Source organism: Citrobacter sp. Ce119, assembly GCF_030334525.1.
Taxonomy (GTDB): Bacteria; Pseudomonadota; Gammaproteobacteria; order Enterobacterales; family Enterobacteriaceae; genus Citrobacter; species Citrobacter europaeus.
In genome coordinates this window covers 115,344-173,014 of record NZ_JAOWDR010000047.1, presented here as the reverse complement: position 1 = coordinate 173,014, position 57,671 = coordinate 115,344, and the positions used below count along the sequence as shown (strand labels likewise).

Here is a 57,671-nt window from a genome sequence, read left to right as displayed (position 1 = left end):
TTGAGAGCGGTCGTGATGATGCCTTTATCTGGCCGTCGATTGTTCGCGTTGGCGACGAAGCCCGAAAGCTGGCGATGCAGCGCATGGGCACCGAAGGCAGCAGTGGGATCTCCAGTCCGCGGCGTTATCTGTGGGATGAAACGCCGGTACTGCATGACTGGCGCTTTAGCCAGATGAATGGCAAAACCCAGCGCGAACCGCTGGCTACCGCCTTCCCGCTGATGAACCTGATGAACGATGACGGTCAACCGCTGTTCAGTCTGCCGCAGGACGATCGTCTGCCGGTGTTCTCACCGCAATACAGTCGCAGCACGCTGATGACGCATATGCTGTGCGAAATACTGGCCCAGGCGCTGGGGCAAATCAACAGCGTGGCGACGCGTTTGCGCCTCGGATTCCCGGCGTCTCCTCGTCAGTTGCGGACGCTGATCCTGACTCTGCCGTCGGCGATGCCCAAACAGGAGCGCGAGATTTTCCGCCTGCGCATGTTTGAGGCTATTGCGCTGGTCTGGAAAGCGATGGGCTGGCATCCGCAGGATGAAGATTTTACGACCCGTAAGCAGCAGGAAAAAAGCGTGGTTCCCGTACCGGAGATCCAGATGGAATGGGATGAGGCCAGCTGTGGGCAACTGGTGTGGCTGTATAACGAAGCTATCTCTCACTACGATGGTCACACCGAATCATTCTTTAACGCCCTGGCCCGCCCGGACCGTTTGCCGGAGCCTGGTGAGACTAAAGGCCGAGCGTTGCGCGTGGCATCGATCGACATCGGCGGCGGGACAACGGATATGGCCGTCGTCCATTATCAGCTTGATGACGGCGTTGGCGCGAACGTCAAAATTACCCCGCATCTGCTGTTCCGTGAAGGTTTTAAGGTCGCGGGCGACGACATGCTGTTGGACGTGATTCAGCGCTGCGTGTTGCCCGCGCTGCAAACCCGCTTACAACAGGCTGGCGTGACCGATGCCGCCGCATTGCTGGCCACGCTATTTGGCGATTCCGGGCGTATCGACACCCAGGCGATTCTGCGTCAACAAACGGCATTACAGCTCTTTATGCCGCTCGGTCATGCGGTGCTCTCAGCCTGGGAACAAAGCGATATTAACGATCCGGTAGCCGGGTTGCATGCCACCTTTGGCGAACTCCTGAGCCAGCAACCCACGCGCAACGTAATGAATTACATCCAGCAAGCCATCGATCATGCGTTGCCAGCAGGATCGCCAGCGTTTGATGTCCTGAGTGTACCGCTACAGGTGCAGTTCAGACAGTTACAAGAGGCGTTACTGGCGGGGCAATTTACCCTGACCTCTCCGCTACACGCGGTCTGCGAGGCCATTTCACACTATCGCTGCGATATTTTATTAGTAACAGGCAGACCCGCCTGTTTACCGGGCGTACAGGCGTTGATCCGCCATCTGCAGCCCGTTCCGGTTAATCGTATGATCTGGATGGATAACTACCGCGTACATGAGTGGTATCCGTTTAGCCAACAGGGGCGGATTGGTAACCCCAAATCCACCGCGGCAGTCGGTGCTATGTTGTGCAGCCTGGCGCTGGATTTGCGCTTGCCGCGCTTTAACTTTAAAGCTGCCGACATCGGCGCTTACTCAACCGTACGTTATCTCGGCGTGCTGGATAATACGGTCAATACCCTGCGCGATGAGAACATCTGGTATCACGATATCGATCTGGATAAACCCGGCGCGAAGTTGGATGCCCGCCTGCATTTCCCATTACGTGGCAACGTGACGTTAGGTTTCCGCCAACTGGCAAACAGCCGCTGGCCTGCCACGCCGCTGTATACGCTCAGCATAAATTCTGCCGAACTGGCAAAAACCATCGCCGGAGATGGCGTGTTGAATGTACGGCTGCAGCTACGCGGCGGTAGCAAAGAAAACGGCCCGGAATACTTCGTGCTGAGCGATGCCTGGTTACAGGATGGCACCCCCGTTGCCGCCAATGCCTTAACGTTAAAACTGAATACGCTGGCAGACCGTCGCCATAGCGGTAGCCATTACTGGATTGATAGCGGGAGCGTGTACCTGAAATGAGTAAGATGTTAGACACCGCGCAGGCCGCCATCACATGGGTCGCTGATACCCGTCAACGTTCGGCGCGTCTTGATGATGAAGCAGATGCCCTGCTGGCGCAGCTCACCCTCGCCGCCGTGAATGAAGCTGCGTTGAAGACGACCTTTTCATCGCAAGGATGCGTTGGGTTATACGGGCATTCGCAATCGGCAAAAGCACACCTGCTCGCGGCGTTGTGCAGCAATGCCAATGGCAAAGTGAATATCGTTACCCCGGATCGCAGTTTTGATTATTTTTCGCATATTAATCCTGGCCATGCGCCAACCAATATGGCGATCCGCTTTACGCGTGATGAAAATCCGCTCGATAGTGAATGGCCGTTGCGTCTGCGATTACTCAGTGAAGCCGAACTGGTACAGCTTTTTATTACCCAGTTTTGCGCCCTCCCGGACAACCGCCAGGTTGAGAAATCGATTATTGAGGCGCGCCTGGAAAAATGGCAGACGCTGCGTCAGCGTCATCCGGTACCGGGAATTACCGCGCACGATGTTGCGGCAATTGGCCGTTTCTGGCGCTCCAGCGTGCCAGCCAACCAGCAGCAAATCGACGATGCGCTTTGGCATCAGTTTGCCACACTGCTGCCGGCACTGGATCTGACGACCCGGGCAAACGCCTGGGCGTTACTGTGGGGAGAACAACCAGAGCTCACGCAGCAGTGGCTGGCGCTGGCGCATACGCTGCAACAAACCGGGAACGCGCAGGAACTGGCGGCTCCGTTGAGCCTGCTGGTTGACCATTTTGGTTTACCTGCCGAGAGTTTCCTGACTCAGGTGGCATTGACTGGCAATGAGGCGCAGAGCGATGTGGTGGTTCATCCCATTGAAAACCATCAGTTGCTCAATGCGGTCAGTCTCTCCCAGGCGTCACTGGCGCTGCTGACGCGCGAACTGGTCCTGACGGTTGAAGACGCCGTACTGGAGAATGTCGATCTGCTCGATATCCCCCTCGCCCCGGATGCGCATTCCCATCCGCTGTGGCAGGCCAAATTAGGCTGGATGCTGGAATATTATCGCCAGCATCTGCAACCGGATGTGCTCTTAATCTGTAATGCGGTATCGACCCGTTCGCAGACGCCTGCTATCACCCGCAAGCTACTGGGCTGGGTTAACGATACTCAGCCTGTCCATGATGCCGCATTGCCGGGCGTGGTTTGGGCCATTACCCCGCAGGATGCACGCTTTAGCACCCAGCAAAATCTTGATGAGTCCGTGCAGCAATTAATGGGCAAACCCGGACTACATTGGGGCACGCTGCAGGCGCTGGATAAACATAGCTTACAACGCCTTGTCGAATGGCTGACTCAGGCAACTTCGCCACAGCAGCGTCAGGCCAGATTGACCTCCCTGCGTGAGCAGCACCAGCAGCGCGTACGCGAAACCCTGATCGGCTGGATTAATCCCGTTGAGACCGAATCTGGAGGCAATGAGTGGGTGATCCGCCAGCTACAAGCTCAGGCGGCAAAGCATGGTGAACTCCTGGATGGTTTGCTCCCGCCGATGCGTCTCTTTGAGTCGCTGCTGCGGGTTCAGCAGCCACGCGAGGAACAGGTAAGCGGGTTATTTAATGAGGAGATTGACCTGTTTGCCGAGGTGCGTGACACACCGCTCTCACCGGATAGCAAAGAGAGCGGTTATCAGGCGCACAAAATGTGGGTTAATCACGTGCGCCAGTGGTGTCGCGATGAGAATAATGCCCGTCGTTTACGTCTCGAACCGCGTACGCTAAGGCAGGTCGCCGATATCCTCGTCACCGCCAGCTATCGCCTGGAGATGCCGCAACGCTTACAGCGCATTATGCAGCGAGAAAACGTCTGCGCCGCGCAGCTTCACGCCGATATTGGTGATTTTATTACCTGGCTTGGATTTGCCAATGTCGCCGAAGAACAGCGTCCTGCCAGCAGGATCCAAAAAGGATCGGCTATTTTTAGCGCGCCGAAGCAACAGCCGATGTTACGCCTGACGAAGCTGGATGAACAACCTTCGCACGGCGCAAGCCGGTACGTTTACGACTGGCTGGTCGCGTTGTATACCCGCGCCAATGAAAACGTGGGATATCAGCATCCGCAGGATGTCAGCGAAGCCGATAAAAAACGATTAGATGCCCTGTTTTCCTCCTGAAACGGCGTTAACGCCGTCATCAGAAGAGAGAAAACATTAACGCGACGGGAAAACTCATCGGCCAGGTCGCCCCGACTAATACCGCGCTGAGAAAACGAATTCGCTTTTTATCGCGGGAAAGAAACCAGGTGATGATTGCCGTGATAGCGGCCATCACCGCGTAAAAAACCAACATTTTTTGGTACAGAGACATGTAAGGCGTCCGGGCCGAAAGGTAAAATCGCGCGCAATATGCTCTTTTTCATGACCCACATCAAGTTTTATTAATTATTTTAAGGGAAACAGCGGGAAAACAAGCCGTTTTCATTATGTTCAGAATCCGTACTATTGCGGATAGTTATAACCCGTACTATACCCATAGGGGTTATAACGAAAGGTGGCACAAATGAATGTTTCCAGTAAAACTGTGGTGCTGATAAATATATTTGCTGCTGTAGGACTTTTCAGTCTGATTTCCGCAAGGTTCGGCTGGTTTGCTTGATGTGATTCTTGTTGATTAATTGCAGCGTCCGCTGGCAGAGGGGGTCTTCTCTCTGCCATTAGTGCACGATCTTCCCACTCTCCCGCCGCCGGGTAAATTATCCTTAGTATGTAATGTCCCTAATCCTTCTGCGGCATTATATTGCCCGAATAACGGCTCGGCGTTGTGCCGGTATGTTGATGGAAGAACGCGATAAAAGCGCTGTCGCTGACAAACTCCAGATATTGCGCCACCTGGCTAATAGGGCATCCATCCGCCAGCATCTCCATGGCTTTTAGCAACCTGAATTGCTGCCGCCAGTTCTGATAATTCATCCCGGTATCCCGGGTAAATATTCGACCGATTGTTCTCTCACATGCCCCAACCCGTCGGGACAATTGATTCAGTCGCGGTGGGAGTTCGCCCATACGTAATCCCTCTAGCCACACGTTCAACCGCGGATCTGAGGGAAACTGCAACGTCCAGTTTTCACTGCGGGCGGCGCGTATTTCCTCACAAAAAACGGTGATGAGGCTGGCCTGCTGCGCGGCTGGCATATCCCATGGCCAGAAAGCCATACGTTCTATCACTTCAAAAAAGAGAGGGTTAACCTCGACTATCTGCAGCGGTAACTCAGATAATGGCAATGCGGTTGAAAAGTACAAAGAACGATAAGCCATCCCCCCTCGCATTATGGCGCGATGTACCGTCCCGGCCGGGATCCAAACCGCACGCCGTGGCGGTAACAGACACAGAGCCTGCTCCAGCTCGATCGTAATGCTCCCCGCAGCCGAAAAAAGTAGCTGATGACGAAGGTGGCTGTGCCGTCCTGAATCATGTAGCCCCATATCGGCGGCTATACCGATTACCGGTTTGTCAAAGCTATCCGCATCGAAAGCATCATCAGGCGCAATTTTCATTATCTGTCCGATATTTGATATTTAATGTCCTGATAATGGTAATGAGACATTGCTCTTTCAGCAATAATGCCCGCCTGTTTTGTTTCTCTGGATATTGTATGAATACGCTTCGCCGCCCGCCGCTGTGGCTTCTTACGCTACTGATTATGTTCCCGCAACTGGTGGAAACCATCTACAGCCCGGCACTGCCAGGTATCGCCACTGCTTTTCACATCAGCAGTGAGCGTGCGGCTCAAACACTCTCCGTTTACTTTGCTGCCTTCGCCGTCGGTGTGGCGATGTGGGGTTGGCTGAGCGACTGCATCGGGCGACGTTGGGCTATGCTGGCAGGACTTATTTGTTATGGAACAGGCTGTGCCTTAGCCATTGTTGCCGCCGACTTCAGCGTTTTACTGCTGGCACGGATGGTCTCCGCCATCGGAGCGGCTGCCGGGTCAGTGGTGGTACAGACCATGCTAAGGGACAGTTATGAATCACCCGCGCTATCCCGCGTCTTTTCTGTGATGGGCGCCGCACTGGCATTGAGTCCGGTTTTCGGCCTGCTAAGCGGAGGTTGGCTGGTAAGCCTGTACGGTCATACTGGTGTATTTGTTGCCCTTATGCTGCTGGCGCTGCTACTGCTAATACTGACAGCAACCCTTTTGCCGGAAACAAGGCCGGAGAATACGGTCCGCCCACGGATGACGGTGCTCTTTCCCCGTATGGCGCGGGACGGTGAGCTGTGGAAAAATGCCATCCTGGTCGCGTTGTTAAATACCATGCTGTTTAGTTATTACAGCCTGGCGCCATTTCTTTTCGGGCAGTTGGGATGGCGTTCCCGAGCCTTTGGCTGGACAGGAGTGTTACTTGCGCTGTCTTCACTGTCGGGTAGCCTGCTGAACCGGAGGTTGCTAACGGCAGGTCTTACACCGGAACAACTGGTACGTTATGCCTGTGCGCTGGCAGCGTTGTCAGGTCTCGTCGCGTGGTGGCTACAGCACTGCGCGTGGATCCTGCTGCCGGTGTTCGGCGTGGTGTTAGCCTATGGGATCGCGATTCCTAATGTGCTGAGTCAGGCGCTGCGTCACTACCGTGAACAAGCCGGTGCTGCCGGTGCGTTGTTCGGGTTGAGCTATTACCTGTTACTGGGAATGATGCTGGGGTTGGCAGGCATGGTGCAACAGTTGGGGCTGGTTCTGAGCGTTTGTGCGCTACTCGCCTGGCTTTGCAGCTTGCGCCGCTGATACCCGGACGGTAAACCAGAAAGCACAAAGCCCCGACATTAAGCTGGGGCTTTGTTGTTTCAATTAGCCTGACCTCGCGGATATTTCCAACTTACCGCCGTCCGATGGCGACGAGGCCAGTGGCGCGAATAGTATCGACACACGTTTGCCAGTATTTAGCTATCCGTGCCCCCTTTACCGTTCGCGCTTAAGAAATTACTCATGCTTGATCATGACATGGCGAACAATCGTGTAATCCTCCAGTCCATAAACCGACATATCCTTGCCATAACCAGACTGTTTTTGCCCACCGTGCGGCATCTCACTAACCAGCGTGAAGTGAGTATTGACCCAGGTGCAACCATACTGCAGGCGAGCGCTAAATCGATGCGCGCGTCCCACATCCCGGGTCCAGACGGAAGAGGCCAGGCCGTATTTCGAATCGTTAGCCCACGCCAGCACCTGATCCTCATCCTCAAATACGGTTACGCTGACCACCGGGCCGAAAACTTCCCGCTGCACGATGGCATCATCCTGCTTTGCCCCGGCCAGCAGCGTCGGAGCAAAGTAGTAGCCTGCGCCATCCACTTTTTTACCACCGGTGATGACTTTGATATGCCCCAGCGCTTTGGCTTCATCGACCGCTTTCGTCACGCGATCGAGATGCGCCTGCGAGCTTACCGGTCCCAGCTCGGTCGATTCGTCATTCGGTGCGCCGATTTTCAGGCTTGCTACCGCAGCGCCAAGTTTCTCGACCAGCGCGTCATAAATGCCTTTCTGGGCATAAATTCGACAAGCCGCGGTACAATCTTGTCCAGCGTTGTAATAGCCAAAAGTTCGCACGCCGCTCACCACAGCATCCAGATCGGCATCATCAAAAATGATGACCGGAGCTTTGCCGCCCAGTTCCATATGCGTGCGCTTAATCGAAGGCGCGGTATGCTGGATAATGTGTTCACCGGTCGCAATGGAGCCTGTCAGAGAAACCATCCGGACTTTTTCATGACCGGTCAGCGGATCGCCTACCGTTTTGCCACGGCCAAACAGCACGTTGATAACGCCAGCCGGATAAATATCTTTGGCAAAATCAGCCAGCTTAAGCGCCGTCAGCGGGGTAATTTCTGACGGTTTAATCACCACACAGTTACCCGCCGCCAGTGCCGGCGCCAGCTTCCACGCCGCCATCATCAGCGGATAGTTCCACGGTGCAATAGAGGCCACCACGCCCAGCGGATCACGACGGATCATCGACGTATGCCCTTCCAGATACTCTCCGGCCGCCTGTCCTTGCAGGGTACGAGCCGCCCCGGCAAAGAAGCGGAAAACATCGACAATTGCCGGAATTTCATCGTTGAGGACGCAGTGCAACGGCTTACCACAGTTGAGTGATTCCAGCTCTGCGAAGGTTTGCGCGTTATCGGCGATTGCGTCAGCCAGTTTCAGCAGCAGTTCTGAACGCACTTTTGGCGTGGTTTGCCCCCAGGCGGCAAACGCGCTGTCGGCTGCGCGTACCGCGGCATCAACCTGCGCGGCTGAGGCTTCGGCAATCTCCAGAATGAGTTCACCAGTGGCAGGGTTATAGACTGGCTGCTTTTCACCTTCACCGTTGACCAGCTCGCCATTAATCAGTAATTGATGTTGCATAGCAATTTCCCATATCGTCGTTTATTTACCGTTTCCAGCGAGAGTGTCGCCTTCACGCGTTAGCCACCAGGCCCCTAAAATTGGCAGTGTCGTCACTAGCATTACCAGCAATGCCACAACGTTGGTGACAGGCACATCTCGTGGTCGACCCAACTGATTGAGCAGCCACAAAGGAAGTGTTCTTTCATGTCCGGCGGTGAACGTTGTCACGATGATTTCATCAAACGACAAGGCAAACGCCAGCATCCCCCCCGCCAGCAGCGCCGATGCCAGGTTTGGCAGCACGACATAACGAAAGGTTTGCCAGCCATTGGCGCCAAGATCCATAGACGCTTCAACCAGACTCCATGAGGTACGGCGAAAACGCGCCACGACGTTGTTAAATACCACCACCACGCAAAACGTCGCATGGCCCACGACGATCGTAAGAAAACCGGGTTCCAGGTTGATGGTTTTAAACGCCGTCAACAGCGCCAGGCCGGTAATAATCCCCGGCAGCGCGATCGGCAACAGCAGCAACAGCGATATTGCGCTTTTACCAAAAAAGTCCCTGCGCCACAGTGCTGCAGCGGCCAGCGTCCCCAGAACGAGGGCGATAGCTGTCGACAACGCAGCGATTTTAAGTGACAACGTCACCGATTCCAGAATATCGCCACGCTGCGCTGCAACGCTAAACCACTTCAGCGTTAACCCCTGCGGTGGAAAACTAAAAGCAGCCTCCTCAGTATTAAAAGCATAGGTGGCGATGATGAGGATGGGAAAGTGCAGGAAAATAACCCCACCCCATGCCGCCAGTTTGAGTAACCAGGGTGCGCGTTCAGAGTGCATCAAAAGCTCCCAGACGCTTCACGAACGCCAGATACAGTGCGATTAATACAATCGGCACCAGAGTAAATGCCGCCGCCATCGGCATATTGCCAATCGCCCCTTGCTGCGAATACACCATGTTGCCGATGAAATAGCCCGGCGGCCCCACCAGTTGCGGCACGATAAAATCGCCCAACGTCAGAGAGAAGGTAAAAATCGAGCCTGCCGCAATACCGGGTATCGCCAGTGGGAGGACCACATAGCGGAAAGTTTGACGCGGACGTGCGCCTAAATCAGCGGAGGCCTGTAATAGCGACGGCGGGAGTCTCTCCAGCGCGGCCTGTACCGGCAGGATCATAAACGGCAGCCAGATGTAGACGAACACCAGAAAGCGCCCTAACCCTGAAGTCGACAGCGTATTGCCGCCGACGGCAGGCAGCGTCAGAAACGAGAGCAGCAGCGGCTCCAGCCCCAGATGGGTTAAAAACCATTGCGCCACGCCGTCTTTAGCCAACAGTAACGTCCATGCGTAGGCTTTAACGATGTAGCTGGCCCACATCGGCAACATCACCGCAATGTAAAAAAAGGCTTTCATTTTGCCGCTGGTATAGCGCGCCATATACCACGCCATCGGAAACGCCAGAATCGCGCTGGCAATGGTGACCGCCACCGCCATCGTCAGGGTACGCAAAATGATGTCGTAGTTGGCCGGATTAAACAGCGCCTGCAAATTCGCCAGCGTCAGGTCCGGCGTGACCGACATGGTGAAATCGTCGAAGGTATAAAAACCTTGCCACAACAGCGTCAGCAATGAGCCGAAGTAGACAATGCCAAACCACATCAGCGGTCCGAGGAGCAGCAAAAACAGCCCCAGCCCCGGATTACGCCAGAAGAAACCTGAAATCCGGTTCAGACCTGTCGACTGTGGAGGCGAATGTAAGACATTCATAGCCATTCACCTCTCCTCAACCAGCGGTACCATCACGTCGCGTGACCACGACGCCATCACCTGCTGACCTGGCGACAACGTTGAGGGCAGCATTTCGCCCGTCAGATTCGCCTGGCTAACCAGCAACTTTTCACCACCGGCCAGTTTCAGTTCAAATCGTGTCGCCGCGCCCTGGTACTGCACCGCCTGGATAACTCCCGTAGCCTGGACTTCTCCCCCGGCATCATTCAAACGAATATGTTCCGGGCGCAGGGAGAACATCCCCTGTAACCCGCAAACGTTCGCTGACATCGTGGCATCAAAGACATTGGACGTCCCGACGAAACTTGCCACAAACGGTGTCCGCGGACGCATGTACAGTTCGCGCGGAGAATCCACCTGTTCGATGCGACCGTTATTAAACACCGCCACACGATCGGACATCGACAGGGCTTCCCCCTGATCGTGAGTGACAAAAATGAAGGTGATACCAAGAGATTGCTGTAATTTTTTCAGCTCCAACTGCATCTGTTCACGCAGCTTGAGATCCAATGCCCCGAGCGGTTCATCCAACAGCAGGACGCGCGGCTCATTAACCAGCGCCCGGGCAATCGCCACGCGCTGCCGCTGACCACCGGAAAGTTGCGACGGTTTGCGTTCATAAACAAAACCGAGCGCAACTTTATCCAGCGCCTCTCGCGCTTTGGCGTGGCGCTGTTTTTTATCAATGCCTTTGACCATCAGCCCGTAGGCGACGTTGTCAAGAATCGACATATGCGGGAACAACGCGTAATCCTGAAATACCGTATTGACGTCCCGTTCCCAGGGCGGCAATTCGCTGGCCTGCTTACCAAAAATGGTGATTGCGCCGCCTGACAGCTGCTCAAACCCTGCAATCAGGCGCAGACAGGTGGTCTTGCCGGAGCCGGATGGCCCCAGCATAGAGAAAAACTCACCGTCATTAATCGCAATACTTACGCCATCAGCTGCACGAACATCCCCGTACAGACGCGAGACGTTATGAAACTCCACTGCGTACGTCATAAAACCCCCAGCGGAATTAACGACCGCCCATAATGGCGATGTAATCCTGCGTCCAGCGACTGTAAGGAACGAATTTGCCACCTTCTGCGATCGGCGTTTTCCAGAAGGCAATTTTGTCAAAGTAACTATAGCCGTTGGTTTCACAGCCCTTTTCACCCAGCAGCGGGCTGGCTTTACAGCCTTCAGGCACTACTGGCAGAGAACCAAACCAGGCCGCAACGTCGCCTTGAACTTTCGGGGTTAATGACCAGTTCATCCATTTGTAAGCACATACCGGGTGTTTCGCTTCGCTGTGCAGCATGGTGGTATCAGCCCATCCGGTAACCCCTTCTTTTGGGAAAACCGTGGCAATAGGCTGGCCTTCCCCTTTCAGAGCGTTAGCCTGATAAGGCCATGCGCTTGACGCCACCACACCTTCGTTTTTAAAGTCGCTCATTTGCACGGTGGTATCATGCCAATAGCGATGGATTAGCGCGTGCTGATCGCTCAGAACTTTGATAACCGCCTGATACTGCTGTTCGGTGAGCTGATAGGGATCGGTAATGCCCAGCTGCGGCTGAGTTGCTTTAACGAATAACGCGGCATCGGCAATATAGATCGGCCCATCGTAGGCCTGAACGCGCCCTTTATTGCTTTTCCCGTCCGCAAGTTTTTGTTCAACAAAAACCACGCTCCAGCTATCTGGCGGCGTTGGGAAGATTTTTGTGTTATACATCAGCAGGTTTGGTCCCCACTGGTACGGCGTGCCGTAAACTTTTCCGCCAACGTTGAACCACTCGCCTTTTACCACGCGTGGATCGATGCTTTTCCAGTTTGGGATCAGCGCGGTATTAATCGGCTGAACGCGTTTACCCATAATCAGACGCAATGAGGCGTCACCGGAAGCGGTAACCAGGTCGTAGCCGCCTTTTGCCATCAGGCTGACCATCTCATCAGATGTGGCCGCCGTTTTGACATTGACCGCGCAGCCAGTATCTTTCTCAAACTGCGAGACCCAATCATATTGTTTATCGGTCTGTCCACGTTCGATGTAGCCCGGCCAGGCAATAATATCCAGACGGCCTTCCGGTTTATCTAATGATGTCGGGGGTTCGGCTGCCTGTGCAGTCATCAGCGTCATACTGAGTGCGCACAGGCTACTGAGGGCAAACTGCTTGCTCATAACGTCTTACTCCTGTCTAAAAAATATTGAGCGGCAGCCTTGCCGTAAATATATGTCCTTTCCTAAAAATAGTCGGGGTGTGGTAAGCGTTCCTGTTGGCGCAAGGAAATTTAATCAGGTTGTGAGCTAACGCTCATTACGCTACTGACGCTGACCGGGGATTTTTATCTTCTGGAGTATAGACAAGGAGTTAGATGCGATGGTGGCAATAGTAATAACTATTGATTTTTTGTATGGTAGCGCCCGATATAAATAACATCAGGGCGAGGTATCCTCTATTTCTGAAATATGAACGCGCCATTCTTTTATATTAAATAGCGCGTTATGTTTTATTTCATCATCTCGCGAATTAATTTTCCCAACTGTTTTACAGCCTGTTCCTCACGTTCCCCCCAGTGCCATGCGGTATTAAAACGGAAGAAACGAGTCCAGCTCCCCGAAGTCGAGAACATTTTTCCCGGCGCAATGCTGATATGGTGCGCCAGCGCCTGGGTACTGAGCACGCCTGCATCAAGCGGCTCTGGCAGTTCCAGCCACAGGAAATAGCCGCTGTCGTTGTGGTGAATTTTGACTTCCGCCGGAAGATGACGAAGCAGCGTTTGCCAGGCTTGCTGTTTGCGCTCCGCCAGCTGTCGGCGTAAGCGACGCAGATGTGCGTCATAGCGTCGGGTAGACAGGTAATCCACCAGTGCAAGCTGCATGGGGGAACTGGTGGATAAGGTGCTCATTAGCTGGAGTCGCTGAATACGCCGGGCATGCTTCCCGGCCGCTACCCAGCCAACGCGAAATCCGGGCACCAGGCACTTCGAGAAAGACGAACAATGCAAAACGCTGTCGGCGCGATCCCAGGCTTTGGCGGGCAGTGGTTTTTCACGGCCAAAATACAGCTCGCTGTAGACATCATCCTCTATCAGCATTACATGGTATTTCTCCAGCAATGCGACCAGATGCGCCTTCTTCTCTGGGCTGAGCGTAAAACCAAGCGGATTTTGGCTATTGGTCATCAGCCAGCAGGCTTTGACCGGATACTCCTGCAACGCCTGCTCCAGCGCGGTAAGATCGATCCCCTCTTTTACGTCGGTGGCGATCGAAAGCGCCTTCAGGCGTAATCGTTCAAGGGCCTGCAACGCCCCGTAAAAACAGGGGTTTTCGACAATCACCCAGTCCCCCGGTTCAGTAACTGCCTGCAGGCTCAGGTTGAGGGCTTCCAGCGCACCGGTAGTGATGACTATTTCATCAGGTGAAATGGTCATCCCCTGTTGAGCATAGCGACGGGCAATGGCATGGCGCAGTTCAGCATTTCCCGGCGGCAGGTTTTCGATCACGCTCATGGCGGTGGCGGTTTTACTCACCTGCGCCAGCGAGCGGTTCAACTGCTGGAGGGGAAACAGACGCGGATCGGGGAATGCAGAGGCAAATGGCATCACTGACGCATCCCGACTGGCCTGCAACATATCAAAAATATAGGTGTTGATATCCACCGCTTCATCGCGCATGACCTGCGCCTGCGGCGTGGCCAGTTCACGTTCAGGGCGCGCAGCAACGTAGTAACCCGACTGTGGTCGGGCGATAATTCGCCCCTGACTCTCCAGCAACTGGTAGGCGTGTCCGACGGTCATAAAACTCATGCCGCTGCTGACCACCTGTTCACGCAATGATGGCAAGCGATCGCCGGGCTGCCATACGCCAGACGCGATTTGATCGCGAATTTGCTCAGCCAGTCGCTGGTATTTTTTCATTTTTTGTCCTGATTATCGGTGTCGGTGACAACCACTGTATATATCAGTTTACATAATCAAGGTATTTTATATAACTGTTATAGTTAACAGTTTTACAACATCGCTAATGACAGCTCTTTGCCTAAGGCGCGGGCAGCTATCTGCACAGCATCAATTTTTGTCGCGTGCTTTAAATCGAATAAGCGAGTGATTTCCTGCTTAGGCCTGCCGATCCTGTTTGCCAGTTCCTGCTGGGTAATATTCGATTCAAGGAAGGCATTTAACAACAGAACTTTAGACGCAACGCTCAGTGGTATTTCCACATAGTCAGCGCCAGCGACAACCGCCGAAGGCAAAGGAATCGGTTCGTTATCGTCGAAATAGAATTCAAAAGCGGTGACCAATGCGGCTTGCGCAGCCTGCAAAGCATCATGACGGGTTTCTCCCTGAGTTAATGCTTCAGGAATATCCGGAAAAGACACCACAAACCCACCTTCCACGGCGGGTACTAGATTAACGGGATAACGCATGATTTTCTCAAAATTTCTCATATAATCAGCCTTATATTGATGATGATTACTGTAAGCCTGGCTGCTTTTGGATCGCTTTTCGCAGAGCCTCTTTTATCTCATCACCAGGATGCCTGAGCATAACGCTACGCCTTCCCTGATACCTCAACTTCAGATGATTTGAGCCGTTTGTAACTTCAACTCCCTGAGATTCAAGCCAGCGTCTGAAATCACTTTGCTTCACTGCGCCTCCCTGTCGTCTATTATACACACACAAAGTAAACATTTATGATTACTCTTTAATTACCTTGCTAGTAACATCGCAAAATTACTAGCGTGGGGAGGACGCTATTCAATAACGGGAACCCAGCTTCCAGATTTCATATCAGCCGGGCCAATCTATAACAGCGCGACAACTGTTATGGTTAAAAAGAACTGTTCTGTTTCTGCCTTCGATTGGTTCGCAGCCTTAGAATTGCGCTAAATCAATTTTGCCTGCGGAGTTAAGCATGTTCGGTCTTGACGCGTTTCACCTGGCAAGGATCCAGTTCGCGTTTACGGTATCCTTTCACATCATCTTTCCGGCCATTACCATTGGCCTCGCCAGTTATCTGGCGGTGCTCGAAGGGTTATGGCTAAAAACGAAAAATCCCGTCTGGCGCTCGCTATACCATTTCTGGTCGAAAATATTCGCCGTAAACTTTGGGATGGGCGTAGTTTCCGGGCTGGTGATGGCCTATCAGTTCGGCACCAACTGGAGCGGTTTTTCCGAGTTCGCCGGTAGCATCACCGGGCCGCTTCTGACCTATGAAGTGCTCACCGCCTTCTTCCTTGAAGCAGGTTTCCTCGGGGTAATGCTGTTTGGCTGGAACCGGGTTGGCCCGGGGCTTCACTTCTTCGCGACCTGTATGGTTGCGCTGGGTACTATTATTTCTACCTTCTGGATCCTCGCCTCCAACAGTTGGATGCAAACGCCGCAGGGTTATGAAATAGTTAACGGCCAGGTCGTTCCCGTCGACTGGTTCGCCGTTATTTTCAATCCTTCATTCCCTTATCGTTTGCTGCATATGTCCGTTGCCGCTTTCCTGAGCAGCGCGCTGTTTGTCGCAGCGTCGGGCGCATGGCATTTATTGCGCGGGAATAACACTCCGGCTATTCGCGTCATGTTCTCAATGGCGCTATGGATGACGTTAATCGTCGCCCCACTGCAGGCTTTGATTGGCGATATGCACGGTTTGAATACACTGAAGCATCAGCCTGCAAAAATTGCCGCGATTGAAGGACACTGGGAAAATCGCCCCGGTGAACCGACTCCGCTGCTGCTGTTCGGATGGCCGGATATGGAGCAGGAGCGCACCCGCTATGGGCTGGAAATCCCCGCGCTGGGCAGTCTGATTCTGACCCATAGTCTGGATAAGCAGGTTCCGGCCCTTAAAGAGTTTCCTAAAGAAGACAGGCCCAACTCTACCATGGTGTTCTGGTCGTTTCGCATTATGGCAGGGCTAGGCATGCTGATGATCCTGCTGGGCGCGATCGCCCTGCGGCTACGTTACAAGCAGCGGCTATACACCTCACGTCCTTTCCTGCGTTTTGCATTATGGATGGGTCCCTCCGGACTGATTGCCATACTGGCTGGCTGGGTAACCACTGAAGTTGGCCGTCAGCCGTGGGTGGTCTACGGTCTGCAACGTACCGCAGATGCAGTATCCGCGCATGGCGATCTACATATGAGCATCAGCCTGCTGTCCTTCTTTGTGGTGTACAGCTCAGTGTTTGGCGTCGGTTACAGCTACATGATTCGCCTGATCCGTAAAGGGCCGCAGGAAGATGATCCGTCAACGCCGCCATCCGGCACACCTGCCCGGCCGCTTTCTGCTGCCGTCCTCGACTCTCAACCGGAGGCACACCGCTAATGGGTATCGATTTATCAGTTATCTGGTTTGTAATTATCGTGTTCGCCACGTTGATGTATATCGTGATGGACGGTTTTGATCTTGGGATCGGTATCTTATTCCCGGCGATTCAGGACTCTGATGACCGTGATGTGATGGTCAACAGCGTCGCCCCGGTATGGGACGGCAATGAAACCTGGCTGGTGCTGGGCGGAGCCGGATTATTCGGCGCTTTCCCCCTGGCCTATGCGGTGATTGTCGATGCGCTGACGATCCCGCTGACGCTGATGCTAATCGGTCTGATTTTTCGCGGCGTCGCCTTCGAGTTTCGTTTTAAAGCCACGCCGGCGCATCGACCATTCTGGGATAAAGCTTTTCTCGGCGGTTCAATCCTCGCGACATTCACCCAGGGTGTCGTGGTGGGTGCCGTCCTCAACGGATTTTCCGTCACCGGACGCAGCTACAGCGGCGGTCCTTTCGACTGGCTGACCCCGTTTACGCTGTTCTGCGGCGTTGGCCTGGTTGTAGCCTACGCTCTGCTGGGAGCGACGTGGCTGGTGATGAAAAGCGAAAATCCGTTGCAGGAAAAAATGCGCCGTGTGGCAAAAAAACTGCTGCTGGCGATGCTGGTTGTCATTGCCATTATCAGCCTGTGGACGCCGCTGGCGCACAGTGCGATTGCCGAGCGTTGGTTTAGCCTGCCCAACCTGTGGTTCCTGATGCCGGTTCCGCTGCTGGTTGCGCTTATCAGCATCTGGCTGTGGCGTTCACTGGGGCAGCATCACTGCCATACGCTGCCTTTTGCATTGACGCTGGGGTTGATTTTTCTTGGGTTCAGCGGGCTGGGGATCAGTATCTGGCCACATATCATTCCGCCGTCCATTACGCTCTGGCAGGCGGCGGCTCCGGCGCAAAGTCAGGGCTTTATGTTGGTTGGCGCACTGCTGATTATCCCGATAATCCTGGTGTACACCTTCTGGAGTTACTACGTTTTTCGCGGCAAAGTTCAACATGGTGAGGGGTATCATTGATGCAACAAACAATCTGGAAACGCCTGATGTGGCTGGTGATCCTCTGGGGCGGCAGCGTGCTGGCTCTCGCCGCCGTTGGTATGTTCTTTCGTCTCCTGATGACGGCCGCCGGATTTAAGTCCTGAATCTCTCCCTGATAACAACCGGGCAGCGTCGCGCTACCCGGTTGTGACAAATCCCAACGTTGGCTAAACAAAAATGTAAAAAACATCGAAATGACAAAACAGAGATTGTCATTATGCCGATTAAAATATTGAATAGTCACCAGGCGAAATTATCGCCAATTCCGCAGCTAACGTACCAGAGGGTGCATGATGTTTAAGAAAGGGTTAACGGTGTTATTGCTGGCCAGCGCGCTTTTTTCCGGTCAGCTTTTCGCTACTAATCAGGGACATGAGTATCTTCAGGTGCAGGATGCCGATCACTTACTACGACACACCGCCGACAGCGATGAACTGCGAGTGACGGCGGAAGAATCCGCCGCCGATCTTCGCGAACACCATTACTGGCAAAAATCACGCAAGCCCGATACTCATCTGAGCTGACCTTTAGTTTTTACGCTTTGGCAACGTTTTCAGCAGTTCTTCGGGGCTGACGGAAGCCACCACGCTGCCCGGCAACGGCATCTTCAGAATGTGATGTTTCATCTTGCCGATCACGTGCATTTCGCATGGTCGGCAATCAAATTTCAGCGTCAGGACCTCATCGCCGTTAACCAGTTGCATCGGCGTGGCTTTCCAGCTTTTGATATTCCCTTTCGCCTGTTTCGGACACAGGTTAAACGCAAAACGCAGGCAATGTTTAGTGATCATCACCGGCACATCGCCCTTTTCTTCATGTGCTTCATAAGCGGCATCAATCAGCTGAACGCCATAACGGTGATAAAACTCACGCGCTTTATGGTTATAGACGTTAGCCAGGAAGCTCAGATGCGTTTGCGGATAAACCGGCGGCGGCTGTACAACCGGTTTACGGCGACCACGCTGATAGTTTTGCAAACGTGCAGCATCCAGCATGTCGACCGCTTCACGTCGCAACTGATTCAGTTGACCGTTTGGCACAAACAGCGCTCCCGGCAGATTCACCTGAATGCTGCGGGCGTAATAAAGCGTTTGTCCAAGCTTTGCCAGACCATCCTGCAGGTTGCTCAACGCTTTTTCCGCATTGTTCGCTTCCTCGAACTGGCCATCCAGCGTATGGGTAATACTCACCCCCTCCTCACTGGTGAGCGTCAGGATCAACTGCTCCTGCCAGCCACCCAACTCAATATCGACCGCGACGCGCCGCTCGCTGGAGGTTTTGGTCAATGCCTGCTGCCAGTTATGATCGAGGTTGCGGTTCAGCGGGTGATTGGCACGTACTTTGTGCAGATCGGCGGGCATTTCATTCGGCCATACCCGATAACGATTGTGCCCCGTTTTTTCTACGGTGTTGGCGCGAAATCCGACCACTTCGCGTTTGATTAACACGTTCAGGCCATCCCCGTTAGCCAGCGGTTCTGTCACTTCAACATCGAGATGATCTTTTGCCACCTTCAGGACTTCGCCGACCGGCAAACCGATAAACTTTGGTGAGTCGAATGCGCCGATATCACCTTTACGAGCATTCACAAAGTAATCGGTACTGCCGCGATGGAAGGTTTTTTCCGTGGATGGCGTAAAGAAATGTTCGGTACGCCCGGCTGAAGAACGGGCCAGATCGCCCCGCTCTTCAATGATTGCGTCCAGCATCTGACGATAATGCGCGGTAATATTCTTCACATAGCTCATGTCTTTGTAGCGCCCTTCAATTTTGAAGGAACGCACACCAGCATCAATCAATGCGCCGAGGTTGGCGGTCTGATCGTTATCTTTCATCGACAGCAGGTGTTTTTCATAGGAGACCACGCGCCCCTGATCGTCTTTCAGGGTATACGGCAAGCGACAAGCCTGAGAGCAGTCGCCGCGGTTAGCGCTGCGTCCGGTTTGCGCATGTGAAATATAACACTGGCCTGAATAAGCGACGCACAGCGCCCCGTGAATGAAAAATTCAATAGTCGCATCCGTAGCCTGATGGATGGCCTTGATCTGCTCAAGGCTCAGTTCGCGCGCCAGGACAATCTGGGTGAATCCGACATCAGCAAGAAACTTCGCCTTCTCGACGCTGCGAATATCACATTGAGTGCTGGCATGCAGCTCAATGGGCGGAATATCCAGCTCCAGGATTCCCATGTCCTGCACAATCAGGGCATCAACGCCGGTCTGATACAGATCGGTAATTAACCGCTGCGCGGGCTCCAGCTCATCATCATGCAAGATCGTATTTAGCGTCACAAAGATTTTCGCCCCGTAACGATGAGCGAAAGGCACCAGTTCGGCGATATCTTTCAGGCTGTTACTGGCGTTATGGCGCGCGCCAAAACCCGGTCCGCCAATGTACACAGCGTCTGCGCCGTGTAATATGGCTTCACGCGCAATGGCGGTATCCCGGGCCGGGCTTAACAATTCAAGGTGATGAGGCTGCTGGCGCATACAGTTGTTATCATCCACAAGCGATAAAAATGGCGGCTATTGTAGTCACAAGCGCGGCTTTTCGGAATAGTTTTCCCGATTAACTACGCGGGTAATGGATCAGCGAATGAAAGTGCGCTGTTTGTTCGTGACCGTTACGGTAGCTATGCGCCCTGTCTCCGGCAAAACGCACCCCCTCGCCGGGTTTAATGGTGCGCCATTGTCCCTCAATACACATATCCAGCAGCCCATTTATCACCACCACGTGTTCTATCACGCCGGTTTCATGCGGAGTCGATTCACTGAGCGCGCCGGGTGCCAGCAGTATCGAAAAATGATCGAAGCACAACTGCGGATCCCACGGAAACAGCGGTGTGACGACCATCGCCTGCTGCTGGGGATCAAATATTGGCGCACTGTCTGACTCCGGTGGTGAAATGAAGGTCGAAAACGGGACGTTCAGTCCGGTGGCAATTTTCCACAATGTCGCCACCGTTGGGCTGGATTCGTTGCGCTCAATTTGCCCCAGCATGGCTTTCGACACGCCGGTTTCCTCCGCCAGACGCGACAGACTCCATTCCCGCTGGTGACGTAGCGTCTTGAGCGTTGTGGCCAGATAGTGGGTTAAGTTATCCATTTTTCTCCTTCCTAACTATCCCTTCTCAGGGCTACAGCTTAACACTTGTACGCTATAACGCACAGTGCTACAGTGATTGACCGTTATAACGCACACGGAGTCACTATGCGTGCATTTTCCATCCCTCTGCCCACCGTACTATCGGGCTTCGTGGCTGTCCTGGTCGGCTACGCCAGCTCGGCTGCCATTATCTGGCAAGCGGCTCTGGCCGCAGGTGCGACGACTGAACAAATCGCGGGCTGGATGACCGCGCTGGGAATAGCAATGGGTGTCAGTACGCTGGCGCTGACATTATGGTATCGCGCCCCTGTGCTCACAGCCTGGTCAACGCCCGGCGCTGCGCTGCTGGTGACGGGCCTGCAAGGCGTCACAATTCAGGATGCCATCGGCGTTTTTATCGTAGCTAATGCGTTGATTGTGTTGTGCGGCGTAACCGGGCTGTTTGCCCGTCTGATGAAAATAATCCCCCATTCACTGGCATCAGCCATGCTGGCTGGGATCCTGCTGCGTTTTGGTCTGCAGGCGTTTAATAGCCTCAACAGTGAGCTTATTTTGTGCGGTAGTATGCTGGTGGCATGGCTGGTATTTAAAGTCACAGCCCCACGGTATGCAACGATCGCCGCGATGCTGGCGGGTATTGCTATCGCACTGATGAAAGGTGACGTTGTCACTAGCGGAGTGGATCTGTCGCCGGTGATGCCAGCGTTTATTGCCCCCCACTTTTCTTTGGCCCACAGTATCAGCATTGCACTACCGCTGTTTCTGGTCACTATGGCTTCGCAAAATGCTCCAGGTATTGCCACTATGAATGCGTCGGGTTATTCGTTACCCGTTTCACCACTCATTGTCTTTACCGGCCTGCTGGCCATGTTGTTTTCACCGTTTGGCGTCTATTCCATTTGCATTGCCGCTATCACCGCCGCAATTTGCCAAAGCCCCGAAGCGCATCCTGATGCTAAACGGCGCTGGCTCGCCGCCGCCGCTGCTGGTGTTTTCTATCTTCTGGCTGGGGTGTTTGGCGGTTCGGTCACAGGAATGATGGCGGCCCTGCCGGTAAGTTGGATCCAGATGCTGGCCGGTCTTGCTTTGCTCGGGACGATTAGCGGTAGTTTATATCAGGCATTGCATAATGAAGCAGAGCGCGATGCAGCTATTGTTACGTTTCTGGTCACGGCCAGCGGCCTGACGTTACTGGGTGTTGGCTCTGCATTCTGGGGATTAGTGGTCGGCGGTATCTGCTACGCAGTGTTGACGTTATTTCGCCGCACGTAACTGCGTTGGCGTTTTACCCGTTACCTGTTTAAACCGATTACTAAAATGGCTCGCAGAACTGAATCCGCAGGCCATCGCAATGTCCGACAAACTGCGTGAAGAGTAACAGACCAGATGCTGCGCCAGCGCCATACGGCGTTGCATCACGTACTGATGCGGTGCCGTTTTCATCGACTGGCGAAACATTCTGGCAAAGTGGAATTCACTAAGCGCCGCCTCGCTTGCGAGGTCGCTCAGGGTTATTGGGTACGCCAGATGCGCGTCAATATAGGCCAGCACGTTGCGTAAGGTGGCCGGCGCCAGTCCTCCAGTGACGGTAGGCAGTCGCCATTGAACATTACTGTAATGCTGGATCAGATGCGTTAACAGCAGCGAAGAGGCAGCGCTGAGCGTGAGATGATTGGCCGGTTGCTGCCAGTCGTTACCAAGCAAAAACTGACGGTAAACCGCCGTGATCCCCGGGTCACTGCCAAATGTATGCTCGTCCAGCGTAAAGCTATAGGGGCTTTTGTCCCAGACTTTTTCACCCACTTCGCGCAGATGAGCGTCGGTACAATACAGGTGAACAAAGGAGAGATCGTCGCGGATATCCCAACTTGACTCGCTTTCTTTCGGCATCAGGCAAAAACGGTCAGGTCCCCCGCCATTCTTCCAGCCTCCCGCCGTTTTGTGGTAACTCTCGTAGCCATCCGCGATGTATAAACTGAGCGTATGGTGATCGCAATACTGAGTGATGGTATCACGCTTATTTGACCAGGCCGCCAGTTGGATCCCTGAATGTAACGCAACCGATTCATGCAGCACGGCATTATGTTTGCGTAAGTTTTCAAAGGCATCGTAGGGCTGAGGCATACCATCACATTCAAAATAAGTTAGCAGGCTTTCAGTCTATAACAGCCACATATTGTTAACAGCTGCCTTTTCGCTTTTACGCTAAAAAAGCGCAAGATTTTGCAAGTCCGCCGCAAGCCGATGAAAGCCTCCTGCCACCAGACATGACACAGTGTGAGCCTGACGACAAAAAGAGAGAGTTGTATGAACGCACTGTTGTACTGCCTGGTGGTGGTCATTTGGGGAACGACATGGATTGCGATTTATTTGCAGCAAGGCCCGGTTTCTGCGCCGGTTTCTATTTTTTGGCGCTTTGCCGTTGCCAGTTCGGTGATGATAGTTATCCTGCTGGTTAGCGGTAAATTACGCAAACTGTCTGGCCGCGATCATCTGTTTTGCCTGTTACAGGGCGGATGCGTTTTTTGCTTCAATTTCTGGTGCTTTTATTCAGCTGCAGCGTGGATTAATACCGGCCTGGAGTCGGTGATTTTCTCAATGGCAGTCCTGTTCAATGCGGTCAATAGCTTCATCTTTTTTGGGCAAAAACCACCGCTGCGCTTTTATATTGCAGCCGGTCTGGGACTGACGGGCATTGTTACCCTATTCTGGCAAGATTTGCTCAACAGCGGGTTCAACCATTCACTGCTGCTGGGCATCGGTTTAAGCGCTTTGGGAACCTTCGGCTTCTCATTGGGTAATATGATCAGCCTGCGTCACCAGAAAAAAGGGCTGGAAGTGTTAACAACCAACAGTTGGGCCATGCTGTACGGTACGCTGCTGATCGCCGCCATTGCGCTGGTGCGCGGTGACAACTTCACGCCGCAGTGGACATTTAGCTATCTTAGCGCGCTGTTGTATCTGGCTATTTTTGGCTCAGTGATTGCCTTTGGCGCGTATTTCACACTGGTAGGTCGCATTGGCCCCAGTAAGGCGGCATACAGTACGCTGCTTTTCCCGTTGGTCGCGCTGACGCTATCAACATTGTATGAAGGATACGTCTGGCAGGTTAATGCGATTGCCGGACTCGTATTGATATTACTGGGGAACATGGTGATGTTTGCCCGACCAGAAGCGCTGATGGGTAAACTATTATATCGACGCCGGACGGCATAAAAAAACGCACCATCCAGGGATGGTGCGTTCTTCATTATTATTATGGTTTTTTATTCACGTCAAACATGGTGGCATCAGTCGCCATGTCATCAACAACTTTCTTCAAAGTCTCGAACGCCATCGGCGTGCTTTCGTTGTTCAGGTCTTTGCCTTCACCCTTACGTACAACTTTAATCACTGGTTTATTGGTCGCCGCATCAATCAACTCACCCTCGAAATAGAGGTTGGTATCCATGGTACGGTGACCCGTCGCCATTTGCGTTCCTGCAACGAGCAGGGCAACCGGAACCACTTCATAGAACTGCAGCCCTTCTTTGCTGGTCGCAACACCGGTAATCGCTCCGCGGAAAATCAGGCTACGTGGTCCAGGGGTAGCCACCAGCGGTTTACGCTTGCTGATAGCGGATTTCAACTGTGTATTGGTATAGGTCAGCAGTTGATCAAGAACCTGCTGCCCTACCTGCGTAGTAGGCTTAGGAACCGGATAATACGTTACCGGGTTATAAACAATGTTGTCATATTTGGATTCGTTGTAGCTCGGATCAACCCAACGGAGTACCGTTTGTCCCGATGCTGATTTTGTTTCCTTCAGATCAGAGTAATTTTTTAAAAACCCAGAATATTTTTCCGGCTCGGTTACTTTTGACGCACAGCCGGATAATGCCAACAAGCCAGTAAGCACTGCAACTTTAAATAAAGTTTGAGTACGCATGAAACGATCCCTTTAGTTTTCGCAATGATGCCTAAAAAGGATAGCAAAACAGTTTCATTTTAGATGTACTAAAAATGGTAAGCACCGCACAATTTTATCTCTGCGCTCAGCACAAAAAATGCTGAACGCAGAAAGAGTTAACCCAGACGGGAGACTCAGGCAGTTTTACGTGCCAGCATTGTGGCAAAGCGCAGTTTAATTCGATTACCGTTTTCATCCGTACGATGAAGTTCGCCCACGTCTTCGTTATATTTCAGCAGATCCCACCCGTTGTAATAGTTGCGTAATTCTCCGGCTTTAAATGCGAACGGAAAACCAACGGTGCACGGGAAATCATCGGTATCCATCGCCGCAACGATTAAGTTATATCCACCCGGTTTCGTGCAACGTTGCATATTTTCAATAAGGCCAGGGATAGTTTTGGCTTCAAGGAACATCAGCACAACGGTAGACAGAATAAAATCATATTCGCCATCAAAGCGTAATGCGTTGAGGTCCGCAACATTCGCCTGCAGATTAGTCAGCCCTTCAGCGGCTTTGATCCTTTCAAGATTAGCGATGCTCATGGGGTTTTTATCCCATGCTGTCACGTCATAACCGTTTGCCGCAAGGTACAGGCTGTTACGACCGTTACCGCAGCCCAGATCCAACGTTTTGCCCGGTTTTACAATTTTTGCCGCTTCAACGACATCGGAATGTGTACGGGTTAAATCGTATTTCTCAGTAAAGTAGTTTTCGTCGCAAAGGGTCATTATTTATCCTCAGATTTCAGTAATGCAGTACGCTCCGTGCGGATGAGCAGTTTTCCCTGCATCAGCAATGCAAACGTACGTACCAGTAATAATGCAATGATAAAATTGGTAAAAATAAACAGTGGGATCGACAGCGTATGAAAAAATCCCGAATCGCTTCCGTGCCCCAGGTGCAGCCCTGTTGTCGCCAAAGCCGACACGCCAAACGAGAAGCTCCAGAAAGACGCATTAAATGGCTGTGACAAATACCACGGCATAAGGCGTAGCATGAACAGAAGTTGCAGCAAACCATAGCCGAACAGCATTTTAGCTAACGTATCGCCCTCGCCGCCGTTGACGCTAAGCCAGGCGCTGCAGGCGACCAGCGCAGGCGCCAGTTGAATGCCAAGTGAGGTTCGTAAAACCGCAGGCAGCTCGCCGCAGCTACGTAAACGTTGCAGAATCACTGGCTCCAGGCTGAGCCAGGAAAATACCCCTGCGCCCAAAAACACCAATCCTGCATCATTGAAACCAAGCGCTCCGCAGGCCATTGCGCTGATAAAGTTATTGGCGACGGTTGGCAGATACAGACCCGGCGTGGTGGCTTCCTCTGGATGCGCACCGCGCCATAACCCTGCCGTTTGCCAGGCCGCGTATGCCAGCTGTATCACCACCCCAATGCTGAACAATCCAATTGCCAGCGGTCGATACCATGGGACAAAACCAATCGCTACCAACATCGTGGTGGCCGGAAACAGACTGACAAAGCTACTCATCACCGGGTGACGAATTTCCGCCAATACGCTATGTGGAAAACGCAGTAAACGGCTCAGAAAGGCCAGCGTCAGCAGCCCCCAAATGACCATAGCGAGGATCACTAAACCGTCGCCAATCCGGTGGCTCACTGGCCACACCTGACTGGCATAACGCCACGCGAATCCCATCCCGATGATGCCCAGTACCATGCCAAAATAACCGGCCGGAAGATTGAGGACCCGCTCACTCTGTTTGTTCTTACTCATTTTGTTTATTTTTTAAAGTATATTTGAAATGCATTTTATGGAATTTCCGCTGATTTAGCCAGTGCGGAAAACTTTGCTACGTTTAACTAAGGTGCGCCACACGGAAATGAGCTATGACCAAATATCGTCTGGGCGATGAGCCTCGTTCCTTTAGTTACCAGGATAATGGCAATAAAAAAAGCGTATTACTACGCCAAATCATTGCGCTCACTGATTTTAGTGATGTCCAGGCCGGTACACCGGGCGGCTGGGTTGATGACGAATGCGTATTGTCGCAAAGCGGCGACTGCTGGATTTACGATGAAAACGCGCTCGCGTTTGCCGGGGCGACGATTACAGGAAACGCCCGCATTACCCAGTCAAGCGTAGTCAGAGATGGCGCGCACATTAGCGATGCCGTGTGGATTGACCGGGCTGAAATCAGCCATAACGCGCAAATACGTGACAACGTCACCATTCAGGATTCGGTGGTTCGCGGTGAGTGCCTTCTCTTCGGTGATGCGCGCGTTATGTGTGGCTCTGAAATCATCGCCGCCAGGGGGCTAACCCGTGAACGCGACCAGCTTCTGCAAATTTACGAACGGGCCACCGTCAGTCATTCTCGGGTGGTTCATCAGGCGCAGATCTATGGCGATGCGCAAATCAACTATGCGTTTATCGAACATCGGGCGGAAGTTTTTGAGTTCGCCCGGGTGGAAGGTAATGAAGAGAATAATGTCTGGATTTGCGATTGTGCCAAAGTCTACGGCCATGCGCGCGTCGTCGCCGGAACCGGAGAAGACGCTATTCCTACCCTGCGCTACAGCTCGCAGGTGGCGGAGCACGCGGTGGTTGAAGGTAACTGCGTGCTGAAACACCATGTGCTGGTCGGCGGTCACGCGCATTTACGCGGTGGGCCGCTCCAGCTTGATGGTCATATCCTGATTGAAGGTCACGCCTGCGTGCAGGGCGAAGTGCTGATCGAGCATCATATTGAAATAACCGGCCAGGCGCACATTGAAGCGTTTGATGGCGATGCTATTCATCTGCGCGGGCCGAAGGTGATCAACGGTGAGCAGCGCATTACGCGCACACCTATCGCAGGCTTATTCTGAGGGACCATCAATGATGCGGGCATACAGATTCACATCATGGTAATCACCGTTAAGGAACTCCGCCTGTTGCATACACCCTTCCAGTTGGAAGCCATTGCGCAGCGCCACCTGGTTGCTCTCAACGTTCTCCACACGACATTTAATCACAAAGCGGCGGATCTCCTGACGCTGTGCAAAATGATGAATCAATGCCTGTAACGCCAGGGTCATGATGCCTTTTCCCTGCTGCTCCTTATCCAGCCAGTAGCCAATATAAGCCGCTTTGTTCAGCGGTTCTATCTGGTTAAACGAGATGACGCCCACCACAGTTTGTTGCGCAAAAATAAGGAACATTTTGGCGTAACCGCGCTGGTGCAGCATCATATTGCCCTGCACGTTCTTGCGGGTGTCTTCCTCAGAGGCAACAAACTGCGGCCAGTTCAGCGACTGCTGGAGCCAGGTTTTATTTTTAAGCACCAACTGATGCAGAGGTGTGACGTGTTGCTCTTCTACGGCACGCAGTTCTAACGTGTCATTGATGGTAATCACTTCTGACATTTTCATTCCGTTATGCTGGTTAATCTCATTAAATAAAAACAGGAAGGGCTTCCCTTTTGGAAGCCCTTTTACACAGCAAGTGCCGTTTTGCTTAGCTCTCGCTGACACTCTCTTTTTGCAATATTTTGAGCAGATCTTCCTTCAGGTGGAGTTTCTGTTTCTTAAGGCGAACAATGTCCAAACTATACCCCCGACCATCCGAACCTTCCAGTCTGGAGATCTCATGATCAAGGCTGTTGTGTTTTTCGAATAAGGACAGAAAGCGAGGGTTCTCGGTTTTCAGTCGGGAAATAAGGTCTCTGTATTCTGGAAACATACTTTCTCCCTGTTAGTGGACAAGAATGTGTATAAGAAATACACACCCACAGAGTACCCATTTGGCATACAGAAAAATGCGAACAGGATCGAGTAAATAGTGTACAGAGTCGTTATGAGGAGGATTGCAGATACGGCTCCCCATCTGGAGAGCCGTAAAGGAAGTGATTAACGCATCTCGCGGTCGTCAACGTACTGACGTTTATCCGGCGCTGGCGGGAAGTACTGATACAGCCAGGTTTCGCTGATGGCGTCGCCCTGACAACGCAGGAACATACGCATATCTACCGGATCGGTTGAGTCAGAGGTCGGATACCAGTCAAACTGAATGCGATAACCGTCGATAGGTTCCACGTAGAGGATCTCAATCTGTTTCGCTTCACCGCTGGAGAGCGTAATTACCGGTTCAATACCCTTCGGCGCAGCCGCTTTCAGGTCGCCGCCGACGAAATCAACGGCAAAACGACGCGCCCATTTCTCCGGGTAGTGCTCGCCCGGCGCCCATCCTTCCGGGAAACCGCCCATGCCAGTCCGGGTCGCCATCACGCGAGCCAACGGCGAACGCACCGGCGGCTGAGCGCTCCAGTACAGGCGATATTTGAATTCCAGCTCATCGCCGGCTTTGATCTTCTTATCCGGCTGCCAGAAGCAGACGACGTTATCCAGCGTTTCACCGGTCGTTGGGATCTCCATCAGGCCGATGGTCCCTTTGCCCCACTGGTTACGCGGTTCGACCCACAGGCTTGGACGTTTGTTATACCAGCCCATAATGTCCTGGTAATGGGAGAAGTCGCGATCGAGCTGCAGCAAGCCAAACCCTTTCGGGTTGTTATCGGTATAGGCGTTGAACTGCAGTTTTTGCGGGTTATTCAGCGGGCGGCAGATCCACTCGCCGTTGCCCCGCCACATCGCCAGACGATCGGAGTCATGAATTTGCGGGTGAATAGTGTCGCACATCCGACGTTCATTATTGCCGCAGCTGAACATGCTGGTCATCGGCGCAATGCCGAGCTGCTTGATGTCTTTACGCGCGTAAATATGGTTTTGTACATCCATGATCACCTGCGTTTTCTCGCAGTGGATCACGAACTTAAAGGCCCCTGTTACGCTAGGGCTGTCGAGAAGCGCATACACGGTAAAGGAGGTTGCGCCCGGTTTAACCGTTTCGAACCAGAAAGAGGTGAAATCAGGAAACTCTTCTTTGCTGTCGGTGTAGGTATCTACCGCCAGACCGCGGGCCGATAAACCGTATTGGTAGGTGTCATCCACGGCGCGGAAATAGCTGGCGCCCAGGAAAGAAACGACATCGCGGCGAGCCAGTTCTGGCGCTTTAAACACGCGGAATCCGGCGAATCCGAGGTCAGTCTGCCCTTCCAGCTGTTTGGTATCCACACCCGCATCGTTGTATTTAAACAGTTCCGGACGGAAGTGAATTTCACGCGCCATATGCGTAGTGCCATCAACCGAGAACATGCGTACACGGCGACGGAAGCCCATTCCCACATGGAAGAACTGTGCATCAAGCTGACGATTTTCAACGTTGTTCCACAGAGACTGCTCTGCGTCATATTGAATGCTGTTGTAGGCCTGCGGCGTCAGTTTCGCCAGCGTGTCCGGTAACGCGCGCGGTGCGCCGCCCCAGGGCTTCTGTGCTAAGTCATGGGCCATCGATTGCAGAACGGAAAAATCAAAACGTACGGTTTTTCCGTCTGCAATGTCAGACTCTGCCGCAAAGGCGGCGCGGGAAAAGAGTGATGCAATACCACTGGTTCCGCACACGGCGGCCATTGCCATTGAACCTTTAATAAATCGTCTGCGATTCATGCCTGAAAGTGAGTCCTTCTGGTCGTGTAAATGGTCCCGCGCCGGTCAAAATCAGCGGCAAGAGAGTGCACATTTCTGACCGCTCACTCTAGACAAAATTCATTAATAATCCAATTGTTGGTCGCCGATTATCTGTACAAAATCGAAAATATTTTATGTCGATGGGAACAGACCGAATCCCATGTAAATTCCATTAAAGTAAACCACACCGACGTTTACTTCGATCTTGCGCCTCTTGATACAGCGCGAACTCATCATAAACCGCGCACCCCAATGCCTGTTCAAACGCGTCGCGGCTGGAATTCCCGTGGCTGCGAGCCTGAGTTTCATTCCCCAGATTAGACTGGAAAATTCCCGCGGCGCTCACCGGTAAAAAATCTTCGTAGGTGATGGGTTGCGCAACCAGCCAGCCCCGTTCAATGAGCGGCTGCGGGTCGTCATCCGGGCGAATAGCCTGCCGATGCGCTTCGCCTGATGGCGTCAGACGATAGCGGAACCAGGCGAGTCCCTGCTGGCGCAGCAGGAATTCGCTGTCCGGGAAGGCTTTGAACACCTCCTGAAGATGTAGCTGGTGTGTCAGGTTGTCTTTTCCCGTTCCCGCGTTATTCAGCAACTCGTCGTACAACGCTCTGCCTTTCGGCGTCAGGGCCACGCCGCGCTGTTCGATCTCGCCAAAACGCGCCGTGTGAGTGCCGCGCATTTCTCCGGCAAACAACACCGGTTCTTCCAGCGCTTTGAAACTGGTCTGACGTAATAAAATCGGCACCTCGCGGCGCGGCGGCCCTTCAATCAATATTTTCGGCTCAATGCCGCATTCCGGCATCATTGACTGCACCCGGTCAATATCCAGCGTACGCGGCGTCAGGTGGTTGATATGACAACCGGGGAAACACACCACATCGGCAATCAGCCGGTGTTCGTTGTGTAATGCGTGATAGGTCGCTTCATCGACCGTGGCATGCTGATGCCAGCGAAAAGTTTCCAGCGCCTCATGCACAAACTCCTGCGCCTGCTCAGGCGTAAAACTGCCCTGCGCATCAAACTCATCCAGCAGTGCATGACAACGCCGGGTGAAAATGTCGCGTTTTGCGAGGATCTCCGCGGCCTTCTGCCGCAGCGCGGCGTTTTCGATTAATTCGAGTCGTAATAACGAGGTGAATACCCGAAACGGGTTGCGCGAAAGCGACGCATCGTCGATGGGACGAAAAGCGGTGGAATGTACAGGCACGCCGGCCTGGGAGAGATCATAATAACTCACCGGATACATGCCCATAATGGCAAACATCCGGCGCAGCGTAGAAAGTTCTTGCGCAGTCCCCACCCGAATAGCGCCGTGGCGCTCAACGTTGAGTCGGGCCAGCTCATCTGCATTGGCCAGTTTTTCATGCAGCGTGGGATTATTTTCCAGTACCGCCAGATTCACATCAGCGACAAGTTCCAGCAACGTGCCATATTGCGGGACTTCCTGCTGGTACATTGCTGACATTGCCTGCGAAAATTGTTCCCGAATCTCATCTGCCGTGATGGTGTTCGCCATAATGTCATGTCTCCAGTGAATATTACCTGGAGTGTAGAGAACGCCGCTGACTCCGGTGGGAAGAATTTACAAAGTGTGACCCCGCGTAAACTTCCCACCTATACAGACGGCGAACAAAACCTACTGGCGTGGTTTTAAATGACTTTCCAGCCAGGGCAGCATCTGTTTTTTACGGCTGAGCATACCTTCAACTTTGCAGGGCTGCGGGATGTCTGCGAGCTCAGAACCGGCGAACCACAAGCTGGTGTCGCCCAGATTAATATCGGTGAGCATCAGTACCACCAGCGCAGCATTCTTTTCCTCTGCATAGCGCGCCATTTCCAGACGAAGATCGGCCAGCACGGCATCCACCTGTTGCAGCGCATACAGTTCAAGCTGCGCCACACAGACCGAATGTCCATGGATGGTGAAAGTTTTAATGTCTTTGTGCAGAAGTTCGCGGGCGCTCATCCCATCCACGCTGGTTTTGGCAGACAGCAGGTCGCGACTAAAAGCGTCAAGGTCCACACCGGTTTTTTGGGCCAGCTCATCCACGGCCAGGCGATCGTCGGAGGTGGTCGTTGGCGAACGAAGCGTGACAGTGTCACTCAACGCGGCGCCCAGCAGTAAAACGGCCTCAGCGGCAGACAGCTGGTTACGCTCATCTTCCGTCATCAGTTGCCATAACAGCGTCGCGCTGCTGCCGACGGGCTTCACCCACACTTCTGGCGGCAGGCGAGTCACTAATCCACCGAGTCGGTGATGATCGATAATTCCCACCACGTTACTTTCTGCCAGCGATTCCGGCCCCTGGGCCGGCTCGGTAAAATCGACCAGCCAGACATCACTATCGGTCAGTTCGAACGTCAGCCGTTCAGGCATTTCCAGCCCCGCATGCTCAAAAATAAATTGCGTTTCGCGGTTCGGTTCGCCCAGACGCCATGCCGTCGCCTGTTGGCCACGTAAAGTAAGCCAACGCGCCGTCATGGCAGCAGTACAAATGGCATCGCTGTCGGGGTTAAGGTGCCCTATTACATGTATCATTAATCAGTGCCTTGTGAAGAGAATGGTTCATAAGCAAACAATACCTACAGTATATCGACCTGGCCCATTCCCTTCCATGATCCCATCCCCCAGCAACGCTGTACAAAACATAAGCAAAACAAATTAGTTGTAAGTAAAACATGATAAATGTTAATAATATTTTGCTATCAGGTTATCAAAAACGAACAACTTCACTTGTCACCGATACGGCTCTGTTTTTAACATCGCTTATGGAAAAAAATGTTCTGTTCAATCAGCGCATTCGCTTGCGCCACCTTCATACTTTTGTCGCCGTTGCACAGCAGGGAACGTTGGGGCGCGCGGCTGAGACCCTTAACCTGAGCCAACCGGCCCTCTCCAAAACGCTAAATGAACTGGAGCAACTGACCGGTACCCGGCTCTTTGAGCGTGGCCGCCTCGGTGCACAGTTAACGCTGCCCGGAGAGCAGTTTCTTACCCACGCAGTAAGAGTGCTGGATGCGCTTAACACCGCCGGGCAAGCGTTAAACCAGCGTGAAGAGTCGCAGACTGATGTCGTACGAGTTGGCGCCTTACCCACCGCGGCTCTGGGCATCCTGCCGGCGGTCATTGGCCCGTTTCATAAGCAGCAAATGGAAACCACGCTGCAGGTTGCCACCATGAGTAATCCCATGATCCTGGCGGGTTTAAAGTCAGGGGAAATTGACCTCGGCATTGGCCGTATGGCCGATCCGGAATTGATGGTCGGTCTGAACTACGAATTATTGTTTCTGGAATCGCTCAAACTGGTTGTGCGCCCTAACCACCCGTTGTTGCAAGAAACCATTACGCTGAGCCGGGTCATGGAGTGGCCGGTGGTGGTTTCACCAAAAGGAACCGCGCCTCGCCAGCACGCAGAGGCATTGTTGCAAAGTCAGGGCTGTAAAATGCCGCCTGGCTGTATTGAAACGCTGTCAGCATCGCTCTCCCGCCAACTGACAGTTGATTACGACTATGTATGGTTTGTCCCTTCAGGCGCGGTTAGAGAAGATTTACGCCAGGCGACGCTGGTGTCATTACCGATTCCCACCCACGGTGCGGGTGAACCCATCGGGATTCTTACCCGGGTCGATGTGCAACTCTCTCAGGCCGCGCAGATCCTTATCGCCGCAATACGTAAAACCGTACCGTTTTGATGCCAAAAATAAAGGGACCAGATGGTCCCTTTATTTATTGTTAAAACGTTTCCCAGTTATCGCCGCTGGCCGTTGCCGCCTGCGGACGAGAATGATCCGCAGTAGTGGTCACCGGAGCGCGTTTAATTGCGCTTGTCCCGGTTAACCGGAATGTGCCAACGGCTTGTGTTAAGCGTGCCGCCTGCTCTTCAAGAGAGGCTGCCGCAGCCGATGCTTCTTCAACCAGCGAGGCATTTTGCTGCGTAACCTTATCCATTTCTGATATCGCCTGGCTCACCTGTACGATACCCCGGCTCTGCTCATCAGAGGCTGCCGCAATTTCCAGCATGATGTCGGTGACGCGTTTTACTGCATCGACAATATCCGTCATCGTATTGCCCGCCGCGACGACTTCTCCGGAGCCCTGGTCAATCAGTCGGACCGATTCGCTGATCAATCCTTCAATCTCTTTTGCCGCCTGAGCGCTGCGGCTTGCCAGCGTACGTACTTCACTGGCAACGACGGCAAACCCGCGCCCCTGCTCTCCTGCTCGCGCCGCTTCGACCGCTGCGTTCAGCGCCAGAATATTGGTCTGGAAAGCAATGCTGTTAATCACGGCGGTGATTTCGGAGATTTTCTTCGAACTCGTTGAGATATTGCCCATGGTTTTCACCACACCAGAGACCATCTGACCACCCCGGCTGGCCTTGCCGGAAGCATCTTCCGCCAGCTTGCTCGCATGATGCGCGTTGTCGGCGTTTTGCTTCACCGTGGCCGTCAGCTCTTCCATGCTGGCCGCCGTTTGTTCAATCGCCGCGGCCTGTTGTTCGGTACGTGAAGACAGATCAGTGTTCCCTGCCGAAATCTCACTGGTACCGCGATAAATTTCTTCCGCCCCCTGACGTACAGTGCCCACCGTTTTCCCAAGCGATCGTTGCATTGTCTGCAGATGGCGGCTCAGGCGACCAATTTCGCTGTGCCCGGTCGGTTCCTCCTGCATGGTCAAATCCCCTGCGGAAATTTGCTCAATACGCAGGGCTGCGCGCAGCAGAGGATGAATGACGGTACGACGCAGAACAATGAACGTCATTACGGTCAGCGCCAGCGCAAGAACGAATGCACCCAGCATAAAAGCCATGCCGAGCTGTGTACGTTGGTGCGCCTGTTCGCTTAACTGGTTCGCCCTTGCGGTACGAATGTCGATCGCTTTTAACAACACCTTGTTGTAAGCAGAGTCCAGCGGTCTGGCCTGTTCATTTTCATGGTTGATGATCGCTTCAAACATACCGTTTTTAGCGTACTTCAACATAGGCTGTAAGCCGTCGGTATAGGCTTTGAAGCTGGCGCTCAGTTCAGCATCTAACGCTTCATCGGCAGAGGTTTTTACCGCGCGTGACATATAAGCATTGAAACCGTCCTGCGACTGCTTAATCCGTTTTTCTGCCTCGGCAATATTGGCCTTCATGTCATCCATTTCGGCAATACGGCTCGCCGCGCCGGCGTGGATCATGTTGATACGTGCGGTGCGTAAATGGTTAGAGCTGTTAGATAACCCCATCCTGACCTGAATCTCATCGGTCACGTCGCGCTGATCGCGATCGGCCTGCATAAGAAAATAGCTTGCCAGTCCGGAACTTAAGGCGAACAGCAGAAGGATGCCACCGAGAATGGAGGAAAACAGCGGAACCAGCCGGATTTGATGCAGAAAGCCCAGTTTATTCTGGGCTTGCATCGATGTAGTGTTGTCCATGACCGTCGACTCTCTTGTAGGGTTTATGCGTGAAAACACGCCCGTTAGATAGTCATCGGCAATCCGGGAAGTTTACTTACCGTGAAAAGCGCCGGATTCGTCACACTTTCACAACATAATTCTAAAAAATTCAGGAAAGTGCCAGCGGTGAAATCCGCTGGCCAATGAATCAGTTATCGCCAAAGTGGATAACGGTACGGATGGACTTACCCTGATGCATTAAATCAAACGCTTCGTTAATCTGCTCCAGCGGTAAACGGTGGGTAATAAAGGGATCCAACTGAATTTTCCCGCTCATAGCTTCTTCAACCATGCCTGGGAGCTGGGTACGGCCTTTCACGCCGCCAAACGCAGAACCGCGCCAGACGCGCCCGGTTACCAACTGGAACGGACGCGTTTTGATCTCTTGCCCTGCTCCCGCCACGCCAATGATGATGCTTTCGCCCCATCCTTTATGGCAGCATTCCAGCGCCGCGCGCATCACGTTAACGTTACCGATGCATTCAAAGCTAAAGTCCACGCCGCCGTCGGTAAGCTCGACAATCACATCCTGAATCGGTTTGTCGTAATCCTTCGGGTTGATGAAATCGGTCGCGCCCATTTCACCTGCCAGCTTAAATTTTTCCGGATTGGTATCAACGGCCAGAATACGCCCGGCTTTCGCCTGCACCGCGCCCTGAATGACCGCCAGACCAATACCGCCCAGACCGAATACGGCTACGGTATCGCCTTCTTTCACTTTTGCGGTGTTATGGACCGCTCCAATACCGGTGGTCACACCACAACCCAGCAGACACACTTTGTCCAGCGGAGCCTGCGGGTTAACCTTCGCCAGAGAGATCTCCGCGCAAACGGTGTATTCGCTGAAGGTACTGGTGCCCATATAGTGATAAATCGGCTCACCGTTGTACGAGAAGCGCGTTGTGCCATCCGGCATCAAACCTTTGCCCTGGGTCGCGCGTACGGCCTGACACAGGTTAGTTTTACCCGATTTACAGAACTTACACTCGCCACATTCAGCGGTGTACAGCGGGATCACATGATCGCCCGGTTTCAGGCTGGTGACGCCTTCTCCCACTTCAACCACAATACCGCCACCTTCGTGGCCAAGTACCGCCGGGAACACACCTTCCGGATCGTCGCCGGAGAGCGTGAAAGCGTCAGTATGACACACGCCGGTGTGGGTAATTTTAACCAGCACTTCACCTTTCTTTGGTGGTGCGACGTCGATTTCGACAATTTTTAACGGTTGGCCGGGGCCGAATGCAACTGCTGCACGTGATTTCATTTGTCTCTTCCCATTATTGCGAGGTGATGGTGTTATTTTAGATAAGCACGCAGAAGATGGCCGATTTCAGCCATACGCACGGCACGCTGGTCTGGCGTCGTTTCCCCGCTGACCAGTTCGTCTTTCAGGTGGATCTCAACCATTTCGCCCATCAGGCCATTGGATGCGCCGCGCACGGCGGCAATTTGCTGCAGGATAGCCAGGCACGGTTCGCCGGACTCCAGCGCGCGCTCAAGCGCATCAACCTGACCGCGAATACGGCGTACACGGGTGAGAATGCGCTTTTTATCTTCAGGTGAATGCGGCATACGCCCTCCTAATACTATAGGGGGGTATACTATCAGATTTGTTATTTAGCTGTAAAATATATGATTTATTAAATATCAATGAGTTAGTTTAAACGTTTAGTAACCCTCTTCCACTCTCCAGTTTTGTCATAAGTGGATTCGAAGGCATTTGATATTGTCAGGTCCTGAATACACCATTCATCGAACGTATCGGCAACCAACCTGACATGATCAATTTTTTACTAATCTATATTCCAGGCTAACAGCACTAATACTCTCTCACGTCAATAACCACTAAAAGTTAATGGTTTATAAAACAATTTAACCTTACAATAACCATCCTTTTTCATGTCTTAAGTTTAAGCAGGAGAAAAAATGGAGCTCAGCCGGAGGCAGTTCTTTCGAATCTGTGCGGGCGGTATGGCAGGAACAACTGTTGCATCTCTCGGATTCTTATCATCTTTTTCCGTTCACGCGGAAACCCGTCAATATAAACTCTTAAAAGCAAAAGAGACGCGTAATAACTGTACGTACTGCTCAGTAGGCTGCGGCATGCTGATGTACAGCCTTGGCGATACAGCCAAAAACGTCAAAGAAAGTATCTACCATATTGAGGGCGATCCGGATCATCCGGTGAGCCGTGGATCGTTGTGCCCGAAAGGCGCTGGTGTGCTGGATTATATTCATAGTGAAACGCGTCTGCAGTATCCCGAATATCGCGCACCGGGTTCGGATAAATGGCAACGTATTAGTTGGGACGATGCGATTAACCGTATTGCCCGACTCATGAAAGATGACCGCGATGCCAACTTTATTGAGAAAAACGCCCAGGGCGTTACCGTCAACCGCTGGCCCACTACAGGCATGCTATGTTCTTCAGCGGCAAGCAATGAAACCGGGATCCTCGACGGTAAATTTACTCGGGGATTAGGGATGGTCGCTATCGACTGTCAGGCACGATTATGTCATGGCCCCACCGTTGCTGCTCTTGCACCAACTTTTGGGCGTGGCGCAATGACCAACAACTGGGTCGATATCAAAAACGCCAACGTAGTGCTTATTATGGGTGGCAATGCCGCTGAGGCGCACCCGGTAGGTTTTAAATGGGTGGTCGAAGCGCAAACTAAAAACGACGCCACCGTGGTGGTGGTCGACCCGCGCTTTAACCGTAGCGCCGCAGTCGCTGATTTGTACGCACCAATTCGCGCTGGTTCCGACACCGCATTCCTGCTAGGCGTGATCCGCTATCTGCTGAAAAACGACCGAGTACAGCACGACTATGTTCGTCATTACACTAACGCCAGTCTGATTATCCGTGATGACTATCAGTTCCATGACGGCTTGTTTAGCGGCTATGACGATAAGAAACGTCAATATGATAAGTCGAGCTGGTTTTATCAGCTTGATGAGCAGGGTTACGCCCTGCGTGATGACTCGCTAAACCACCCACTTTGCGTGTTGAATCTGTTGAAAGCCCATGTCGAACGCTATACGCCCGAAATGGTTAACCGCTTGTGTGGGACCTCATTGGCAGACTTCAATCGTATCTGCGAAATTCTCGCCAGCACCAGTGTGCCTGACCGCACTGCAACTATCCTTTACGCTTTGGGTTGGACTCACCACTCCGCCGGAGCGCAAATTATTCGCGCCGCCGGTATGCTCCAATTACTGCTGGGCAACATAGGCATGGCGGGCGGTGGCGTTAACGCCCTACGTGGCCACTCCAATATTCAGGGCTATACCGATCTTGGCCTGTTATCGACGAACCTGCCGGGTTATATGCCGCTACCATCGGAAAAACAGCCAGACTACCAGACCTATATTTCTCAAATCACGCCGCCTGCGCTAGGCGTGAATGAGGTCAACTACTGGCAAAATACGCCGAAGTTCTTTGTTAGCATGATGAAAAGTTTCTGGGGCGATCGCGCAACCGCGAAAAATAACTGGGGTTACGACTGGCTGCCTAAATGGGATCGCCTGTATGACGTAATGACTCAGGCCGAATTGATGCTTGAAGGGAAAATTAATGGTTACATCGTTCAGGGATTTAATCCGCTGGCGGCGTTTCCCGATAAAAACAAATCATCCCGCTCGCTTTCAAAACTGAAATATATGGTGGTTATCGATCCCCTGGTCACTGAGTCTTCCAATTTTTGGCAGAATCATGGCGAAATGAATGATGTGAAACCGGCAGATATTCAGACCGAAGTTTTCCGTCTGCCCTCTTCCTGCTTTGCTGAGGAAAACGGCTCAATTGCTAACTCCGGGCGTTGGTTACAGTGGCACTGGGCGGCAGCAGAACCACCAGGGGAAGCCTTACATGACGGGAAGATCCTTGGCCGCCTGTTTATGCGGCTGCGCGAGCTATATCAGCAAGAAGGCGGCGCGAATCCACAGCCCTTGTTGAATATTGCCTGGAATTATAAAGATCCCTACGACCCGCACCCGGAAGAGATTGCGCGTGAAGCAAATGGCCAGGCACTTGAAGACCTTTATGATGACAAAGGCCAGCTTATTGCCAAAAAAGGCCAGCAGCTCAGCAGTTTTGCACAGCTGCGCGATGACGGTTCGACCAGCAGTTTCTGCTGGGTTTACTGCGGAAGCTGGACAGAGCAGGGTAACCAGATGGCCAATCGCGACAACAGCGATCCGTATGGTCTGGGCTGCACACCGGGCTGGGCGTGGTCCTGGCCTGCCAACCGCCGTATTCTCTACAACCGCGCTTCGGCCGATCCATCAGGAAAACCATGGGATCCAAAACGCGCCCTGCTGCGCTGGGATGGCAAAAAATGGGCCGGTATGGACGTAGCCGACTACGGCCAGGCCGCACCGGGCAGCAACGTTGGTCCGTTTATCATGAACCCGGAAGGCGTAGCGCGTCTGTTCTCCATCGACAAAATGAACGACGGGCCATTCCCGGAACATTACGAACCCATTGAGTCGCCTATTGGTACCAACCCGCTACACCCGGATGTTGTATCCAGCCCGGTTGCACGTATTTACCATGACGATATCGCCAATATGGGTAAAGCGGATGCCTTCCCGTACGTCGCCACAACTTACTCTATTACCGAACTGTTCCGCCACTGGACCAAACATGCACTGCTCAACGCCATCGCTCAACCCGATCAATTCATCGAAATCGGTGAGGCGCTAGCGAGCGAAAAAGGCATTGCGGCAGGTGATACAGTGAAAGTGACGTCGAAACGCGGCTTTATCAAAGCAAAGGCGGTAGTCACTAAACGTCTACAAACGCTGATGATAGATGGTAAGCAGGTCGATACTATCGGTATCCCTTGTCACTGGGGCTTTGAAGGTGCTACGCGCAAAGGGTTCCTCGCTAATACCTTAACGCCATCGGTGGGTGATGCCAACTCGCAAACACCGGAATATAAAGCGTTTCTGGTCAACATCGAGCGAGCGTAAGGAAGGGAACTCATGACAATGCAATCACAAGATATTATTAAACGCTCGGCGACGAACAGTATCACGCCACCGCCCCAGGCGCGGGATTACCGTGCTGAAGTGGCGAAACTGATTGATGTCACCACCTGTATTGGCTGTAAAGGCTGTCAGGTGGCCTGCTCAGAGTGGAACGATATTCGCGATGAAGTAGGCTACTGCAACGGCGTCTACGACAATCCGACCGATCTCAGTGCTAAGTCCTGGACGGTAATGCGCTTTAGCGAAACCACCCAGAACGACAAGCTGGAATGGCTTATCCGCAAAGACGGCTGCATGCACTGTGCCGACCCGGGATGCCTGAAAGCCTGTCCATCCGCCGGAGCAATCATTCAGTACGCCAACGGGATTGTCGACTTTCAGTCAGAGCACTGCATTGGCTGCGGCTACTGCATTGCTGGCTGCCCGTTCAATATTCCACGGCTTAATCCTGAAGATAACCGGGTCTACAAATGTACGCTGTGCGTCGACCGGGTCAGCGTAGGTCAGGAACCTGCCTGTGTGAAAACCTGTCCGACCGGCGCCATCCAGTTTGGGACTAAAAAAGAGATGCTGAACGCGGCGGATACTCGCGTTATGCAGCTGAAAAAACGCGGCTATGCCAATGCGGGCGTCTACAACCCGCAAGGGGTCGGCGGCACTCACGTGATGTATGTGCTTCATCACGCGGACCAGCCGTCGCTGTACCACAACCTACCGGACGATCCAACGATCGCCGCGCCGGTGAATCTGTGGAAGGGGATCCTAAAACCGCTCTCCGCCGCTGGATTTATCGCCACCTTTGCCGGGTTGATTTACCACTACGTGGGCGTCGGGCCAAACAAAGAGACGGATGATGATGAAGAGGAGAACGGTCATGAGTAAACGCAAAATGATTCTGCGCACCAAATTCATCGACCGGGCCTGTCACTGGACGGTGGTGATAAGCTTCTTCCTTGTGTCGCTTTCCGGTATTGCGCTGTTCTTCCCGACGCTGCAATGGCTCACCGAAACCTTCGGTACGCCGCAAATGGGGCGAATTTTACATCCGTTTTTCGGGGTGATGATTTTCGTCGTGCTGATGTTTATGTTCGTCCGTTTCGTACATCACAATATTCCCGATAAACAGGATCTCCCCTGGATTAAAGGGATCGTTGAGGTACTTAAAGGCAATGAGCACAAAGTTGCTGATGTTGGAAAGTATAACGCAGGTCAGAAAATGATGTTCTGGAGTATCATGAGCCTGATTCTGGTATTGCTGGTTACCGGCGTTATTATCTGGCGGCCCTACTTTGCCCATTACTTCTCAATTACCATAGTTCGCTGGAGTTTGTTAATCCATGCGACAGCAGCAATTGTGCTAATCCACGCCATACTGATTCATATGTACATGGCGTTCTGGGTGAAAGGTTCAATTAAAGGCATGATCGAAGGGAAAGTGAGTCGACGTTGGGCGAAGAAACACCATCCTCGCTGGTATCGAGAGGTTGAACTTAATGAAAAAGAAACGCAGGAATTAGGGCCTAAATAAAATCAATAAGACCGCTATTATTTAGCGGTCTTATTCTCTTAATTGCCCAATGATATGCTACGGCGCTGCGTGACCTGAGTATGGAGCTGATAACAAACCCTACCCCACGCGCAATAAATCACTGTATCTCGTGGTATAACGCGGCGAAAGCATATCCCGCTTCATCGCCCACGGTTGCTGTATACCTTGCCCGGCAAAATAGAGCGTTCCTTTACCTTTTTCAGCATTAAGCGTATCCAGTACGTCCATCAGTTTATCGCTGTTACGCCGCGGCGCGTTGTCATCAAAAAGATTAAGCTGCGCAACGCCAGAGCTAAAAAAGTCTCCCAGCATGACCCCGGCTTTTTGATAACGCCGCCCCTCTCGCCATATTGCGTCCAGGCTGCGCGTGGCTGCAGCAATAATTTCCCGACTGTCCTGAGTTGGCGTCAGCAGTTTTATCGACGCGCTGTTACCGTAATAAGGTTCATTCAAAACAAACGGACTGGTTTTGATAAACGCAGAGATAAACCGGCAATACTGGTGTTCTCTGCGCAGCTTTTCCGCCGCTCGTGAAGCATAAGTGCAAATTGCCTCTCTCATGGCGTTGTACTCGGTAAGTTTTTCACCGAACGATCTTGAGCAGATAATTTCCTGTTTAACCGGCGCAAACTCTTCCAGCGCCAGACAAGACTCACCGCGTAATTCCCGTACGGTGCGCTCGAGCACGACGTTGAAATGTTTGCGAATAAAGCGAATGTCGGTATCCGCCAGATCGAGGACCGTTTTAATGCCCATGGCGTCCAGTTTCTTACTGATACGGCGTCCAACACCCCAGACTTCATCAACCGGGAGTGCAGCCATCAGCTTACGCTGACGTTCAATATTGGAGAGATCCACGACTCCGCCGGTTTGTTCCTGCCACTTTTTGGCAGCATGGTTTGCCAGTTTGGCCAGCGTTTTGGTCTGGGCGATGCCAACCCCAACCGTGAGACGTGTTTTCTGTAAAATGGTTGCTCTGATTTCCCGACCAAAATCCGTAAGATCCCGGCAGTTTCGCACGCCCGTTAAGTCACAAAAGGCTTCATCAATACTGTATATCTCCACGCGTGGAGACAACTCCTCCAGAATCGACATCACCCTGCTGCTCATATCCGCATACAGCTCGTAGTTCGAGCTAAAGCAGAACACGCCGTAGCGCCTGAACAGATCTTTCTGTTTGAAGTACGGAGCGCCCATATTAACGCCAAGAACCTTCGCTTCCGCGCTGCTGGCAATGACGCAACCATCGTTATTTGAAAGAACGACAACGGGTTTGCCCTTCAGATCGGGTCGGAATGCCGACTCACAGCTGGCATAAAATGAATTAACATCCACCAGAGCAAACATAATCACCCAGCCGCTTTAACAATAAATGTCACCACGCCAAATATATCCAGCGAGTCCTCGCTGCCGATCATGATCGGCGCGTAGGCGCTGTTCTCTGGTTTCAGCATCACCACCGGATGTAATTGCAGGCGTTTAACGGTGAACTCGCCCTCAATAGCGGCAATAACGATATCTCCGTGAGTGGGCTTTCTGGCACTGTCGACAATCAGCAGATCGCCCTCACCAATCCCTGCTCCTGTCATGGATTCGCCAGATGATTTTACAAAATAGGTTGCGCTGGGATGGCGCACCAGCAGGTCATTGAGATCGATTCGTTTCTCAACGTAGTCCTGCGCCGGAGAAGGAAAGCCACAGGGTACAACGTCTCTGAATAGCGGTAAGCATTTGATTTCGCGGTGTTGCGCAGGCTGGAAAAACAACATAATAATCTGCCTCTTATTCACTGTATTTATATACAGTAGTTTTAATAAGCGCAGCAATCAAGTGACGTGAGTGGCGAACTGAGCGTTGTTTAGCCATCTCGTCGGTAAGCTTTTATCGCATCTGGAAAAATAATTTCTATTTTATTCGGCAAAGGAAGACGTTCATTTAGCCGGAACGATAAGGACGGTATTGGCGTAGGTAATAAACATGCTATTTCAGGGAAAGGGTTCCGTTCACCTCAGCCGTATCGCTTCTCTGTACACTGAACGCCAGTGAACGTGTTAAGGGTGCTATCGCCGCACCCTTAACAATCCCGGCTCCCGGCGGGAAAATTGCCACTTCGTGGAATATTCGCCCCATCCCTGGGGCTCACCCCTTCGGGGCCAGCGTAAGCGCTGTTCAAAATTGCTCCCGGCAATTTTGTCCTCCGCTTATTCCTTCAGGCTTCCGGGCCGGGCGCGATGAAGCGTCCTTGCAAAGCGCGCCCTGAACCCGCATCCCTGCGGGTTCTCCCGGCCTTACGGAAACACGTCGGCAATTTTCAGCCGGGCCAGCCCACACCTCACCATCTGCGTTTTTGGTCTGAACAGCAAAACAGATTTAACTGGAAGTCAGAGCGTTGAAGCAATGACTCCGGTCCGGCTGAAAATCGATGAGTCGTTGACGGCTGACCGGGTCTGCCCGCAGGGATGCGGGCAGAGGGGACGGCCTACAGGGACGCAGGCTCGGCCCCGACCCGACAGGCAGACGGCATAAGACGAATAACTCGCGCAGCGACGATTTTCCCGCCGGGAGCCTGGGATGCAAGGGAGGCGGCGGTGAGCCTCCCTTGCACGTTCACGGGTATCTGTGCTTTAGAAAAGTGATACGGCTGAGGTGAACGGAACCCTGATCAAGAATCACATGTTCAACCTGAACGACATTGCGCGCTTGCGGGGCGTGACCTCAGGAGCGTTTGCGCGGCATCATGCGCAACAGCGTATTGTCCTTCCAGAAATAGTGGTGCATCAGGGCCGCGGCGGCATGCAGGGCAATAACAAAATAACCCAAATTTGCCAGCGTCACGTGCCAGGACTTCAGCATGTCCACTAAATCAAAGTTGGCCTCTGCCGCATGCGGCATAACGATGCCGAATGCAATCCACGGGTTACCCCGGTTGTACATCATCACCAGCCCAATAATCGGCAGAACAATAAACAACAGATAGATAACCAGATGCCCCAGATGCGCCATTCCGGTCATCATCGGCTTCGGTTTTGGCACAATCGGCGGAGCCGGGTATTTCAGTCTGACCAGCAGACGCGCCACCATCAGCGTTAAAATAGTGATACCGCAGGAGACGTGCACCATGTTGAACAAGGGGCGATAGCTGCGCGGGAAAAATCCGCGAAACTCCATGGCGCTGTACGCCACGATAACCAACAAAAAGACCAGCCAGTGAATACCAATTTGCAGGCCAGAATACTTATTCCCCATAACACTTCCTGAATAAAAACAATAATGCGTCAACATAACGGGCTTTTGTTAAAAATTCATTAACTTTTGTTCACCCATTTTCAGTCGCTTACGCTTAACCGCAAAAACAGCTATTGCCCTGAATGCCTGTCTGAACTAAGCCTGGTAGGGAAAATATGTCGTACCGCCCCATCCTGACAGGAGAAAACCATGAGTAAAATTGGCATTAACGGTTTTGGTCGTATCGGTCGTCTGGTATTGCGTCGGTTACTGGAAGTCAAAAGCAGCGTGGAGGTTGTCGCCATTAATGACCTTACCTCGCCCAAAATTCTCGCCTATCTGTTAAAACACGATTCAAACTACGGGCCGTTTCCCTGGAGCGTCGGCTTTACCGAAGACGCGCTGATTGTCGATGGCAAAAAGATCGCCGTTTACGCGGAAAAAGAGGCCAAAAACATTCCGTGGAAAACCACGGGCGCTGAGATAATCATCGAATGCACCGGTTTTTATACCTCAACCGAGAAATCACAGGCGCATATTGATGCAGGGGCCAAAAAAGTCCTGATATCCGCCCCGGCTGGCGATATGAAAACCATCGTCTTTAACGTCAACGACGACACTATGGAGGCGAACGATCGGATTATCTCTGTCGCATCGTGCACCACCAACTGCCTGGCGCCGATGGCGAAAGCGCTGCACGACAGCTTCGGTATTCAACTTGGCACCATGACCACCATTCACGCCTACACGGGGACGCAGTCGCTGGTTGATGGCCCACGCGGGAAAGATCTACGCGCCTCACGCGCGGCGGCGGAGAACATCATTCCCCATACCACCGGAGCCGCCAAAGCCATTGGTCTGGTCATTCCGGCATTGAGCGGAAAATTAAAAGGACACGCCCAGCGTGTGCCGGTGAAAACCGGATCCGTCACCGAGCTGGTATCCGTGTTGGGTAAAAAAGTCACCGCTGAAGAGGTTAACAACGCGCTGAAAAAAGCCACGCAAAATAATGAATCATTTGGTTATACCGACGAAGAGATTGTCTCGTCCGATGTCATTGGCTCGCATTTCGGTTCGGTATTTGATGCAACGCAAACCGAAATTACCGAAGTGGGCGATCTGCAACTGGTGAAAACCGTCGCCTGGTATGATAACGAATACGGTTTTGTCACCCAACTTATTCGTACGCTGGATAAGTTTATCAAGCTCTGATCTTCCGGCGGAGGTCCCCCTCCGCCCTCTTTCATTTCCCGCGAATTCAATACGTTGTGAGTCTCTCCCCGTTTTCAATATATGAACTGTGCTATAGCTAACCTTTGCCACAGAGGGAGCATTGTAATGGAAGCACTGAGTCGTGAAACATTAGAAAACATGATGGAGCAAGCCGTTGCCCACGCCGCCACCTTCCCATTCTGGCCACAGGGTGAAGCCCCCGGAGCAAAAAACAGCGATGCGGTATTTACGCCTGAACCCCGACATACCGGAACGTCTGATTACGATCGCGCGGTCACCGGCATTCGCGCCCCGGAAATTACCGTTTACGCCCCTGCCAAACCTAACGGCACAGGGATCCTTGTTACCCCTGGCGGCTCTTATCGTCGCGTGGTGATGGATAAAGAAGGCAGCGCACTGGCACCGTTCTTTAACGCCCGCGGTTATACCCTGTTTGTGATGACCTACCGCATGCCGGGCGATGGGCACGAAGAAGGCGCCAATGCACCGCTGGCCGATGCCCAACGCGCCATGCGCTACATTCGCGCCAACGCCCATGAATGGAAAATTAACCCTGACCGTATCGGGGTGTTGGGCTTCTCCTCCGGTGGTCACGTAGCCGCCAGTCTGGGAACCCGGTTTGCCGAATCGGTTTATACGCCAATTGATGACGTAGACGAGCAACCTGCGCGTCCTGCCTTCATGGCGCTGGTGTACCCGGTTGTCACCCTGCGCGAAGACATCGGTCACCCAGGCTCTCGTCTGGAGCTGGTTGGCGCTACGCCCGAAAAGGAAGACCTGCAGCGCTATTCTCTTGAAGAACGAGCGGATAACACAACGCCGCCGACGTTCCTGCTACACGCCATTGACGATCCAGCGGTGAAGGTGGAAAACAGCCTGGTCTTCTTTAATGCGCTACGTGAGCTGGGGGTTTCGGTCGAAATGCATCTGTTTGAACGCGGTAAGCACGGATTTGGTATTCGCGATGCACAGGGGTTACCGCTGGCCATCTGGCCGGAAATGATGATGAACTGGATCGCCACCAAAGTGTGAGAATTGCGCCGGGTGGCGTACAGGCGGCTCACCCGGCGAGAAACTTAGGACTGCAAATACACCACCTGCGTTTGCAGGTATTCGTTCAGACCGTGTTTACCGTCGGCCCCGCCAATCCCGGACTTGCGCCAGCCAGCGTGAAAGCCTTGCATCGCCTCGAAGTTTTCTCGGTTAATATAGGTTTCGCCAAACTTCAGCCCTTTAATGGCTTTCATCGCCGTATTCAGATTCTGCGTATAGATCGATGAGGTCAGACCGTAGTCGCTGTCATTAGCCATCGTCAGCGCCTGATCCAGCGTATCAAACGCCACCACCGGCAGCACCGGACCAAACGTCTCCTCGTGCATTATCGCCATCTCCTGGTGCACGTCTAACAGCAACGTCGGCGGGTAGTAATAACCTTTGCCGGCAACGGCCTTACCGCCCAACACCACACGGGCGCCTTCCTGCACCGCCCGTGCAACTTTCTGCTCGACACGCTCCAGCGCAGCGGCATTGATCAGCGGTCCCATCGCGATGTCGTTGCGTTCCGCCGGATTGCCGAACTGTACGGCTTTCATCGCCTCGCCCAGACGATTGACGAACTGATCATAAATACCTTTCTGAACGTACACGCGCTCGGCACAGTTGCACACCTGCCCGGTGTTAATCACACGGGAGTCGACAATGGCCTTCACCGCCAGCTCGAGATCCGCATCATCCATCACAATCGCCGGAGCTTTACCGCCAAGTTCCAGACACACTTTAGTGATATTTTTCGCCGCTGCGGCCATAATTTTCTCCCCCGCGCCGACGCTACCGGTCATGCTCACCATGGCGACCTTCGGGTTTCCGGCCAGCTCCTGACCGACCGTTTCACCGCGTCCCAGCACCAGATTAAAGACGCCGCGCGGTAAGCCAATGTCATCAACAATTTTGGCAAAAGCGATGGCGTTATTCGGGGTGAATTCACTCGGTTTAATGACAATGGTATTCCCCGTCAGTAATGCGGGAGCCAGTTTGCGGGCAATCAGGAAAAATGGGAAGTTCCACGGCAGAATGCCCGTAGTCACGCCCAAAGCACGTTTAAACAGCAAGATATTCTCGCCCGGACGATCGCTTTGCAGGATCTCGCCTTCATAGCGACGCGCCCACTCCGCCATATAATCGATATAGTCGGCGGTAAACGAGACTTCGACGTCTGCCAGTTGCTGTATTTTTCCGCCCTCCGCCACAATCAGCGCGCTGATTTCACTGGCTCGCTGGCGAATACCCGCAGAAATTTTGCGTAACCAGTTCGCCCGTTCAATGGCGGGCAGCGCTTCCCATTGCGGCTGGGCGCGTTCCGCCGCATCGATAGCTTTACGCGCATCTTCGGCGCGGCCATCGGGAATACGCGAGATCACCTCTTCTGTGGCCGGATTGACGACATCAATCCAGGCGTCATCGTGCCAGGTCACAAACTGCCCATCGATATACATAGGATGTTGTACGGGTACTGACATGCGGCTCTCCTGTGATTGAATTGTTTTTAACAAGTAAAACTATTGTTAATTAATATCAATCATGCCTGTCACATTATGGCCGGAGTGGCTGTTCTGTGAGCGGCTTCATAAAAGCGTCTGGCAAAGTAAGGATAAAGAGAAAAACCAGGTGGGATTTCTGCCCGTTTGCCGCAAAACATCAACAAACGGGCAGCAGGAATTACAGAGAACGGCTTTCCAGTAAGTCAGTCAGCGCGGTGTCATTTTGCAACTGCTGCCAGGCTTGCTCAACGTTCTGAGGAATATCAACATGGGCAATAAAATCGCGGCCGCAAGGTCCGTAGCCGGTGGCATCATCACGCAAGCGCGGAAGCTCACCGGTAATGAGAGAAAGATAGCGATCTACCGACCACAAACCTTCTGCTGCTGGCACAAAATCCACGCCGTCTTGCCGTTGGGCCAACTCAGGGATGAATCCAGGGAAACTCAGCCAGCGCGGCGCATGGGGCTCATCGCGGGTCACGCGCTGAAACGTTGCCATCGTGCGACGTTGCATAGTCGGATCCTGCACCACAATGACGGTATGAATACTTTCTGTCGCCTGATTCAGTAATGCACAGCTAAATCGGGCATTCTCGCCGCAGTTTGTTGACTGGTCTTCCACCCAAATCTTCTCTCCCGGGATTTGCCAGAACTGATGAGCGATATCAGCAAGGATCGCCGCTTCCGCACGTCCGGTGGTACGAATGATGTTGTAACGAGGATGCTCTGCAATCGCGTCATACAGAAATCGTGTGGAGTGGCCGATACCACCGCTAATCAACAAGGGAACCTGTTGCTCTTTGGCGATCCGGCAGGCGGCGTCGATAGTCGGAATAACCGCGTTCCCTGCCAGAATCACGCAATCTGATTGAACGGTGATATTTCCCGTAAAATCATTCTGCGCCAACCATCGCCCTACGGTATTTATAGCCGCGAGGGTGGTTGCGGCAAGTATCGGAAACTGACTCATACTTATAACTCCTGGCGTTTATTCTTTACCGGATACAGATGCCGGATGGCGGCTACGCCTTATCCGGCCTACAGTCCAGCACCGTATTACCCTGTAATCTGCTCCATCGCCTGCAAAATACGTTTATCGGAGATGGGATACGGCGTACCAAGCTGCTGGGCAAAATAGCTGACGCGCAGCTCTTCTATCATCCAGCGGATCTCTTTGACATCATCATCTTCACGCCGCGCGGGAGGCAGTTTATTGAACCACTGCTGCCAGGCCTGCTGCACGCTATCTACTTTCAGCATTTGCGCACGGTCACGATGTGGGTCGATAGCCAGTTTCTCCAGGCGTTTTTCGATAGCCTGCAAATAGCGCAACGTATCGCCGAGACGTTTGAAACCATTGCCGGTAACAAATCCACGGTACACCAGCCCGCCCATCTGCGCTTTGATATCCGCAAGCCCCAGCGCCATGGTCATATCCACGCGCCCTTTCAGACGTTTGTTGATATTAAATACCGCGGTCAGGATCTGCTCGACCTGCTTAGCAATATCCACCACCGTATCGTTCAGTTCAGCCCGCACTTTCTCATGCAGCGCGGTGAAGCCTTCTTCGGTCCACACCGGACCGCCGTTGGCGTCAATTAACTGATCCACACCGCAGGAGATACAGTCGTCAATCAAATCCAGCACTTTACCGTACGGGTTAAAGTACAATCCCAGCTTGGCTTTGTTGGGCAGTTTTTCATGCAAATATTTGATCGGTGATGGAATATTCAGCAACAACAGGCGGCGTAAACCACACCACATCGCCTGCTGTTGCTCCAGTGGGTTATCAAACAGTTTGATGGCGACGCTGTCACGCTCATCCACCAGCGCTGGCCACGCTTTGACCTTATAGTTACCGCGTTTTTGTTCGTAACTTTCCGGAAGCTGACCGAAGCTCCAGATGTGCAACCCGCTCTGTTCGATACCGTCATCCGCCACCGCAGACAATGTTTCCTGAACTTTACCCTTCAGCGCATCCTTCAAATCTTGCAGCGAACGCCCTTCCTGCAGCTTCTTATTTTTATCATCCACGACCCGGAAGGTGATTTTCAGGTGATCGGGCACCTGATCCCAGTGCCAGTCTTCACGGTCAACGGTAACGCCGGTCATGCGGCGCAGTTCACGCTCCAGCGAGTCCAGCAGCGGCAGTTCCAGCGGCGTGACGCGACCTAAAAACGCTTCGGCATAGTTCGGCGCAGGCACAAAGTTGCGTCGTACCGGTTTCGGCAGCGACTTAATCAGGGCGATCACCAGTTCGCGGCGTAGCCCCGGAATTTGCCATTCAAAACCGCTCTCGTCGATCTGATTGAGCAGCGGCAGCGGAATATGCACAGTCACACCGTCCGCATCAGCTCCCGGTTCGAACTGATAGCTCAGGCGAAGTTTGAGGTTACCCTGATGCCAGAAGTTCGGGTAATCCAGCTTACTGATTTTTTCCGCGCCCTCTTTGATAAGCATGCTCTTTTCAAAGTTGAGCAGATCCGGCGTTTCACGGCTGACCTTTTTCCACCAGCTGTCAAAGTGACGCGCAGAGACCGCATCATGGCTGATGCGCTGGTCGTAAAACTCAAACAGCGTCTCATCATCGACCAGAATGTCGCGACGGCGCGATTTGTGCTCTAACTCTTCCACTTCCGCCCGTAGCTTCAGGTTATCGCGGAAAAACGCATGGCGCGTTTGCCAGTCACCTTCCACCAGCGCATGGCGGATGAACAACTCACGCGACAGTGCGGGATCGATCTGGCTGTAGTTCACCTTACGGGCCGCCACAATCGGTAAACCGTAGACGGTGACCTTTTCTGTTGCCATCACCGCGCCCTGCGCACGTTCCCAGTGCGGTTCACTGTATGAACGTTTGATCAGATGCTGGGCAACCGGTTCAACCCACTCAGGATCGATGCGTGCGGCAATACGTCCCCACAGGCGACTGGTTTCCACCAGCTCCGCTACCATCGTCCACTTCGGCGGTTTTTTAAATAGACCGGAGCCCGGAAAGATCGAGAAGCGGGCGTTACGCGCACCGGTAAACTCCTGTTTATCGGTATCTTTCATCCCGATATGCGACAGTAAACCGGTCAGCAGCGCGACGTGGATTTCCCGGTATTCAGCTGGTTCGCTGTTAACCGGGATCCCTAACTCTTTCACTACCTGACGCAGCTGGGTGTAAATATCCTGCCATTCACGCACGCGCAGGTAGTTCAGAAAATCAAGTTTGCACTGGCGACGGAACTGGTTTGACGACAGCGCTTTTTGCTGCTCGCCGAGATAGTTCCACAGATTCACAAATGCGAGGAAATCAGACTCTTTGTCATGGAAACGGCGATGCTTCTCGTCGGAAGCCTGCTGCTTGTCCATCGGACGCTCGCGCGGATCCTGAATAGACAGCGCCGAGGTAATGATCATCGCCTCACGCACACAGCCATGTTTTTGCGCTTCCAGCACCATGCGCGCCAGACGCGGATCCACCGGCAGTTGCGACAGCTGACGGCCCAACGGCGTTAACTTATAAGCGGTTGCCTGTTCGTCGGTGGTTATCGCCCCCAGCTCTTCGAGCAGGCGTACGCCGTCCTGAATATTGCGTTTATCCGGTGCCTCAACAAACGGAAACGCCGCGATATCGCCCAACCCCAACGCCGTCATCTGCAAAATAACGGACGCCAGGTTAGTACGCAGGATCTCCGGATCGGTAAACTCAGGGCGAGACAGGAAATCATCTTCGGAATACAGACGAATACAGATCCCTTCCGAAACACGACCGCAGCGGCCTTTACGCTGGTTAGCGGAAGCCTGTGACACCGGTTCTATCGGTAAGCGCTGGACTTTGGTGCGGTAACTGTAACGACTAATACGCGCAGTACCCGGGTCAATCACATACTTGATGCCCGGTACGGTCAGCGACGTTTCCGCCACGTTGGTCGCCAGCACGATACGGCGACCGCTGTGCGACTGGAACACGCGGTTCTGCTCGCTATTGGAGAGACGCGCATACAACGGCAGCACTTCGGTGTGGCGTAAATCCAGCTTATTCAGGGCATCGGCGGTGTCGCGGATTTCGCGCTCGCCGCTCATAAAGATCAGAATGTCGCCCTGACTTTCACGGCCTAATTCCTCTACAGCATCAAAAATAGCCTGCAGTTGGTCACGTTCGGTATCATCTGCATCTTCAACAATCGGACGATAGCGAACTTCCACCGGATACGTTCGACCGGAGACTTCGATAATCGGCGCATTATTGAAATGCTTTGAAAAACGCTCCGGGTCGATAGTCGCCGAAGTGATGATAATTTTTAGATCCGGACGGCGCGGCAGAAGCTCTTTCAGATAGCCGAGCAGAAAATCGATATTCAGGCTGCGTTCATGCGCTTCATCAATGATGATAGTGTCGTACTGCATTAGCAGCCGATCCTGCTGGATTTCCGCCAGCAAGATACCGTCCGTCATCAGCTTCACCATCGTGTTGTCGCTGACATGATCGCTAAAACGGACCTTATAGCCGATACAGCCACCCGGCTCGGTTTGCAGTTCTTCCGCAATACGGTTCGCTACCGTACGCGCCGCCAGTCGACGCGGTTGGGTATGGCCGATCAGCCCTTTTATCCCGCGTCCGAGCTCCATACAGATTTTGGGTAACTGGGTGGTTTTACCTGACCCGGTCTCACCGGCAACAATCACCACCTGATGGTCGCGAATTGCTTCCAGAATATCCTGTTTTTTCTGGCTGACTGGCAGGTTCTCCGGATAGCTGATGACCGGACGCGCCGCTTCACGCAGCACAACTTTACCGGCTGCGTGATCAATCTCTTTTGCCATCTCCTGGTAAATGGCCTGTTGTGCATCAGGATTTTTAACCTTCTTAACACCGTGCAGGCGGCGGGCAAAACGCTGTCTGTCACGCAGCATCAGTGAATCCAGCTGTTGCTGCAACATGTTGAAGGTTAATTTTTGTTGTTCTGTCATAGCGTTAAAAGGCAGTGCTCTGCCGGGTTAAATCTCTTTTAGATGATAGGTATAGAGTACCACATCGGCGCTTTTCATGTGTTGTTCAATAATTTCGAACATAGGATTCGATATATTGCGCTATCACTGCGACAGGATTGTGAATAAAGTGTCAACAAGCAACGGGGCATAACCCCTTCAAACACATATAAGGAAACACCCATGAGCAAGGTATTAGTTCTGAAATCCAGTATTCTGGCAGGGTACTCTCAGTCTGGTCAGTTGTCTGATTATTTTGTTGAACAGTGGCGTGAAAAGCACTCCGCTGATGAAATCACCGTCCGCGACCTGGCTGCAAATCCTGTTCCGGTACTGGATGGCGAGCTGGTGGGTGCCCTGCGCCCGAGCGATGCGCCGCTGACCCCGCGTCAACAAGAAGCGCTGGCGTTGTCCGACGAACTGATTGCTGAGCTGAAAGCGCATGATGTAATTGTTATCGCCGCGCCGATGTATAACTTCAACATCCCAACGCAGCTGAAAAACTATTTCGACCTGATTGCCCGTGCTGGCGTAACCTTCCGTTATACCGAGAAAGGTCCGGAAGGTCTGGTAACAGGGAAACGCGCAGTAGTACTGACCAGCCGTGGTGGTATCCATAAAGATACGCCGACCGACCTGATCACGCCGTATCTGAACGTATTCCTGGGCTTTATCGGCATCACCGACGTGAACGTCGTCTTTGCGGAAGGCATTGCGTACGGTCCGGAAGTGGCGACCAAAGCGCAGTCCGATGCGAAAGCCGCTATCGACAGCGTCGTCGCTGCCTGATAATTCACCCTCTCACCATCCGGTGGGAGGGTTTCTCCAGTATTTACTTCTTTACCTGCACCCGAACCTGTTTGCCGTGAATGCGATTAATATCACGCCAGATGGTTGCATAATCCCTGCATTTCGCCAGATTCTCTTCCCAGCAATGCAGCAAAAATTGTTCTGGCTCGGCGACATCCCGGCTTAATAGCTTGAATACCCAACGATTCCAGACATACCACTTGAGAAGCCACATGATCTCACTCCGCATCGCGACCGATATAGAACTATATCAGCCTGAATTTGATGCCGTGTGGCAACTATTGCGATGTTGATGAATAATCCAGATGAATGCTACATCAACAGCATCAGCCAGAAAGCCCACAAAATCGCAATCATGTAGAGCGTATGACGAAACTGTTTCAATGCGCCGGACTGCCGTTCAGCCAGCGTTAACGTTTTCAACCGTTCACGTCGCCAGATAAAACACAGCGCACTTCCGGCCTGCTCGTTGTTTTGCGGATTAATCAGCGAAAAATAGCGCTCGTCGAGCCACAGTCGCCAGCAACCAAACCAGGCCACAGCGCACAGCAATGCCATGACGGCACGCAGTACTCCTGACGGAGCAACAAACAGCACCCATGCCATCGGCGGGAGGGAAAAAAGCAGCATGAAGCGCCAGCTTGCCAGCGTATGCCGCAGCAGAGCATGCTGAAGCACATCACCATTCGTTACATTGTCACTTTCTGTTGCCATTGTCGCAGCATCTCCAGATGTTTATCTGTCAGTACCACCGGTGGCCGACTCGCCCGAATCTGCGCCACGGCGTGCTCTACCGTCGCCGCATGGCCATAACGCAACAGCCACGCTGCAACCACCATTGCGCTGCGCGACAGCCCTAAGGCACAGTGCACCAGCACCGTTCCCTGTTCCTCACGCAGAGTCTCCAGAGTGCTAACCGCCTGCTGCAGTTCAGCTTCATGCGGGATCACTAAATCCAGCATCGGTACGCAATGATAAGTACGCGAGGACGTCGCCCGCCCACGTGAAAACTCAAAGGTTAAGTCAAGCACCGCCTTTTGCGCAGGTACCGAGCGCGGAAAACTGCCGAGATATACGCCAGCCACAACCTGACTTACTGCCGGTATACGGCGGGTAAACCAGCGCATCGACAGCCACATTCCCGCACGCCACGGCAATGATAGCCAGTAAACCGCGGGAGAAAGCCTGCCCTGCGAATCTTTCGCCGTCACCGCCGCGCCGAATCCCGCGTAACCGCAGCCGACCATCAACAAGGCCATCGCTGGCCATAGCAGCCATGGCGTCAGCAACGCTGCAGTAATAAAACATAATGCCGAGCCCAGCAGGTAACGGCGCATCAGCCTCTGACGGGCTGCATCCGGTCTGCACCAGCGCCAGCGGCATTGTTCCGGTACCATCCAGTCAATCAACATTCCTGCCGCCAGCCCGGTAATAATATCGATAAAGTGATGCTGCCAGGTGGTCAGCACCGATACCGCGATCAGTAGAGACCAGCCATCGCACAGTCTGCGCCAGCCGCCGGACAGATGGCGACTGAAATGCCGCCACAGCAGCCAACAAAGAATGATATGCAGCGACGGCGACTGGTTATAAGGCAGATCGAACTGTTCGAGCTGAGCAAACAGCCAACCCGCCGCGCCCGTCACTTCGGGGCGGGTAAAGGTAAACTGTAACGGGAACAGTAAAAAACCGGCGCAAGCAATCAACGATGCCAGTACCAGTCTGAGCACCAACCGACGCTGCTCGAAACGTGTAGTGCAAACAAACAGAGATAACCCGTAAAACAGATCCAGACTCCAGTACGGGATGATGGTCCACGGAATAAAAGGAATGGCAGATTCCCAGGCAAAAACGATGCTGCCAACGTTCTGATAATGAGCATCCTGCCAGGCGGTATATTGATTCACCTTGCCGTAGGTAAGGAAAAAAAATGGCGCCAGCAGCAGTAACCAGCCTACCGCCTGCACCATAACTTTACGCTGTTCAGGATGCACGGCGTACCGCCATAGAAACGGTGAAAATACCCCACTCATCAATCAGTTGGGTACACTTCTCAAAGCCCGCCTCGCGGACCAGCGCGTCCATTTCACCCTGTGTACGCACGCGCATAACCCATGCTTTGCCGTCTTTATGACTGGTCAGCGACCAGGCTATCGTTTTAAGCTGCGGATGCCACGGCTGCCCGGTGTAAATCAATACGCCCCCCGGCGCTATCGCCTCTGCCAGCCCGGCCAGAGAGTTTTTGACCAGCGCATTTTCAGGAAAAAGCTCGTACAAACCAGAGACAATCCCCAGACCAGGACGAGGCTCCAGCGCCGCCAGTTGTTCGCGGTTGAAGGCGTCGCCTTGCTCAAAACGCGCAATGTCAGCCATGCCTCTGCTGGCGATCATTTCCCGACCTTTATTCACATTCAATTCACTGTAATCACGCAATAAAATTGAACGTACCGCCTTTTCGCCTTCCAGCGCATCAAGCACATAGCGTCCATGTCCGGCAGCAATATCCACCACATGTACCGGCGTGCCCTGCTCATTCAACTGTGCAACAGCCTTACTAATCAGCATCTGCAAATGAATCTTACGCTGGCGGATCCCCTGCCAGCCGACATTGTTCAGGTAGTTCTTGTCGATTAAACGCCCCAGCGCACCGTTGCCCTGCGGCTGGTTGCGATAGACATAATCCAGTGTGCTACCGGAATCAAAACCGGTTTCAAATCCAAGACGCACGCCTGTTGATTGTGTGCCCAGAAGCTTCATTCCGTAGCGCAGGCCACGGT

At 53.0% G+C, this 57,671-nt stretch carries 52 protein-coding genes (2 of these 52 cut by a window edge); 18 read left to right on the top strand and 34 right to left on the bottom strand.

The features are described from left to right. Nucleotides 1–2,051, top strand: the 3' portion of a protein-coding gene (locus tag OGV80_RS09585) for a virulence factor SrfB (protein ID WP_286514673.1). 931 nt of this gene lie to the left of the window's left edge; 2,051 of the gene's 2,982 nt are visible here — the last part of the coding sequence; its start codon lies off the left edge, out of view; its stop codon occupies nt 2,049–2,051. Continuing rightward, nucleotides 2,048–4,207 carry a virulence factor SrfC family protein gene (locus tag OGV80_RS09580; RefSeq protein ID WP_286514671.1) on the top strand — a complete coding sequence of 720 codons (2,160 nt, stop codon included), beginning with the start codon at nt 2,048–2,050 and terminating at the stop codon, nt 4,205–4,207. The genes OGV80_RS09585 and OGV80_RS09580 overlap by 4 nt, the downstream gene beginning before the upstream one ends. A 19-nt stretch (nt 4,208–4,226) precedes the next feature. Here OGV80_RS09580 and OGV80_RS09575 read toward each other — a convergent pair whose 3' ends face one another. Then, entirely contained in the window at nt 4,227–4,400 is a 174-nt protein-coding gene (locus tag OGV80_RS09575) for a GhoT/OrtT family toxin (RefSeq protein ID WP_016153148.1), read from the bottom strand. A gap of 192 nt (nt 4,401–4,592) precedes the next feature. Between OGV80_RS09575 and yncL the strand changes: the two genes are divergently transcribed. Further along, nucleotides 4,593–4,688 (top strand): stress response membrane protein YncL, encoded by a 96-nt coding sequence (yncL, locus tag OGV80_RS09570; RefSeq protein ID WP_071524268.1) that lies wholly within the window; start codon nt 4,593–4,595, stop codon nt 4,686–4,688. 119 nt (nt 4,689–4,807) lie between these two features. Here the strand turns inward: yncL and OGV80_RS09565 are convergent, their stop codons facing one another. Beyond that, nucleotides 4,808–5,587 carry an AraC family transcriptional regulator gene (locus OGV80_RS09565; RefSeq protein ID WP_043016263.1) on the bottom strand — a complete coding sequence of 260 codons (780 nt, stop codon included), beginning with the start codon at nt 5,585–5,587 and terminating at the stop codon, nt 4,808–4,810. Between the two features lie 98 nt (nt 5,588–5,685). On the opposite strand from OGV80_RS09565, the gene OGV80_RS09560 reads away from it, so the two are divergent. After that, nucleotides 5,686–6,810 (top strand): MFS transporter, encoded by a 1,125-nt coding sequence (locus OGV80_RS09560; protein WP_087053360.1) that lies wholly within the window; start codon nt 5,686–5,688, stop codon nt 6,808–6,810. A 195-nt stretch (nt 6,811–7,005) separates the two neighbouring features. Here the strand turns inward: OGV80_RS09560 and patD are convergent, their stop codons facing one another. The 8 genes from patD to OGV80_RS09520 form a co-directional block, all read right to left on the bottom strand. Next, nucleotides 7,006–8,433, bottom strand: coding sequence for an aminobutyraldehyde dehydrogenase (patD, locus tag OGV80_RS09555; RefSeq protein ID WP_043016261.1), 1,428 nt, complete (start codon nt 8,431–8,433; stop codon nt 7,006–7,008). Between the two features lie 21 nt (nt 8,434–8,454). Then, nucleotides 8,455–9,261: an ABC transporter permease gene (locus tag OGV80_RS09550; protein ID WP_043016260.1), complete on the bottom strand. Its 807-nt coding sequence runs from the start codon at nt 9,259–9,261 to the stop codon at nt 8,455–8,457. After that, nucleotides 9,251–10,195 (bottom strand): ABC transporter permease, encoded by a 945-nt coding sequence (locus OGV80_RS09545; RefSeq protein WP_043016259.1) that lies wholly within the window; start codon nt 10,193–10,195, stop codon nt 9,251–9,253. Before OGV80_RS09545 ends, OGV80_RS09550 begins: the two co-directional genes overlap by 11 nt. Further along, a complete protein-coding gene (locus tag OGV80_RS09540) occupies nt 10,196–11,212 on the bottom strand; it encodes an ABC transporter ATP-binding protein (protein ID WP_286514669.1) in 1,017 nt (338 codons plus the stop codon). It lies immediately after the preceding gene. A 16-nt stretch (nt 11,213–11,228) separates the two neighbouring features. Further along, complete coding sequence (ydcS, locus tag OGV80_RS09535) at nt 11,229–12,374, bottom strand: putative ABC transporter substrate-binding protein YdcS (protein ID WP_043016257.1); 1,146 nt, start codon at nt 12,372–12,374, stop codon at nt 11,229–11,231. Between the two features lie 329 nt (nt 12,375–12,703). Further along, a complete protein-coding gene (locus OGV80_RS09530) occupies nt 12,704–14,113 on the bottom strand; it encodes an aminotransferase-like domain-containing protein (RefSeq protein WP_200000658.1) in 1,410 nt (469 codons plus the stop codon). A gap of 92 nt (nt 14,114–14,205) precedes the next feature. Further along, complete coding sequence (locus OGV80_RS09525) at nt 14,206–14,622, bottom strand: type II toxin-antitoxin system HicB family antitoxin (RefSeq protein ID WP_123915356.1); 417 nt, start codon at nt 14,620–14,622, stop codon at nt 14,206–14,208. Between the two features lie 46 nt (nt 14,623–14,668). Further along, nucleotides 14,669–14,845, bottom strand: a complete 177-nt coding sequence (locus OGV80_RS09520; protein ID WP_286514665.1) for a type II toxin-antitoxin system HicA family toxin — start codon at nt 14,843–14,845, stop codon at nt 14,669–14,671. 265 nt (nt 14,846–15,110) lie between these two features. Here OGV80_RS09520 and OGV80_RS09515 point away from each other — a divergent pair, with 265 nt between their 5' ends. The 4 genes from OGV80_RS09515 (at nt 15,111) to OGV80_RS09500 (ending at nt 18,069) form a co-directional block, all read left to right on the top strand. Continuing rightward, entirely contained in the window at nt 15,111–16,514 is a 1,404-nt protein-coding gene (locus OGV80_RS09515) for a cytochrome ubiquinol oxidase subunit I (protein ID WP_286514664.1), read from the top strand. Continuing rightward, on the top strand, nt 16,514–17,524 hold the full coding sequence (cydB, locus tag OGV80_RS09510) for a cytochrome d ubiquinol oxidase subunit II (RefSeq protein WP_043016252.1): 1,011 nt from the start codon (nt 16,514–16,516) through the stop codon (nt 17,522–17,524). Before OGV80_RS09515 ends, cydB begins: the two co-directional genes overlap by 1 nt. Then, a complete protein-coding gene (locus OGV80_RS09505) occupies nt 17,524–17,649 on the top strand; it encodes a DUF2474 domain-containing protein (RefSeq protein ID WP_003020230.1) in 126 nt (41 codons plus the stop codon). The genes cydB and OGV80_RS09505 overlap by 1 nt, the downstream gene beginning before the upstream one ends. A gap of 189 nt (nt 17,650–17,838) precedes the next feature. Beyond that, nucleotides 17,839–18,069 (top strand): DUF2554 family protein, encoded by a 231-nt coding sequence (locus OGV80_RS09500; RefSeq protein ID WP_043016251.1) that lies wholly within the window; start codon nt 17,839–17,841, stop codon nt 18,067–18,069. A gap of 3 nt (nt 18,070–18,072) precedes the next feature. On the opposite strand, the gene OGV80_RS09495 is transcribed toward OGV80_RS09500, so the two are convergent. Further along, on the bottom strand, nt 18,073–20,034 hold the full coding sequence (locus tag OGV80_RS09495) for a peptidase U32 family protein (protein ID WP_043016250.1): 1,962 nt from the start codon (nt 20,032–20,034) through the stop codon (nt 18,073–18,075). Between the two features lie 79 nt (nt 20,035–20,113). After that, entirely contained in the window at nt 20,114–20,650 is a 537-nt protein-coding gene (locus OGV80_RS09490; protein WP_043016249.1) for a helix-turn-helix domain-containing protein, read from the bottom strand. Between the two features lie 105 nt (nt 20,651–20,755). Here OGV80_RS09490 and OGV80_RS09485 point away from each other — a divergent pair, with 105 nt between their 5' ends. Then, nucleotides 20,756–21,922, top strand: a complete 1,167-nt coding sequence (locus OGV80_RS09485; RefSeq protein WP_080625217.1) for a benzoate/H(+) symporter BenE family transporter — start codon at nt 20,756–20,758, stop codon at nt 21,920–21,922. On the opposite strand, the gene OGV80_RS09480 is transcribed toward OGV80_RS09485, so the two are convergent. Then, a complete protein-coding gene (locus tag OGV80_RS09480; protein ID WP_043016247.1) occupies nt 21,905–22,774 on the bottom strand; it encodes a helix-turn-helix domain-containing protein in 870 nt (289 codons plus the stop codon). The genes OGV80_RS09485 and OGV80_RS09480 overlap by 18 nt on opposite strands. Before the next feature lie 183 nt (nt 22,775–22,957). On the opposite strand from OGV80_RS09480, the gene OGV80_RS09475 reads away from it, so the two are divergent. Further along, nucleotides 22,958–23,866 (top strand): DMT family transporter, encoded by a 909-nt coding sequence (locus OGV80_RS09475; RefSeq protein WP_286514660.1) that lies wholly within the window; start codon nt 22,958–22,960, stop codon nt 23,864–23,866. Between the two features lie 40 nt (nt 23,867–23,906). Here OGV80_RS09475 and OGV80_RS09470 read toward each other — a convergent pair whose 3' ends face one another. From OGV80_RS09470 to tehA, 3 genes are all read right to left on the bottom strand, one after another. Beyond that, on the bottom strand, nt 23,907–24,578 hold the full coding sequence (locus OGV80_RS09470; protein WP_043016245.1) for a DUF3313 domain-containing protein: 672 nt from the start codon (nt 24,576–24,578) through the stop codon (nt 23,907–23,909). A gap of 155 nt (nt 24,579–24,733) precedes the next feature. After that, complete coding sequence (gene tehB, locus OGV80_RS09465; RefSeq protein ID WP_043016244.1) at nt 24,734–25,330, bottom strand: tellurite resistance methyltransferase TehB; 597 nt, start codon at nt 25,328–25,330, stop codon at nt 24,734–24,736. Next, the gene (gene tehA / locus OGV80_RS09460; RefSeq protein WP_047411105.1) at nt 25,330–26,331 is read right to left on the bottom strand and encodes a dicarboxylate transporter/tellurite-resistance protein TehA; all 1,002 of its coding nucleotides are present in this window, start codon (nt 26,329–26,331) and stop codon (nt 25,330–25,332) included. Before tehA ends, tehB begins: the two co-directional genes overlap by 1 nt. 113 nt (nt 26,332–26,444) lie before the next feature. On the opposite strand from tehA, the gene ydcK reads away from it, so the two are divergent. Further along, the gene (ydcK, locus tag OGV80_RS09455) at nt 26,445–27,425 is read left to right on the top strand and encodes a YdcK family protein (protein ID WP_080625219.1); all 981 of its coding nucleotides are present in this window, start codon (nt 26,445–26,447) and stop codon (nt 27,423–27,425) included. Here ydcK and rimL read toward each other — a convergent pair. The 5 genes from rimL to OGV80_RS09430 all read right to left on the bottom strand — a co-directional run bounded on the left by rimL (nt 27,417) and on the right by OGV80_RS09430 (nt 32,661). Continuing rightward, nucleotides 27,417–27,962, bottom strand: a complete 546-nt coding sequence (gene rimL / locus OGV80_RS09450) for a 50S ribosomal protein L7/L12-serine acetyltransferase (RefSeq protein ID WP_043016241.1) — start codon at nt 27,960–27,962, stop codon at nt 27,417–27,419. The genes ydcK and rimL overlap by 9 nt on opposite strands. 91 nt (nt 27,963–28,053) lie before the next feature. Further along, nucleotides 28,054–28,278 (bottom strand): HP1242/YdcH family protein, encoded by a 225-nt coding sequence (locus tag OGV80_RS09445; RefSeq protein ID WP_043016240.1) that lies wholly within the window; start codon nt 28,276–28,278, stop codon nt 28,054–28,056. A gap of 167 nt (nt 28,279–28,445) precedes the next feature. Further along, complete coding sequence (locus OGV80_RS09440; RefSeq protein ID WP_286514656.1) at nt 28,446–30,101, bottom strand: glucan biosynthesis protein D; 1,656 nt, start codon at nt 30,099–30,101, stop codon at nt 28,446–28,448. 193 nt (nt 30,102–30,294) lie between these two features. After that, a complete protein-coding gene (gene hglS / locus OGV80_RS09435; protein WP_043016238.1) occupies nt 30,295–31,638 on the bottom strand; it encodes a 2-oxoadipate dioxygenase/decarboxylase HglS in 1,344 nt (447 codons plus the stop codon). A gap of 120 nt (nt 31,639–31,758) precedes the next feature. Continuing rightward, nucleotides 31,759–32,661 carry a manganese-dependent inorganic pyrophosphatase gene (locus tag OGV80_RS09430; protein ID WP_043016237.1) on the bottom strand — a complete coding sequence of 301 codons (903 nt, stop codon included), beginning with the start codon at nt 32,659–32,661 and terminating at the stop codon, nt 31,759–31,761. 230 nt (nt 32,662–32,891) lie between these two features. Between OGV80_RS09430 and pcaQ the strand changes: the two genes are divergently transcribed. Further along, nucleotides 32,892–33,815, top strand: coding sequence for a pca operon transcription factor PcaQ (gene pcaQ / locus OGV80_RS09425; RefSeq protein WP_043017902.1), 924 nt, complete (start codon nt 32,892–32,894; stop codon nt 33,813–33,815). Between the two features lie 40 nt (nt 33,816–33,855). Here the strand turns inward: pcaQ and OGV80_RS09420 are convergent, their stop codons facing one another. From OGV80_RS09420 to OGV80_RS09410, 3 genes are all read right to left on the bottom strand, one after another. Beyond that, the gene (locus tag OGV80_RS09420) at nt 33,856–35,544 is read right to left on the bottom strand and encodes a methyl-accepting chemotaxis protein (RefSeq protein WP_047411095.1); all 1,689 of its coding nucleotides are present in this window, start codon (nt 35,542–35,544) and stop codon (nt 33,856–33,858) included. Nucleotides 35,545–35,713: 169 nt separating this feature from the next. After that, nucleotides 35,714–36,832: an S-(hydroxymethyl)glutathione dehydrogenase/class III alcohol dehydrogenase gene (locus tag OGV80_RS09415; protein WP_008784862.1), complete on the bottom strand. Its 1,119-nt coding sequence runs from the start codon at nt 36,830–36,832 to the stop codon at nt 35,714–35,716. A gap of 32 nt (nt 36,833–36,864) precedes the next feature. Beyond that, entirely contained in the window at nt 36,865–37,140 is a 276-nt protein-coding gene (locus OGV80_RS09410; protein WP_003833178.1) for a metal/formaldehyde-sensitive transcriptional repressor, read from the bottom strand. Nucleotides 37,141–37,494: 354 nt separating this feature from the next. Between OGV80_RS09410 and fdnG the strand changes: the two genes are divergently transcribed. From fdnG to fdnI, 3 genes are read left to right on the top strand one after another with little or no spacing between them, the layout of a single operon-like run. After that, nucleotides 37,495–40,545, top strand: coding sequence for a formate dehydrogenase-N subunit alpha (gene fdnG / locus OGV80_RS09405; protein ID WP_286514651.1), 3,051 nt, complete (start codon nt 37,495–37,497; stop codon nt 40,543–40,545). Nucleotides 40,546–40,557: 12 nt separating this feature from the next. After that, nucleotides 40,558–41,445: a formate dehydrogenase subunit beta gene (gene fdxH / locus OGV80_RS09400; protein WP_043016234.1), complete on the top strand. Its 888-nt coding sequence runs from the start codon at nt 40,558–40,560 to the stop codon at nt 41,443–41,445. After that, on the top strand, nt 41,438–42,091 hold the full coding sequence (gene fdnI, locus OGV80_RS09395) for a formate dehydrogenase-N subunit gamma (RefSeq protein ID WP_043016233.1): 654 nt from the start codon (nt 41,438–41,440) through the stop codon (nt 42,089–42,091). Before fdxH ends, fdnI begins: the two co-directional genes overlap by 8 nt. A 99-nt stretch (nt 42,092–42,190) precedes the next feature. Here fdnI and OGV80_RS09390 read toward each other — a convergent pair whose 3' ends face one another. The 3 genes from OGV80_RS09390 to cybB form a co-directional block, all read right to left on the bottom strand. Next, entirely contained in the window at nt 42,191–43,459 is a 1,269-nt protein-coding gene (locus tag OGV80_RS09390; RefSeq protein ID WP_043016232.1) for a Y-family DNA polymerase, read from the bottom strand. Between the two features lie 2 nt (nt 43,460–43,461). After that, on the bottom strand, nt 43,462–43,881 hold the full coding sequence (locus OGV80_RS09385) for a translesion error-prone DNA polymerase V autoproteolytic subunit (protein WP_043016231.1): 420 nt from the start codon (nt 43,879–43,881) through the stop codon (nt 43,462–43,464). A 946-nt stretch (nt 43,882–44,827) separates the two neighbouring features. Next, nucleotides 44,828–45,358: a cytochrome b561 gene (gene cybB, locus OGV80_RS09380; protein ID WP_003020322.1), complete on the bottom strand. Its 531-nt coding sequence runs from the start codon at nt 45,356–45,358 to the stop codon at nt 44,828–44,830. Nucleotides 45,359–45,547: 189 nt separating this feature from the next. Here cybB and gap point away from each other — a divergent pair, with 189 nt between their 5' ends. Next, nucleotides 45,548–46,549 carry a type I glyceraldehyde-3-phosphate dehydrogenase gene (gap, locus tag OGV80_RS09375; protein WP_286514647.1) on the top strand — a complete coding sequence of 334 codons (1,002 nt, stop codon included), beginning with the start codon at nt 45,548–45,550 and terminating at the stop codon, nt 46,547–46,549. Between the two features lie 126 nt (nt 46,550–46,675). After that, nucleotides 46,676–47,602 carry an alpha/beta hydrolase gene (locus OGV80_RS09370; protein ID WP_200000644.1) on the top strand — a complete coding sequence of 309 codons (927 nt, stop codon included), beginning with the start codon at nt 46,676–46,678 and terminating at the stop codon, nt 47,600–47,602. Between the two features lie 44 nt (nt 47,603–47,646). Here the strand turns inward: OGV80_RS09370 and aldA are convergent, their stop codons facing one another. The 3 genes from aldA to hrpA form a co-directional block, all read right to left on the bottom strand. Then, on the bottom strand, nt 47,647–49,086 hold the full coding sequence (gene aldA, locus OGV80_RS09365; protein WP_286514643.1) for an aldehyde dehydrogenase: 1,440 nt from the start codon (nt 49,084–49,086) through the stop codon (nt 47,647–47,649). 199 nt (nt 49,087–49,285) lie between these two features. Beyond that, on the bottom strand, nt 49,286–50,083 hold the full coding sequence (locus tag OGV80_RS09360; RefSeq protein ID WP_170928007.1) for a YdcF family protein: 798 nt from the start codon (nt 50,081–50,083) through the stop codon (nt 49,286–49,288). An 80-nt stretch (nt 50,084–50,163) separates the two neighbouring features. Beyond that, nucleotides 50,164–54,066: an ATP-dependent RNA helicase HrpA gene (hrpA, locus tag OGV80_RS09355; RefSeq protein ID WP_286514641.1), complete on the bottom strand. Its 3,903-nt coding sequence runs from the start codon at nt 54,064–54,066 to the stop codon at nt 50,164–50,166. A 201-nt stretch (nt 54,067–54,267) separates the two neighbouring features. Between hrpA and azoR the strand changes: the two genes are divergently transcribed. Next, nucleotides 54,268–54,873: an FMN-dependent NADH-azoreductase gene (gene azoR / locus OGV80_RS09350; protein ID WP_043016220.1), complete on the top strand. Its 606-nt coding sequence runs from the start codon at nt 54,268–54,270 to the stop codon at nt 54,871–54,873. 43 nt (nt 54,874–54,916) lie between these two features. On the opposite strand, the gene OGV80_RS09345 is transcribed toward azoR, so the two are convergent. The 4 genes from OGV80_RS09345 to OGV80_RS09330 all read right to left on the bottom strand — a co-directional run. Further along, a complete protein-coding gene (locus tag OGV80_RS09345) occupies nt 54,917–55,108 on the bottom strand; it encodes a hypothetical protein (protein ID WP_043016219.1) in 192 nt (63 codons plus the stop codon). A gap of 98 nt (nt 55,109–55,206) precedes the next feature. After that, the gene (locus OGV80_RS09340; RefSeq protein ID WP_087053377.1) at nt 55,207–55,608 is read right to left on the bottom strand and encodes a hypothetical protein; all 402 of its coding nucleotides are present in this window, start codon (nt 55,606–55,608) and stop codon (nt 55,207–55,209) included. Continuing rightward, nucleotides 55,584–56,888: a phosphatase PAP2/dual specificity phosphatase family protein gene (locus OGV80_RS09335; RefSeq protein WP_236019721.1), complete on the bottom strand. Its 1,305-nt coding sequence runs from the start codon at nt 56,886–56,888 to the stop codon at nt 55,584–55,586. Before OGV80_RS09335 ends, OGV80_RS09340 begins: the two co-directional genes overlap by 25 nt. Continuing rightward, a protein-coding gene (locus OGV80_RS09330; protein WP_087053378.1) for a bifunctional alpha/beta hydrolase/class I SAM-dependent methyltransferase crosses the window boundary here: on the bottom strand, nt 56,878–57,671 show its final stretch. 967 nt of this gene lie beyond the right edge of the window; only the last 794 of its 1,761 coding nucleotides appear in the window; its start codon lies off the right edge, out of view — the gene reads right to left on this strand; the stop codon is at nt 56,878–56,880. The genes OGV80_RS09335 and OGV80_RS09330 overlap by 11 nt, the downstream gene beginning before the upstream one ends.

Bases quoted from the DNA above. Each gene is read 5' to 3' on its own strand.
- OGV80_RS09580 (WP_286514671.1), top strand. From the start codon at position 2,048: ATGAGTAAGATGTTAGACACCGCGCAGGCCGCCATCACATGGGTCGCT.
- OGV80_RS09575 (WP_016153148.1), bottom strand. From the start codon at position 4,400: ATGTCTCTGTACCAAAAAATGTTGGTTTTTTACGCGGTGATGGCCGCT.
- yncL (WP_071524268.1), top strand. From the start codon at position 4,593: ATGAATGTTTCCAGTAAAACTGTGGTGCTGATAAATATATTTGCTGCT.
- OGV80_RS09565 (WP_043016263.1), bottom strand. From the start codon at position 5,587: ATGAAAATTGCGCCTGATGATGCTTTCGATGCGGATAGCTTTGACAAA.
- OGV80_RS09560 (WP_087053360.1), top strand. From the start codon at position 5,686: ATGAATACGCTTCGCCGCCCGCCGCTGTGGCTTCTTACGCTACTGATT.
- patD (WP_043016261.1), bottom strand. From the start codon at position 8,433: ATGCAACATCAATTACTGATTAATGGCGAGCTGGTCAACGGTGAAGGT.
- OGV80_RS09550 (WP_043016260.1), bottom strand. From the start codon at position 9,261: ATGCACTCTGAACGCGCACCCTGGTTACTCAAACTGGCGGCATGGGGT.
- OGV80_RS09545 (WP_043016259.1), bottom strand. From the start codon at position 10,195: ATGGCTATGAATGTCTTACATTCGCCTCCACAGTCGACAGGTCTGAAC.
- OGV80_RS09540 (WP_286514669.1), bottom strand. From the start codon at position 11,212: ATGACGTACGCAGTGGAGTTTCATAACGTCTCGCGTCTGTACGGGGAT.
- ydcS (WP_043016257.1), bottom strand. From the start codon at position 12,374: ATGAGCAAGCAGTTTGCCCTCAGTAGCCTGTGCGCACTCAGTATGACG.
- OGV80_RS09530 (WP_200000658.1), bottom strand. From the start codon at position 14,113: ATGAAAAAATACCAGCGACTGGCTGAGCAAATTCGCGATCAAATCGCG.
- OGV80_RS09525 (WP_123915356.1), bottom strand. From the start codon at position 14,622: ATGCGTTATCCCGTTAATCTAGTACCCGCCGTGGAAGGTGGGTTTGTG.
- OGV80_RS09515 (WP_286514664.1), top strand. From the start codon at position 15,111: ATGTTCGGTCTTGACGCGTTTCACCTGGCAAGGATCCAGTTCGCGTTT.
- cydB (WP_043016252.1), top strand. From the start codon at position 16,514: ATGGGTATCGATTTATCAGTTATCTGGTTTGTAATTATCGTGTTCGCC.
- OGV80_RS09505 (WP_003020230.1), top strand. From the start codon at position 17,524: ATGCAACAAACAATCTGGAAACGCCTGATGTGGCTGGTGATCCTCTGG.
- OGV80_RS09500 (WP_043016251.1), top strand. From the start codon at position 17,839: ATGTTTAAGAAAGGGTTAACGGTGTTATTGCTGGCCAGCGCGCTTTTT.
- OGV80_RS09495 (WP_043016250.1), bottom strand. From the start codon at position 20,034: ATGCGCCAGCAGCCTCATCACCTTGAATTGTTAAGCCCGGCCCGGGAT.
- OGV80_RS09490 (WP_043016249.1), bottom strand. From the start codon at position 20,650: ATGGATAACTTAACCCACTATCTGGCCACAACGCTCAAGACGCTACGT.
- OGV80_RS09485 (WP_080625217.1), top strand. From the start codon at position 20,756: ATGCGTGCATTTTCCATCCCTCTGCCCACCGTACTATCGGGCTTCGTG.
- OGV80_RS09480 (WP_043016247.1), bottom strand. From the start codon at position 22,774: ATGCCTCAGCCCTACGATGCCTTTGAAAACTTACGCAAACATAATGCC.
- OGV80_RS09475 (WP_286514660.1), top strand. From the start codon at position 22,958: ATGAACGCACTGTTGTACTGCCTGGTGGTGGTCATTTGGGGAACGACA.
- OGV80_RS09470 (WP_043016245.1), bottom strand. From the start codon at position 24,578: ATGCGTACTCAAACTTTATTTAAAGTTGCAGTGCTTACTGGCTTGTTG.
- tehB (WP_043016244.1), bottom strand. From the start codon at position 25,330: ATGACCCTTTGCGACGAAAACTACTTTACTGAGAAATACGATTTAACC.
- tehA (WP_047411105.1), bottom strand. From the start codon at position 26,331: ATGAGTAAGAACAAACAGAGTGAGCGGGTCCTCAATCTTCCGGCCGGT.
- ydcK (WP_080625219.1), top strand. From the start codon at position 26,445: ATGACCAAATATCGTCTGGGCGATGAGCCTCGTTCCTTTAGTTACCAG.
- rimL (WP_043016241.1), bottom strand. From the start codon at position 27,962: ATGTCAGAAGTGATTACCATCAATGACACGTTAGAACTGCGTGCCGTA.
- OGV80_RS09445 (WP_043016240.1), bottom strand. From the start codon at position 28,278: ATGTTTCCAGAATACAGAGACCTTATTTCCCGACTGAAAACCGAGAAC.
- OGV80_RS09440 (WP_286514656.1), bottom strand. From the start codon at position 30,101: ATGAATCGCAGACGATTTATTAAAGGTTCAATGGCAATGGCCGCCGTG.
- hglS (WP_043016238.1), bottom strand. From the start codon at position 31,638: ATGGCGAACACCATCACGGCAGATGAGATTCGGGAACAATTTTCGCAG.
- OGV80_RS09430 (WP_043016237.1), bottom strand. From the start codon at position 32,661: ATGATACATGTAATAGGGCACCTTAACCCCGACAGCGATGCCATTTGT.
- pcaQ (WP_043017902.1), top strand. From the start codon at position 32,892: ATGGAAAAAAATGTTCTGTTCAATCAGCGCATTCGCTTGCGCCACCTT.
- OGV80_RS09420 (WP_047411095.1), bottom strand. From the start codon at position 35,544: ATGGACAACACTACATCGATGCAAGCCCAGAATAAACTGGGCTTTCTG.
- OGV80_RS09415 (WP_008784862.1), bottom strand. From the start codon at position 36,832: ATGAAATCACGTGCAGCAGTTGCATTCGGCCCCGGCCAACCGTTAAAA.
- OGV80_RS09410 (WP_003833178.1), bottom strand. From the start codon at position 37,140: ATGCCGCATTCACCTGAAGATAAAAAGCGCATTCTCACCCGTGTACGC.
- fdnG (WP_286514651.1), top strand. From the start codon at position 37,495: ATGGAGCTCAGCCGGAGGCAGTTCTTTCGAATCTGTGCGGGCGGTATG.
- fdxH (WP_043016234.1), top strand. From the start codon at position 40,558: ATGACAATGCAATCACAAGATATTATTAAACGCTCGGCGACGAACAGT.
- fdnI (WP_043016233.1), top strand. From the start codon at position 41,438: ATGAGTAAACGCAAAATGATTCTGCGCACCAAATTCATCGACCGGGCC.
- OGV80_RS09390 (WP_043016232.1), bottom strand. From the start codon at position 43,459: ATGTTTGCTCTGGTGGATGTTAATTCATTTTATGCCAGCTGTGAGTCG.
- OGV80_RS09385 (WP_043016231.1), bottom strand. From the start codon at position 43,881: ATGTTGTTTTTCCAGCCTGCGCAACACCGCGAAATCAAATGCTTACCG.
- cybB (WP_003020322.1), bottom strand. From the start codon at position 45,358: ATGGGGAATAAGTATTCTGGCCTGCAAATTGGTATTCACTGGCTGGTC.
- gap (WP_286514647.1), top strand. From the start codon at position 45,548: ATGAGTAAAATTGGCATTAACGGTTTTGGTCGTATCGGTCGTCTGGTA.
- OGV80_RS09370 (WP_200000644.1), top strand. From the start codon at position 46,676: ATGGAAGCACTGAGTCGTGAAACATTAGAAAACATGATGGAGCAAGCC.
- aldA (WP_286514643.1), bottom strand. From the start codon at position 49,086: ATGTCAGTACCCGTACAACATCCTATGTATATCGATGGGCAGTTTGTG.
- hrpA (WP_286514641.1), bottom strand. From the start codon at position 54,066: ATGACAGAACAACAAAAATTAACCTTCAACATGTTGCAGCAACAGCTG.
- azoR (WP_043016220.1), top strand. From the start codon at position 54,268: ATGAGCAAGGTATTAGTTCTGAAATCCAGTATTCTGGCAGGGTACTCT.
- OGV80_RS09345 (WP_043016219.1), bottom strand. From the start codon at position 55,108: ATGTGGCTTCTCAAGTGGTATGTCTGGAATCGTTGGGTATTCAAGCTA.
- OGV80_RS09340 (WP_087053377.1), bottom strand. From the start codon at position 55,608: ATGGCAACAGAAAGTGACAATGTAACGAATGGTGATGTGCTTCAGCAT.